Annotated in this window: 55 protein-coding genes and 2 tRNA genes (2 of these 57 cut by a window edge); 20 read left to right on the top strand and 37 right to left on the bottom strand. The window is 35.1% G+C overall.

All coding sequences use genetic code 11. The annotated features are described in order from the left end of the window. On the bottom strand, positions 1 to 2976 hold the 5' portion of the coding sequence (carB, locus tag ABL518_RS01850; protein WP_095742840.1) for a carbamoyl-phosphate synthase large subunit. Its footprint begins 480 nt before the window's first position; only the first 2976 of its 3456 coding nucleotides appear in the window; the start codon lies at positions 2974 to 2976; the stop codon falls past the left edge of the window. A gap of 138 nt (positions 2977 to 3114) precedes the next feature. Between carB and ABL518_RS01845 the strand changes: the two genes are divergently transcribed. Next, positions 3115 to 3288 carry a hypothetical protein gene (locus ABL518_RS01845; protein WP_167471214.1) on the top strand — a complete coding sequence of 58 codons (174 nt, stop codon included), beginning with the start codon at positions 3115 to 3117 and terminating at the stop codon, positions 3286 to 3288. 124 nt (positions 3289 to 3412) lie between these two features. On the opposite strand, the gene ABL518_RS01840 is transcribed toward ABL518_RS01845, so the two are convergent. Together ABL518_RS01840 and ABL518_RS01835 are read right to left on the bottom strand one after the other, a co-directional pair. Further along, positions 3413 to 4168 (bottom strand): SDR family oxidoreductase, encoded by a 756-nt coding sequence (locus tag ABL518_RS01840; RefSeq protein WP_022626173.1) that lies wholly within the window; start codon positions 4166 to 4168, stop codon positions 3413 to 3415. Continuing rightward, positions 4155 to 4970 (bottom strand): YihY/virulence factor BrkB family protein, encoded by an 816-nt coding sequence (locus ABL518_RS01835; protein WP_095742838.1) that lies wholly within the window; start codon positions 4968 to 4970, stop codon positions 4155 to 4157. The genes ABL518_RS01840 and ABL518_RS01835 overlap by 14 nt, the downstream gene beginning before the upstream one ends. A 136-nt stretch (positions 4971 to 5106) precedes the next feature. Here ABL518_RS01835 and ABL518_RS01830 point away from each other — a divergent pair, with 136 nt between their 5' ends. The 3 genes from ABL518_RS01830 (at position 5107) to ABL518_RS01820 (ending at position 6365) form a co-directional block, all read left to right on the top strand. Then, on the top strand, positions 5107 to 5433 hold the full coding sequence (locus tag ABL518_RS01830) for a TrbC/VirB2 family protein (protein ID WP_010081966.1): 327 nt from the start codon (positions 5107 to 5109) through the stop codon (positions 5431 to 5433). A gap of 17 nt (positions 5434 to 5450) precedes the next feature. Further along, entirely contained in the window at positions 5451 to 5804 is a 354-nt protein-coding gene (locus ABL518_RS01825) for a TrbC/VirB2 family protein (RefSeq protein ID WP_010081965.1), read from the top strand. Positions 5805 to 6020: 216 nt separating this feature from the next. Next, complete coding sequence (locus tag ABL518_RS01820; RefSeq protein WP_010081964.1) at positions 6021 to 6365, top strand: TrbC/VirB2 family protein; 345 nt, start codon at positions 6021 to 6023, stop codon at positions 6363 to 6365. 664 nt (positions 6366 to 7029) lie between these two features. Here ABL518_RS01820 and recF read toward each other — a convergent pair. The 3 genes from recF to ABL518_RS01805 form a co-directional block, all read right to left on the bottom strand. Further along, a complete protein-coding gene (gene recF, locus ABL518_RS01815; RefSeq protein ID WP_095742836.1) occupies positions 7030 to 8127 on the bottom strand; it encodes a DNA replication/repair protein RecF in 1098 nt (365 codons plus the stop codon). Positions 8128 to 8143: 16 nt separating this feature from the next. Next, a complete protein-coding gene (gene bcp / locus ABL518_RS01810; protein ID WP_010963157.1) occupies positions 8144 to 8611 on the bottom strand; it encodes a thioredoxin-dependent thiol peroxidase in 468 nt (155 codons plus the stop codon). Positions 8612 to 8800: 189 nt separating this feature from the next. Further along, positions 8801 to 10228 carry a sensor histidine kinase gene (locus ABL518_RS01805; RefSeq protein ID WP_095742835.1) on the bottom strand — a complete coding sequence of 476 codons (1428 nt, stop codon included), beginning with the start codon at positions 10226 to 10228 and terminating at the stop codon, positions 8801 to 8803. A 65-nt stretch (positions 10229 to 10293) separates the two neighbouring features. Here ABL518_RS01805 and ABL518_RS01800 point away from each other — a divergent pair, with 65 nt between their 5' ends. The 4 genes from ABL518_RS01800 to ABL518_RS01785 all read left to right on the top strand — a co-directional run bounded on the left by ABL518_RS01800 (position 10294) and on the right by ABL518_RS01785 (position 13323). After that, a complete protein-coding gene (locus ABL518_RS01800) occupies positions 10294 to 11469 on the top strand; it encodes an aspartate aminotransferase family protein (RefSeq protein WP_010963155.1) in 1176 nt (391 codons plus the stop codon). Between the two features lie 14 nt (positions 11470 to 11483). Then, positions 11484 to 11990, top strand: coding sequence for a ribosome maturation factor RimM (rimM, locus tag ABL518_RS01795; protein WP_006279718.1), 507 nt, complete (start codon positions 11484 to 11486; stop codon positions 11988 to 11990). Between the two features lie 62 nt (positions 11991 to 12052). Further along, positions 12053 to 12619, top strand: coding sequence for an elongation factor P (efp, locus tag ABL518_RS01790; protein ID WP_006279719.1), 567 nt, complete (start codon positions 12053 to 12055; stop codon positions 12617 to 12619). A gap of 8 nt (positions 12620 to 12627) precedes the next feature. Then, entirely contained in the window at positions 12628 to 13323 is a 696-nt protein-coding gene (locus tag ABL518_RS01785) for an inositol monophosphatase family protein (RefSeq protein ID WP_006279720.1), read from the top strand. Between the two features lie 118 nt (positions 13324 to 13441). On the opposite strand, the gene hemA is transcribed toward ABL518_RS01785, so the two are convergent. The 5 genes from hemA to ispH all read right to left on the bottom strand — a co-directional run bounded on the left by hemA (position 13442) and on the right by ispH (position 21882). Further along, entirely contained in the window at positions 13442 to 14650 is a 1209-nt protein-coding gene (gene hemA, locus ABL518_RS01780; RefSeq protein WP_006279721.1) for a 5-aminolevulinate synthase, read from the bottom strand. A gap of 64 nt (positions 14651 to 14714) precedes the next feature. Continuing rightward, the gene (locus ABL518_RS01775) at positions 14715 to 17480 is read right to left on the bottom strand and encodes a hypothetical protein (protein WP_348994384.1); all 2766 of its coding nucleotides are present in this window, start codon (positions 17478 to 17480) and stop codon (positions 14715 to 14717) included. Positions 17481 to 17518: 38 nt separating this feature from the next. Continuing rightward, positions 17519 to 19414, bottom strand: a complete 1896-nt coding sequence (htpG, locus tag ABL518_RS01770) for a molecular chaperone HtpG (protein WP_095742876.1) — start codon at positions 19412 to 19414, stop codon at positions 17519 to 17521. Between the two features lie 607 nt (positions 19415 to 20021). Further along, positions 20022 to 20315, bottom strand: coding sequence for a hypothetical protein (locus tag ABL518_RS01765; RefSeq protein ID WP_251371775.1), 294 nt, complete (start codon positions 20313 to 20315; stop codon positions 20022 to 20024). 637 nt (positions 20316 to 20952) lie between these two features. Continuing rightward, positions 20953 to 21882, bottom strand: a complete 930-nt coding sequence (gene ispH, locus ABL518_RS01760) for a 4-hydroxy-3-methylbut-2-enyl diphosphate reductase (RefSeq protein WP_010963148.1) — start codon at positions 21880 to 21882, stop codon at positions 20953 to 20955. A gap of 20 nt (positions 21883 to 21902) precedes the next feature. Here ispH and ABL518_RS01755 point away from each other — a divergent pair, with 20 nt between their 5' ends. Further along, positions 21903 to 23450 carry a peptidoglycan D,D-transpeptidase FtsI family protein gene (locus tag ABL518_RS01755; protein ID WP_010081943.1) on the top strand — a complete coding sequence of 516 codons (1548 nt, stop codon included), beginning with the start codon at positions 21903 to 21905 and terminating at the stop codon, positions 23448 to 23450. A gap of 2 nt (positions 23451 to 23452) precedes the next feature. Here the strand turns inward: ABL518_RS01755 and ABL518_RS01750 are convergent, their stop codons facing one another. Then, positions 23453 to 23761 (bottom strand): hypothetical protein, encoded by a 309-nt coding sequence (locus ABL518_RS01750; RefSeq protein ID WP_010081942.1) that lies wholly within the window; start codon positions 23759 to 23761, stop codon positions 23453 to 23455. 175 nt (positions 23762 to 23936) lie between these two features. After that, positions 23937 to 24644 carry an isoprenoid biosynthesis glyoxalase ElbB gene (elbB, locus tag ABL518_RS01745; protein WP_022626165.1) on the bottom strand — a complete coding sequence of 236 codons (708 nt, stop codon included), beginning with the start codon at positions 24642 to 24644 and terminating at the stop codon, positions 23937 to 23939. Positions 24645 to 24780: 136 nt separating this feature from the next. Between elbB and ABL518_RS01740 the strand changes: the two genes are divergently transcribed. After that, positions 24781 to 25815, top strand: a complete 1035-nt coding sequence (locus ABL518_RS01740; protein ID WP_070357017.1) for a hypothetical protein — start codon at positions 24781 to 24783, stop codon at positions 25813 to 25815. A 36-nt stretch (positions 25816 to 25851) separates the two neighbouring features. On the opposite strand, the gene ABL518_RS01735 is transcribed toward ABL518_RS01740, so the two are convergent. The 4 genes from ABL518_RS01735 to ABL518_RS01720 form a co-directional block, all read right to left on the bottom strand. Next, positions 25852 to 26403, bottom strand: coding sequence for a 5-formyltetrahydrofolate cyclo-ligase (locus ABL518_RS01735; protein ID WP_010963143.1), 552 nt, complete (start codon positions 26401 to 26403; stop codon positions 25852 to 25854). After that, positions 26387 to 27007, bottom strand: a complete 621-nt coding sequence (locus ABL518_RS01730) for a hypothetical protein (RefSeq protein ID WP_006279429.1) — start codon at positions 27005 to 27007, stop codon at positions 26387 to 26389. The genes ABL518_RS01735 and ABL518_RS01730 overlap by 17 nt, the downstream gene beginning before the upstream one ends. A 97-nt stretch (positions 27008 to 27104) precedes the next feature. Further along, positions 27105 to 28250, bottom strand: a complete 1146-nt coding sequence (locus ABL518_RS01725; protein WP_095742874.1) for a SurA N-terminal domain-containing protein — start codon at positions 28248 to 28250, stop codon at positions 27105 to 27107. A 176-nt stretch (positions 28251 to 28426) separates the two neighbouring features. Then, a tRNA-Ser gene (locus tag ABL518_RS01720) sits at positions 28427 to 28517 on the bottom strand. A gap of 199 nt (positions 28518 to 28716) precedes the next feature. Between ABL518_RS01720 and ABL518_RS01715 the strand changes: the two genes are divergently transcribed. After that, complete coding sequence (locus ABL518_RS01715; RefSeq protein WP_256437680.1) at positions 28717 to 28845, top strand: hypothetical protein; 129 nt, start codon at positions 28717 to 28719, stop codon at positions 28843 to 28845. A 71-nt stretch (positions 28846 to 28916) separates the two neighbouring features. Here the strand turns inward: ABL518_RS01715 and ppa are convergent, their stop codons facing one another. The 5 genes from ppa to ABL518_RS01690 form a co-directional block, all read right to left on the bottom strand. Then, on the bottom strand, positions 28917 to 29423 hold the full coding sequence (gene ppa / locus ABL518_RS01710) for an inorganic diphosphatase (RefSeq protein WP_010082061.1): 507 nt from the start codon (positions 29421 to 29423) through the stop codon (positions 28917 to 28919). 28 nt (positions 29424 to 29451) lie between these two features. Further along, positions 29452 to 30705 (bottom strand): hypothetical protein, encoded by a 1254-nt coding sequence (locus tag ABL518_RS01705; RefSeq protein ID WP_251371774.1) that lies wholly within the window; start codon positions 30703 to 30705, stop codon positions 29452 to 29454. A gap of 908 nt (positions 30706 to 31613) precedes the next feature. Next, positions 31614 to 32726, bottom strand: coding sequence for a tRNA 2-thiouridine(34) synthase MnmA (mnmA, locus tag ABL518_RS01700; RefSeq protein WP_010082058.1), 1113 nt, complete (start codon positions 32724 to 32726; stop codon positions 31614 to 31616). Between the two features lie 202 nt (positions 32727 to 32928). After that, positions 32929 to 34005 carry a rod shape-determining protein gene (locus ABL518_RS01695; protein ID WP_007548791.1) on the bottom strand — a complete coding sequence of 359 codons (1077 nt, stop codon included), beginning with the start codon at positions 34003 to 34005 and terminating at the stop codon, positions 32929 to 32931. Between the two features lie 23 nt (positions 34006 to 34028). Continuing rightward, positions 34029 to 35450: a carboxypeptidase gene (locus ABL518_RS01690; RefSeq protein ID WP_010963135.1), complete on the bottom strand. Its 1422-nt coding sequence runs from the start codon at positions 35448 to 35450 to the stop codon at positions 34029 to 34031. A 275-nt stretch (positions 35451 to 35725) separates the two neighbouring features. On the opposite strand from ABL518_RS01690, the gene ABL518_RS01685 reads away from it, so the two are divergent. From ABL518_RS01685 to ABL518_RS01670, 4 genes are all read left to right on the top strand, one after another. Beyond that, entirely contained in the window at positions 35726 to 36205 is a 480-nt protein-coding gene (locus ABL518_RS01685) for an OmpA family protein (RefSeq protein ID WP_010081889.1), read from the top strand. Positions 36206 to 36389: 184 nt separating this feature from the next. After that, positions 36390 to 37685: a tRNA lysidine(34) synthetase TilS gene (gene tilS / locus ABL518_RS01680; protein WP_095742831.1), complete on the top strand. Its 1296-nt coding sequence runs from the start codon at positions 36390 to 36392 to the stop codon at positions 37683 to 37685. 12 nt (positions 37686 to 37697) lie between these two features. Next, positions 37698 to 39539, top strand: coding sequence for an ATP-dependent zinc metalloprotease FtsH (ftsH, locus tag ABL518_RS01675; RefSeq protein WP_095742830.1), 1842 nt, complete (start codon positions 37698 to 37700; stop codon positions 39537 to 39539). 154 nt (positions 39540 to 39693) lie between these two features. Then, the gene (locus ABL518_RS01670; protein WP_010081999.1) at positions 39694 to 40362 is read left to right on the top strand and encodes a hypothetical protein; all 669 of its coding nucleotides are present in this window, start codon (positions 39694 to 39696) and stop codon (positions 40360 to 40362) included. Here the strand turns inward: ABL518_RS01670 and tmk are convergent. Further along, on the bottom strand, positions 40355 to 40945 hold the full coding sequence (gene tmk / locus ABL518_RS01665) for a dTMP kinase (protein ID WP_010081998.1): 591 nt from the start codon (positions 40943 to 40945) through the stop codon (positions 40355 to 40357). The two genes, ABL518_RS01670 and tmk, sit on opposite strands and share 8 nt — an antisense overlap. A gap of 108 nt (positions 40946 to 41053) precedes the next feature. Here tmk and ABL518_RS01660 point away from each other — a divergent pair, with 108 nt between their 5' ends. Both ABL518_RS01660 and ABL518_RS01655 read left to right on the top strand, forming a co-directional pair. Continuing rightward, positions 41054 to 41626, top strand: coding sequence for a thioredoxin family protein (locus ABL518_RS01660; protein WP_010081997.1), 573 nt, complete (start codon positions 41054 to 41056; stop codon positions 41624 to 41626). 5 nt (positions 41627 to 41631) lie between these two features. Further along, positions 41632 to 43350: a monovalent cation:proton antiporter-2 (CPA2) family protein gene (locus tag ABL518_RS01655; protein ID WP_010081996.1), complete on the top strand. Its 1719-nt coding sequence runs from the start codon at positions 41632 to 41634 to the stop codon at positions 43348 to 43350. Between the two features lie 30 nt (positions 43351 to 43380). Here the strand turns inward: ABL518_RS01655 and ABL518_RS01650 are convergent, their stop codons facing one another. The 4 genes from ABL518_RS01650 to ABL518_RS01635 are packed head-to-tail and all read right to left on the bottom strand — an operon-like array spanning position 43381 to position 45671. Beyond that, positions 43381 to 43998: an SURF1 family protein gene (locus ABL518_RS01650; RefSeq protein WP_070357010.1), complete on the bottom strand. Its 618-nt coding sequence runs from the start codon at positions 43996 to 43998 to the stop codon at positions 43381 to 43383. A 1-nt stretch (position 43999) separates the two neighbouring features. Next, positions 44000 to 44476 (bottom strand): bacterioferritin, encoded by a 477-nt coding sequence (bfr, locus tag ABL518_RS01645; protein ID WP_010081932.1) that lies wholly within the window; start codon positions 44474 to 44476, stop codon positions 44000 to 44002. 59 nt (positions 44477 to 44535) lie between these two features. Further along, a complete protein-coding gene (locus tag ABL518_RS01640; RefSeq protein WP_010081931.1) occupies positions 44536 to 45033 on the bottom strand; it encodes an RDD family protein in 498 nt (165 codons plus the stop codon). Then, entirely contained in the window at positions 45033 to 45671 is a 639-nt protein-coding gene (locus ABL518_RS01635; RefSeq protein ID WP_010081930.1) for an HAD family hydrolase, read from the bottom strand. Before ABL518_RS01635 ends, ABL518_RS01640 begins: the two co-directional genes overlap by 1 nt. A 167-nt stretch (positions 45672 to 45838) precedes the next feature. On the opposite strand from ABL518_RS01635, the gene ABL518_RS01630 reads away from it, so the two are divergent. Further along, positions 45839 to 46663, top strand: a complete 825-nt coding sequence (locus tag ABL518_RS01630; protein ID WP_095742829.1) for a hypothetical protein — start codon at positions 45839 to 45841, stop codon at positions 46661 to 46663. A 163-nt stretch (positions 46664 to 46826) separates the two neighbouring features. Here the strand turns inward: ABL518_RS01630 and ABL518_RS01625 are convergent, their stop codons facing one another. Then, entirely contained in the window at positions 46827 to 46952 is a 126-nt protein-coding gene (locus ABL518_RS01625) for a hypothetical protein (protein WP_255511221.1), read from the bottom strand. Positions 46953 to 47498: 546 nt separating this feature from the next. Between ABL518_RS01625 and ABL518_RS01620 the strand changes: the two genes are divergently transcribed. After that, a complete protein-coding gene (locus ABL518_RS01620) occupies positions 47499 to 48029 on the top strand; it encodes a phospholipase D family protein (RefSeq protein ID WP_010963125.1) in 531 nt (176 codons plus the stop codon). Between the two features lie 109 nt (positions 48030 to 48138). Further along, the gene (locus ABL518_RS01615) at positions 48139 to 48681 is read left to right on the top strand and encodes a hypothetical protein (protein WP_006279913.1); all 543 of its coding nucleotides are present in this window, start codon (positions 48139 to 48141) and stop codon (positions 48679 to 48681) included. Between the two features lie 338 nt (positions 48682 to 49019). Here the strand turns inward: ABL518_RS01615 and rnc are convergent, their stop codons facing one another. The 9 genes from rnc to atpG form a co-directional block, all read right to left on the bottom strand. Then, entirely contained in the window at positions 49020 to 49718 is a 699-nt protein-coding gene (gene rnc, locus ABL518_RS01605; protein WP_006279914.1) for a ribonuclease III, read from the bottom strand. A 90-nt stretch (positions 49719 to 49808) separates the two neighbouring features. Beyond that, positions 49809 to 50876, bottom strand: a complete 1068-nt coding sequence (locus ABL518_RS01600; protein ID WP_010082053.1) for a quinone-dependent dihydroorotate dehydrogenase — start codon at positions 50874 to 50876, stop codon at positions 49809 to 49811. Between the two features lie 121 nt (positions 50877 to 50997). Further along, positions 50998 to 51069 (bottom strand) — tRNA-Cys (locus ABL518_RS01595). 5 nt (positions 51070 to 51074) lie between these two features. Beyond that, the gene (locus ABL518_RS01590) at positions 51075 to 51971 is read right to left on the bottom strand and encodes a class I fructose-bisphosphate aldolase (RefSeq protein WP_038228077.1); all 897 of its coding nucleotides are present in this window, start codon (positions 51969 to 51971) and stop codon (positions 51075 to 51077) included. 64 nt (positions 51972 to 52035) lie between these two features. Then, complete coding sequence (locus ABL518_RS01585; protein ID WP_010082052.1) at positions 52036 to 54342, bottom strand: AAA family ATPase; 2307 nt, start codon at positions 54340 to 54342, stop codon at positions 52036 to 52038. 203 nt (positions 54343 to 54545) lie between these two features. After that, entirely contained in the window at positions 54546 to 55772 is a 1227-nt protein-coding gene (locus tag ABL518_RS01580; protein WP_038199603.1) for a DEAD/DEAH box helicase, read from the bottom strand. Positions 55773 to 55807: 35 nt separating this feature from the next. Beyond that, the gene (locus ABL518_RS01575; RefSeq protein ID WP_006279919.1) at positions 55808 to 56059 is read right to left on the bottom strand and encodes a cold-shock protein; all 252 of its coding nucleotides are present in this window, start codon (positions 56057 to 56059) and stop codon (positions 55808 to 55810) included. A 174-nt stretch (positions 56060 to 56233) separates the two neighbouring features. Beyond that, positions 56234 to 57568, bottom strand: a complete 1335-nt coding sequence (locus ABL518_RS01570; RefSeq protein WP_010081974.1) for a TldD/PmbA family protein — start codon at positions 57566 to 57568, stop codon at positions 56234 to 56236. Between the two features lie 18 nt (positions 57569 to 57586). Continuing rightward, positions 57587 to 57671 carry the end of an ATP synthase F1 subunit gamma gene (gene atpG, locus ABL518_RS01565; RefSeq protein WP_010081973.1) on the bottom strand. Its footprint extends 788 nt past the window's final position, so only the last 85 of its 873 coding nucleotides appear in the window; the start codon falls outside the window, past its right edge; its stop codon occupies positions 57587 to 57589.

Here is a 57671-nt window from a genome sequence, read left to right as displayed (position 1 = left end):
TGTTGATTTCATTTCAGGACCAAGTAAAGTATCAACTCCTGCAAAGCGGGTAAATGGAAAAACAGCAGCTTTAACTGCAAAATGATTGAAAGGCTTGTTTTCCTGATTCAATTTTTTACCCAAAATAACCTGAGTGGCAAGCTTTGCAATAGGAATATTGATTACCTTGGAAATAAAAGGAACGGTTCGACTAGCCCTTAAATTCACTTCAAGTATGTATACATCACTAGACCTCTTGCATAACTCGATTTCTGAAGGCAATTTTGTCGTCAAAGCTTGTCTGCGCTCCTCAAATACATTCGAGTATTCTGTGGTGCTCATCTGCACTTTTCCTAAAGATTTCTCATCACAAACAGGTTCTGCAAGAGGTCTATTCTCTTGAACAGCAAACTGAATGTTTATCAGACCTTTCACTTTTAATGCTAATGCTATTCTCTCAGTTTGGAGCTCGATCTCTTTTATTACTTCGTCACTCAATGTATTTGTCGGTATTGAGCATGTTGAATCACCAGAGTGGATACCAGCTTCTTCAATATGCTCCATGACCGCTGCAATGAAAACTTTTTCCCCATCACATACAGCATCAACGTCAACCTCAACTGCATTGACTAAAAATTTATCAAGAAGCAGCGAACCATGCTCAAAGATTTTAGTTTGATCTAAGACGTACTCTTTAAAGCTCTGAGTATCGTGTCTAATCGACATAGACTGACCGCCGAGGACATATGATGGCCTGACTACTAGTGGAAACCCCACCTTTTCTGCGTTGGTTAACGCTTCTTCTACTGAATGGCAGATAGAATTTTCAGGTTGTTTTAAATTAAGTTGCAAAGCAAGGTTTTTAAACCTCATGCGATCTTCTGCAAGGTCAATAGAATCAAACGAAGTTCCCAGAATTTTGAAACCTCTCTCGTTAAGCACTTTGGCTAACTTTAAAGGTGTTTGACCGCCTATTTGAACTATTACACCAACCAGTGTGCCATTTTCTTGCTCTTTACTTAGTATTTCAAGCACATCCTCTGCAATGAGTGGTGCAAAATATAAACGATCAGCGGTATCGTAGTCAGTTGAGACAGTTTCGGGATTACAGTTGATCATTATTGTTTCATACCCCATTTCTTTGGCGGCAGAAGCTGCATGTACGCATGCATAATCAAACTCAATACCTTGACCAATGCGATTTGGACCACTTCCTAAAATGACAACCTTTTCTCGGTCAGAAATATTCGCCTCACATTCCGTTTTATTTTCAACATCACCCTCATAGCAGCCATACATATAAGCAGTGCTCGATTCAAATTCAGCTGCACAGGTGTCTACGCGTTTATAAACTTGTTTAATGCCAAATTTTTTTCTTATTTCTTCGATTTGTTTTACTCGATCTCCAGCGTGTAACGCTGGCTGGATCCCAGTGTCACGCACTGGGATGACATTAGAGGGTACTGGCATGACAGAGGTAGGTCTATTACTTAACTTTGCTAATCTTGCATCTGAAAATCCCATTTTTTTCAGCTCTAACATTTCGTACGCAGTTCCAGGAAATCCATTTTCCTTGATTTTTTGTTCAGTTAATATAATTTGCTGTATATTTTGCAGAAACCATAAGTCATATCCTGTAATCGAATTTATTTCTTCTATGCTAATTCCGTGGCGCATTGCGTCAGCAGCAATCAGTAATCTGTTTGGTAGCAATTTTGCTAATTGAGATTTTATGTGATCAATATCAATGTTCTCAGGAAATACTTCATCAAGTCCTGTAAAATCAGTTTCAAGTGAACGGAAAGCTTTCTGTAGTGACTCATTAAAAGTGCGGCCTATAGACATCACTTCTCCCACTGATTTCATGGAGGTTGATAATTCACAATTCGTCCCCTTAAATTTCTCAAACTCAAATCGAGGAATTTTAGTGACGATATAATCAATCACTGGTTCGAATGCTGCTGGTATTATTGGAGCACAGTCGTTACGTATTTCGTCGAGCGAATAGCCAATAGCAAGTTTAGTTACAACTTTTGCAATAGGATAGCCTGTTGCTTTCGAAGCAAGTGCAGAAGAGCGAGAAACCCTTGGATTCATCTCAATCACAACGAGGCTTCCATCTTCTTTAGGATTCACTGCAAATTGAACATTTGCACCACCGGCACTAACATCAATTTCTCTCAGCACTGCTATAGATGCATTTCTCATCTGTTGGTATTCTACGTCACGCAGAGTCAAAGCAGGAGCAACCGTAATACTATCTCCGGTGTGCACTCCCATCGGATCAACATTTTCTATCGAACAGACTATTATGCAGTTATCTTTACAATCGCGGATAACTTCCATTTCATACTCTTTCCAGCCGATAATTGATTCATCTATCTGAACTTCATTTATTGGCGAAATTTTGAGAGCACTTTCTGCGATATTGAAAAACTCCTCTTTATTATATGCTATGCCACTACCTGCACCACCAAGAGTGAATGATGAACGAATGATTGCTGGTAATCCAACGTAATCCAAAGCCTTTTTTATTTGTTCTTGATTTTTTATAATGATACTTTTGGGGTATTTCAGTCCTATTCTATCCATGGACTGACGGAATAACTCTCTATCCTCTGCTTTTTTTATTGCTTCTCTATTTACCCCTATTAATTCTACGTTGTATTTGTCTAACACTCCATCATCTGCAAGTTTTATTGCACAATTGAGCGCTGTTTGCCCGCCCATTGTTGGCAATATTGCGTCTGGCCTCTCCTTAATTATAATTTTCTCTATGATTTCAGGCAGTACCGGCTCAATATACGTCGCATCAGAAAACTCAGGATCTGTCATTATAGTTGCGGGGTTGGAGTTAACCAAAATGACTTTATAACCTTCGCTTTTTAATACTTTACAGCTTTGCGTTCCGGAATAATCAAACTCGCATGCCTGACCTATAACTATTGGGCCTGCTCCTATTACTAATATAGATTCTATATCTGTGCGTTTCGGCATAATTACAATAACGGTCTCTATTCAAGTAATGTTACCAATCTTTCCTGTATATGTGAATTTTTATTAAACCTATTAGCTAATTACTTTTAGGCTTGACGCATAACTGTACGAACATTGCAATTTGCGTGGCAGATTCCAGTGCTTGACACACAGCTGTACAAACATTCATTTTTGAAGGTAAATTGCACAGCAAATGATGTCATTCAAGTAGCTGACACTGGTTCCTTTATGACGGCAGTGCCCAGAGGTGTCATCCCAGTCTGGGATCCAGAAAACTTAACTTTAAATAAGTGGCTGCATAATAAAGACTAGATTCCAGACTGGAATGACACCATAGAGGCACTGGGATGACATCCTTCCTAGTGGAGATTACTCTCAAATCACAATGTTCATACAATTGTGGGCTTAACGGTATCTTTGCAGATACTATGGTAATTTATTCGGGAGATTTGCTGAGCGGTAAGATTTTTCCTGATATGCTGCAGTCTTCAGAAGCTAATTCCACAAATTTATCTGTTAGTTTATCAGGTGACACCAATTCAGATCCAGGAAATGCCTGCTCACTACCCACAGGTCCTTCCGTGTATACAGCATTTACACATAATTTTGTATGTTTTGTCTCAGATGCATATATCTGCACCATTATTTCTAGTGCAACTTTACTTGCAGCATACGGCATCCAATATGGATAAGAGGAAGGAGAAAGTGTCACTTCTGAGGTCATGAATATCGCTCTTCCAGCATTAGACTTTTTTAGCATTGGATCTAAGTTTTTTAGTAAGTACCAATTGGCAGTAAAATTTGTATTCATTACGTTCTGTAGCTCTTCAATCTCACAGTCATGAATGGGGTTCAGTTTGCCTAAAATTCCAGCACACGCAACTAATATATCAAGTGCTCCAGATTCTGATAATTTCAGGCTTTCTATCATGTTTGTCAGTATCTTTACATTCTCAAAGTCTAAAAGATCAAGCTGAATTAGTTTCACAGAGCCTTCTTTAAATTCTTCAAGCTCTTCAATTTCATTATATAGTGGCTTGAGATTATCAAGAGATCTTGAAATCAGAATCACACATGCACCTTCTCTTATAAACCTTTTTGCAACAGCAGAGCCTACTCCACCTGAAGCTCCGGTGATTAAAGCTACTTTACCTTCTAACTTACCCATTTCTTTCTCCTTAGCGAGATTCATTGAAATATTTTAGCTGAAAATTGAATTTTGCTCCATATATAAAAATCAAACTTAGCATATAAAAAAATAGTAATGACACTACCACACCACCTAAACTTCCATATATCAAATCCAGTTGGTCAAAGGAAGCTTTTAAGTATTGCTTAAAAGCTGAAGCAGAAATCGTCCAAAGAATAACAGCTACACAAGATCCAGGAAATACGTCTGATAAATTTTGTTTTATGTTTGGCAACATAAAATATAGCCAAGAGACTACTGTGAAAAGTACAAATTCAATAAGTAAATACCTAGTATAACTTAGTCCCTGATAGGAAAAATCAATTAGCATTGGTACTAGTGTAGAAAACACTATAGTTAGAGTTATAATAAGCGTGATTACTAAAAATTGTAATATACTTAGTACTCTTCTTAATATATAAGGCGGCGAAACCGGAACTTTATAGGCCTTATTGAGTATTGTTCTAAGCCCTTCAATTGTCGATGAAGCGGTCCAAACAGCACCTACAATTGCTAAAGTTAGTAAGCTTTGCGGCGGGCCTGATATTATCTCCCTAATACGCGGCATCAAAGATGATAAAATATCCTGTGGCATGTTATCAATGATAAATACCCAGCCAATGTTGTACTGGTCTAAAAAATTTGCAAATGTTGACGCCACAGCCATTAAAACGATGAGAAAAGGAAATATTGATAACAGAATTAAAAATGATAAATACCCTGCATGCTCCACTCCATCATTATAAATTGTGTCAATCAAAGCACGATAAAGACAATAAACGATGCTGTAAAATTTCTGTGGCACTGTAATATAAACGAACCAAGAAAAGTATTCTAAATGAAATAAAGGATACTTTTAAGCAAAAAAATCCTCACCATTTACTTAAATTTAATCAAAATGGTAGATAATCCAGCATTAAATAGAAATTATCGGAGGCATAATGAAAAATTTTCTTCTACTTGTGGCATTAATTCTCTCCTTTGCATTTGATGCAAATGCTCCTCCTACTACTTTTGTTGATACAAATGATACAACATCATCGGTGATATGCAAGATAATAGGCTATACTCATGGCATAGGTGGACCAATGATCACAATAGTGATAATAGGTGCAGCGTTGCTTGCAATATTCGGCAGAATGCCGTGGCCAGCGCTTTTTGCACTCGGTGCATTTACTGCTGTGTTTTTTGGCGCTCCTGTAGTCGTTTCAAAAATAACACCAGGAGGTGTGATTTGTCAAAACGGTGCAGTAGCGAATAAGCCATAGAAATTATTGGAGGCATAATGAAAAATTTTCTTCTACTAGTGGCGTTAATTCTCTTCTTTGCATTTGATAATGCTTTTGCTAGCAGTGTTACTGATGACGCAACGTCAAATACAATATGCAAAATAGTAGGCTATACTCACGGCATAGGTGGACCGATGATCACAATAGTGATAATAGGTGCAGCTTTGCTTGCGATATTTGGCAGAATGCCATGGCCAGCGCTTTTTGCACTCGGTGCATTTACTGCTGTGTTTTTTGGTGCGCCTGTAGTTGTTTCAAAAATAGTACCAGGCGGTGTGATTTGTAAAAATGGTGCAACTGCTTGCCCTGATGGTAAAGTATGGAATGCAACAACAAATACATGCAACTAGGCACTAAAATTTCAGAAAAACATTAGCTAAATGGTGCTCCTTAAAGGAGCACCATTATTCCACAATTGTATAAATGTTGTCCAAGTGAATAACACTGAGATCCGGGAATTTTTATAAACTGATAGGATGACAAATTTACTAGAACCCTCACCATTTACTTAAATTTAATCAAAGCGATAGATAATCAAACATGAAACAGAAATTATAGGAGGCGTAATGAAAAATTTTCTTCTACTTGTGGCGTTAATTCTCTCCTTTGCGTTTGATGCAAATGCTAATACTAGTGGTGGCACCACCAACACCGTTTTTGTTGATGAAAGTGATATAACATCATCAGCGATATGCAAGATAATAGGCTATACTCACGGCATAGGTGGGCCGATGATCACAATAGTGATAATAGGTGCAGCTTTGCTTGCGATATTTGGCAGAATGCCATGGCCAGCGCTTTTTGCACTCGGTGCATTTACTGCTGTGTTTTTTGGCGCTCCTGTAGTCGTTTCAAAAATAACACCAGGAGGTGTGATTTGTGAAGACGGTGCAGTAGTGAATAATCCATAGAAATTATAGAAGGCGTAAACGTAGTTTTCTTTACTTGAAAGTGGTAAGTTTTACCACTTTCAGTGTCTATAACTACCTAATAAATTCTCTTTCTGTAATCATATCAGTTAAAGTCTGGATTCCAGCGCCACGCGCTAGAATGACAAGGCTGATCGTCATGTCACCGCGAACCGTCATACCGCGATTCATTCGCGGTATCTCAGCCGCTAACAAGTAGCGGGATGACGGTTGTCGTTTAGCCATAAATATTTAAGAAATTTACCAAACGAAAAAAAAGGCAAAAGAAGCCCTGGTCATTGTCTATTTTCAGTATTGGCGTTTTTTAAGTCTTAAACACTGCAATTTAGCTGCTTTTAAATGCAACTCACCTTAGTTTAAATGTTTAAGAAATTTACTAAGCAAAAAAAGGCAAAAGATATCCCGTATTAGCTAGTTGTCACTCTCTAATCCTGCAAATTGGCGTACTATACTGTCTTAAACGCTTTATAAGCGCGTTTCAGCTTATATAGGTAAAAACCCAGAAATGTTGTGAAGAAGTAAAGTGTGCATAGTGCAAAAAATTAAAAATAAGACGCCAATTACGTAATACTGTTGTCATTTAATCTGCACAGATGAAGATAACTGAACACCTTCAGTATCATGATAAGGGGGCTGGCGAGGTTTGTCAAGGAAGTTTTGCATTTAATTCATTTGATAATTCAAAAAACTTGAAAGAATAAAGATAGCTATTGAAATTATCTTGATTTACATCAGTTATCCAAGTTTGACATTGAATACTTAACACTTCCTCCATTAACGCCTTTCTGTAATGTTTATCCAGATGAGACATTATATCATCAAGTAGAAGAAGTGGTGCCTTATTGTAATGAATACACCTTGCTTTTACACTGGATAAAATAATAGAAAGCAGTAATAACTTTTGTTCTCCAGTGGAGCACAGATTTATTGGTACGTTTCTTTTTTGACAAAAAACCCGAAAATTATCGTTATGCACACCAAAGGTTACTCTACCAGTCAATGAATCTTTTTCTCTGTTTTCCTTTAGACGATTCTGAAAATATTCTGCAGTATCGTCCAAAGTTAGCTGGCTGCTGAATTTCAAACTTGCCTTCGGAAAAAACTCACTGGAATGGTTATCAATTGTGTCTTGTAGTGTCTTTAAAACAGACGATCGCATACGTAAAATACTAACTGCATTAACGGCCATTATGTTTTCAAGACTAGAGAGCCAATTTTCGTCCAAGGTGTTCTCTCTCAACAGTTTACTTCGCTCACGTTTAGCTTTTCTGTGTTTCATGTAGCAGCAAGTGTAATTTTCCTCAAACAGTGAGACTATACGGTCTAAAAATTTTAATCTGCCACTTGGAGAATTAAGAAGAACATAGTCCATTTGTGGAATCAGCCATATTACATTGGATATCTTATACAAAGATGAATAACTCGATTGCGTTTTTCCATCAATTTGTATTAGTTTCTTATCAAAACTCTTTGCGATACCAATTGAATTAAAATCCATTCCATTAAAAAAATCATAGTGCACTACCCAATCTTCATTACTGAATCTATTTTGTATCTCACTGGCTTTTGCTTTTTTCATTCCATTGCTTTTAGCAAGCAACGAGATTGCTTCAAGTATATTAGTTTTACCAATACCGTTTTTGCCAGTTATTACAACTGAGCTATCATCTGAATCCAGTTCAAAGTTTGAGTGGCTACGAAAATTATGTAATTTCAGCTTTTTTATGTAGCAATGGGTAGCCATTAACCTATTCTTTAGTTTATATTCTCTTTACTTCTTCCAGAACCTCATCAACATGTCCACTAACTTTTACATTTTTCCAGATCTTCACTATTTTACCTTTTTTATCTATTAAAAAAGTAGTGCGTTCTATTCCCATATACTTTTTGCCAAACATACTTTTCTCTACCCAAACACCATATTTTCCCAACATTTCAGCATTCTCATCAGAAACTAAAGAAAACGGCAGAGAATATTTTGCTTTGAAGTTAGTGTGACACTTAACACTATCTTTTGATACACCAATTATCACTGTGTCAAGGAAAGAAAAATCATCTATTTTATCTCTAAAGCCTTTTGCCTCCATTGTACAACCCGGAGTATCGTCTTTAGGATAAAAATAAAGAACTACATTTTTTTTATCAAAAAATTCACTCAGTGATAAATTTTCACCAGAATCTGCTGGCAAGCTAAAATCGGGTGCATTATTTCCTACTGCTAATTCCATACCTTGCTCCATTAATAACACTTCCACCTATAGTAGTATATTGTAGTCAGAGTATCAAATTTTATATATAGCTAACAGATAAGATTCTTGATGGGGGCTTATTGATGAATTTCTGCCTACCTTCTCGGCTTGCCGCTCTTGATAAAGTGTGGTTTTCGTCTGATGTAAGGCCATATCAAATAGATCCTATTAAAAATCAATCGAATCTTCACATGTTTGTTCTTCATAAAAGAAGTTCAATGTTATCGTAGTACCAAGTTTTGCTTCACTTTTAATGTCAAAAGTTCCACCCATTAACTCTACTAATTTCTTGCTTAGCGGCAATCCGATGCCCGTACCTTCGTTTCTATACCCCGAATCTGCTTGGCCAAAAACAGACATAACTTTATATATGTCCTGCTGCATTATTCCTATTCCATTGTCATGAAACTCAATAGTTAATAAGTTTTTTTCTATATTTTCTTTTATCACCATTCTTATTAAACCATCTTTGGGAGTAAACTTGATTGAGTTTGATAATAAATTTATTATAACTTGTTTCATTCTCTTGGAATCTGCAATGACTAATAATTGTTTATTAGTCATCTCTTTTTTTAAATTAATCCCGGCTTCTTTTAATTTAGGCAATAGCATATTTACACATGAATCTATTATTTTGTTCAGGTTAAACTTCACTTTTTCTACTGTTAAACTACTTGATTCAGCTTTTGAAAAATCTAACACATCATTAATTAAGGCAAGTAAGTGTGTCCCTGCATTATATATATCGTCTGCATACTCCTTGTATTGAGAGTTATCCATTGAACCTAAAGTTTCATTTTTGATCAACTCTGCAAATCCAATAATAGCATTAAGAGGTGTGCGTAATTCATGTGTAACGCTTGCAAAAAACTTTAGCTTGTTTGCATTTTCTTGCTCTAATGTCTCTTTTATCTGCTGTAATTCAATGTTAGTTTTATGTTGCTTGGCTAGCATTTGGGTATTAGAAAAGTGCAAATAGAACATTATTAATATTAAGATTATTAATAATAGGCCCAAAAATGTTAAAAACAGGCCATATGCTATAACATAAGAATTATTGTAGTTTCGAAGAATCTTCAAAAAAAACGACGGTTTAACGCTATTTTCATGGAATATAGGGAAAATAGAAGTTAATGTATTTCCTGTAGTATAAAATATTTCTTGGTTACTTAATAGTTTATCAATTTCATCGTTTGTAAGTAACTGTTCATAATCATAATCTTGAGTGTTAAAATTACTGAATATTATTCTGCCGTTTTGATCATACAGTATTAAGCTGAAATCCTTTACTTTGCTCACTGATTGTAATAATTCAGCACGTAGTTTTACTAGTTGGTTTATGTAGTCAAAATTTTTGTATTTAATGTGATGCTTTTCTATTAGTAAATAATGGTATTTTTTTATTATGCCATTTTCCAGTACGCTTTTTAAGTTTACACTTGAATCACGGTAAGAAGAAAGGAAATTACTCCTTAGTAAATGATTACAATATATCACACTGAATAAAATCATAAAGATCGATGAGAGTAATACAATAACTTTTGTGTATTTGTTTTTCTTCAACGCAGAAAACATCAATTTACCTAGCTTATACATATCCTTCTTATTGTGAAACAACGGTTTTTATGTTATTAATAATAAAATTTAGCATATAATATTTTATGACAATTTCTCCTATTTTGCCAGTTTATTCTCCTGTTAATATAAATTTTTCTCATGGCAAAGGTATCTACCTATATGATGTTGATGGTGAGCGCTACGTAGATTTTCACTCCGGAATAGCCGTTAGTAGCTTAGGTCACACTAATTCGCGATTAATTAGTGCTCTTAAATTGCAAGGAGAAAAATTATGGCATATATCAAATACCTATAATATACCTGCTGCCAATAATTTTGCAGAAAAATTAATAAACAATAGTTTCGCTGACACTGTATTTTTCTCAAATTCTGGATCAGAGGCAGTAGAATGTGGACTTAAGATTGCTAGGATCTATCAAAATGGAAAAGGCAATAAAAATCGTCACAGAATTTTAACATTTCATGGTGCATTTCATGGAAGAACCTTTTTAACTTGTGCTACAAACGATAAACAGAAATTTTCTGAATTACTAAATCCCTACATTGATTGGTGTGATAACATCGAGCCCAATATTGAGAGCGTAAAGAAAGCAATTTCAAGTGGTATAGGCGTTATATTAATAGAACCAATACAAGGGCAAGGTGGTATCAAAGTAATGAATGAAGTCTTTATGAAAGAACTAAGAAGGCTGTGTGATGAAAATGACATATTGTTATTTTTTGATTGCGTACAATGCGGTGCTGGTAGGACAGGAAAATTATTCGCATACGAACATATAGGAGTGGAACCTGATATATGTGCTCTTGCAAAGGGAATAGGCGGGGGGTTTCCGCTGGGGGCTTGTCTTGCAACTGAAAATGCTGCTAAATATATGGCGGTCGGTATGCACGGTTCCACTTTTGGTGGCAATCCGCTTGCAACCTCAGTAGGTAATGCTGTGCTCGAAGAATTGCTCAGCCCCGGCTTTTTGAAAAATGTTGAAATTAGAGGTAAATACTTAAAAAATAAACTAGAAGACTTAGCAAGTAAATTTCCAATAATAGAGGAAGTAAGAGGGAAAGGGTTAATGCTTGGAATAAAAGTGAAAGCAGACAATCAAAAGTTTGCAGAAGAGTTAAGTCATCGCGGCTTGCTTACTGTTGGGGTAACATCAGATAACGTTGTGAGAATTTTACCTCCACTCATTATCACTGAAAAAGAGATTGATGAAGGCATCGAGATTTTGACTCAATATTTATCTGAGAAATCTTCTGATTAGATACTTGCATTAATATGAACGACAATCTGGTATGCTTAGGAATTATTACCTCTCCTCACGGAATTAAAGGAGCTGTTAAAGTAAAAACCTTTACTGAAAAGCCTGAAAATATCTCCTTATATGGTAAGCTAATAAGTGGTGATGAGAATTATAAAATAGACTCAGTATCCGTCATAGGTGATAATTTAGTAATAGCTACAATAAGCGGAGTAAATTCCCGTAATGAAGCAGAGCTTTTAAGGAATAAGAAGCTATATATAGAAAGAAGCAAGTTACCAGAGCTAAATGATGAGGATGAATTTTACCAAAGTGACCTTGTAGATATGGAAGTAAGGCTGAAAAGTAATGAATTATATGGCTATGTAAAATCTGTGTATAATTTCGGCTCAGGGGATATATTAGAAATTTTAGTTATCAGCACAAAAAAACGTATTATGCTGTCTTTCACTAAAGAGATATTTCCACATATAAATATAAAGGGGAGGTATATAGTATTAAATATACCAGAATTTATTGACTAATAAAGACTTTGATATTTATATAAAGCTATTTATAATTATAAGATCAAATTGAAAATGTAATTATGGCAGAAAGAGCTAACGATATCAGACCAGGTCAGGTGTTGGAACATAACGGCGGATTATTTTTGGTTGTAGGTATTATGCATACTCAACCTGGTAAAGGTGGTGCATACATACAAGCCGAAATGAAAAACATCAAAACCGGAGCAAAACACTATGAAAGATTTCGTTCTGATGCAACAATCAGAAGGGCAATTTTAGATGAAGAGGAATATGTTTACCTTTTCACTGAAGGAAACATTGTAAATCTTATGCATCCAAGTAATTACGAGCAAATCACTATAAATTTGGACTTATTGGGAGAAAAAAAAATTTATTTACAGGATAACATGAAAATTAAAGTTGTAGCTTATCAAGACAAAATAATTTCTGCGCATGTGCCTGATTATGTTACACTTGCTGTGAAAGAAACAGAGTCTGTTATTAAAGGACAAACTGCTACTGCTTCTTATAAGCCTGCAATTTTGGAAAACGGAATGCGCGTTAACGTGCCTCAATTTATAAAAGAAGAGGATAAAATTGTAGTATATACTCCAGGTGACAGCTATTATGAAAGAGTGAAAGAGTAAAAGGAAGAATGTCCCTCTCATCACCACGAATTAATGTGATGCTTGATTCTGTGCGTAATGCTTCCAAGCAGCTTATGCGCGATTTTAATGAATTGCAAATTTCTAATGTTAAATCAGCAGACTTTATTAATAAAACTTATTCAAAATCCAAGCAAACCATATACGATTGCTTGCACGACTACAAACGAGACTATGGTTTTATTTTTGAAGATGATACTGATCAAGAAGTAAAAGATAACACTTATACCTGGTTTATTATGCCTATAGAGGGCAGGGAGAACTTTTCTAGTTGCATGGTTTATTTTGCAGTATCAGTCTGTCTCATTCATAAAAATAAAGTTGTGGCAGCTGTAATTGATGCTCCGGCTCTTAGAGAAACTTTTTGGGCAGAAGAAAAGAAAGGTGCTTTTCTTGAGGATTTTAGATCTCGTCATGTAAAAATGCGAGTGAAAAGCCGTGAAGGGGGTCTAATAGATGTAAGTGGTAATTTGTTAAATAAATTGCTGCCTGGCAATAGTAATGTACGCTCCATAGGTTCAACAATTTTAGGCTTTGCATACCTTGCGGCAGGAAGGCACAGTGGAATAATTTACTCTGGAGTTAACAAATATAAAGCCTTGCTCGGTAGACTTTTTCTGCAAGAAAGCGGTGGAAGGCTAACGGAAGACAACGGGCTAATCATTGCTGGAGATATAAAACTATAGCTAAAGTAATTTATGTTTACCTACAATTTGATAAGCGTAAAACTCGTCATTCCGCTACTTGTTAGCGGAATCCATGCTGAGATACCGCGAATAAATCGCGGTATGACGTAGGGCTGTACTAGCTATAGCATAAACAGGCTACAGAGATAGACAACTTTTCGAAAACTTTTACAAGAGATTCTGTTAAATGCTCTATCATTTCATCGGTATGATAAGGTGTAGGGGTAATACGGAAACGCTCAGTTCCTCTTGGAACTGTCGGGTAATTTATATGTTGAACATATATTCCATACTCATCAAATAATAATTTTGATGCTTTTTTGGATAACTCTGAGTTGCCAATTATTATTGGAATTATATGAGTTTCTGTTGGAATGAAGTTAATTCCTGCATTTCTCAGTGAGTTTTTTACTTTTTCAACGACTTGCTTTTGCTTTTCCCTTTCAATGTTGCTCGATTTTAGGTGCTCAACGCTTGCCTTTGCTGCCGCTGCTAAAACAGGCGACATAGCAGTGGTAAAAATAAATCCTGGAGCGGAACTTCTTATTACATCTACCAAGCTCTTTGAAGACGCTATATACCCACCCATCACTCCAAAAGCCTTTGATAGTGTACCTTGAATAACGGTTATTCTATCCATCAGACCTTCTCTTTCTGCAATTCCGCCACCATGTGAACCATACATGCCAACTGCGTGCACCTCATCCAAATAGGTAATTGCATTATGTTGATCTGCCAGGTCGCATATTTCTTTAAGCGGAGCTACATCACCATCCATTGAATATACGGATTCAAGTGCTATTATTTTTGGTGTCTTTTTGTCTATAGACTTGAGTAACTGCTCTAGATGATTAACATCATTGTGTTTAAATATATGTTTTGGCCTTTTTCCTGATTTTATGCCTTCTATCATCGAAGAATGGTTCTTCTCGTCTGAAAAAATTACTACGCCCGGAATAACAGACGATAAAGTGCTAAGTGTTGTCTGGTTAGCGAGGTAGCCACAAGCAAAAGTTAAAGCAGCCTCTTTTTTATGCAAACAAGCTAAGGATTTTTCAAGTTCAACAACCTCTTTTGTTGTACCAGATATATTTCTTGTTCCTCCAGCACCAACAGATGAATTTTGGATAGCGGCAATTACACTCTCATTTTGTGACATTCCCAAATAGTTATTACTGCACCAGACTATTACTTCCCTATTTCTTTCATAGTCCATAATGTGGGGGAGCCTACCTGGTAATGACGCAAAGTGCGTAAATTCACGGTAGCGCCCCTCATCTTTTATATCTTTTATTTTATTCAAGAATATTTCTTCGTAGTTTACCAAGTCCTTATTTACCGATAATTAACATAATTATAATAAATTATTAAATGGTAAACTACTATATTTATTATACATGTACGGCAGTAGGTACTTTCCCCGTGTTGAAAGGTTTGTCAACCTTGTTGTTTTCAACTTGGCTTTTAGGTGTACAGCAGTATATAATTGCAACGGCAACCAGACAACAAGCTCCAACTGCTATTCCTGCAGCTAGCATTTCCAAATAAACTGCAATAGCTACTCCTGAAACAACTCCAGCTACTGCTAACGTCCATGTAGCTATGGTAGGCCACTTACTCTTTTGCGTATTTTGTGTTGCAGTAATAGAGGTTGATTGATTGTTTATAGCACTAGTTTTTTCTACTGCTGCAGGCTTTTCCTTACTGTTAATAACACCTCCAATTGTAGACACATTGTCAGCATTCGAAGAAACTTCACTTACCCCCAACTTCTTTTCACAACCCGTAATTTCTGGAGTTGTGGTAAGTGTACTATTGCTTCCGGTATTATTAGAACTTGTAGATTGGTCTCCTGAATTTGGCAAATCGTTGTTCAGTGAAATATTAACATTACCTTGTTTTGTATTATGGTTTTTAATTTCTTTTTTAATTTCTTCTACTTTACCCTTAAAGGGACCGTCTTTATTTTTTACATATTGTAGTACAAGAGTAGGAGAGTTACTTTTTAGAATATTTCCGAGTTCTTCTCTTGAGTTAGTACTGGTTTTGCTTATAAGTCCATCAATCTTTTTCTTAACAGGACTGGCAAGTTGCTTAACACCTTTTTTTCCGCTGCCTTTTTTGATTTCACCCTCCTCAAAACTATTAATTAAAGGCTCCTGCGTTGAAACCCCTGTGTTATTTAAGATAGCATTTTCTTCCTCCCCTGCAAGAACATTTTTTTCTGTCTGTTGACTGCCAGCACTTTTGGATTTTGGGTTTCTTTGACTGCTTGGTTGATTGTTATTCTCTTCATTTACTACAGCCGTATCGCCTTTTATAACAGGTGATACTGCATTATCACTGCTGCTTCTTTTATTAACTTGTGTATTCGCTTGTGTCTGTATATTTGCTTTACTGGAAGTATTGATTAATTTACTACTTTCTAACAAATTTCTAATTAGATATAGATGACTCAAAGTATCTCTATTTTTTTGATACTCATTACGAGTCATACTTGGAGAAAGTTCCATACTTATTTTTTCAAGCTGTTCTGCAATTACTGGTAAAGCTTTCTCAAATTCTTCCTTGCATATTGCCTGAAGAGCTGCGAATTTTAGGTCAACATGCTGACATAAGGGTACAACAACTCCATAACTAGCTTCTTTTATTGCATTTCTCAGTATATTTTGTATGGTTTGCCTGACTACTTGCTGTTTATTATTGAGTATGCTTTGATAAATTTGAACATGAGCTAGAACACTGACTATAATCTCTTGACTTTCAGTATTAGACAATGCAATCAGAATTGATTCATATATTTCATCAAACTCGTTGTTTTTAGATTTATGATCAAGATAATTAATAACATCATTGCTGCATTTAGCACATTTTTCACACAAGTGCTCGATAAATGCAATATTACCAGCATCCAATGCAGTTTTCAGAATTAAATCATAAATTTCTTTTCTGCCACGAGCTCCTATGTTTTTCAGGATTTGTTGCCTTAGTATTGTAATAACTTTATCATCTGCAAATGCTTGTTCATATACATCGTAAATGGCACGATTTGCACTATTAGTGTATCGTTTGCACAGGTATTCAATGACAGATGTGTGTTCCTGGCTTATCGCAGTTTCTAACAAGGTAGCAAAGCTCTTTTTTAATAACTCTTCTGTTGAGGCTTTTTTAGTTAGCTTATTAATATATCCTTCAAATGCATCTAGCACTATCGTGATGAATTCTTCATTTTTGATCAGAGATGCTGTTTCAAGCGCACCATACAAAGGATTAGGTTTACTTGTTTTTAACACCTGTCCAAAATCTCTTAAAACGTATTCGACAAAAACTGTCTCTAGTAATTCTTGCTCTTTTCTTAGTGCTATAACTGAGAAAAAGTCAATCTTATTAGGTTCGACAAGTTGTATAGCTTGACCTTTTAATCTTCCATAAACTCTATCAGTATCATGGAATTTTTCTATAAAAGCTTCAATATATTTTTGACCACCAACAAGTACAGGTAAAAGACTTAAATTTTCTTCAGCAAAAAGAAAATCCTGATATTGCTCTACTAGCTTGTCATTAGCTGCAATTGCCAATAATACCAATTCTTTTACTGAATAATCACACTCAAAATTCTCCTGATCAAATTTATACTGTGATAGTACATTTGAGTATATATGTTGATGATCGCTTCTATCTTGTAAATCTAAGTTAAGTTGTTGCTCACAAAAACTCTTTAAATTTACATTATCCAGCGTAATAGACCTGCCTTCATAATCTTCAATATTTTGTACAACCTTGTCTAGTTCTTCACAATTATCTTCTTGTATAGCTTGATTTAGGATATTTGTTATTTCAGCGAAAGTTAAACTTTTAGGAATGGTATCAAATGAACCTTCATCTTTTGATTCTACGGTAAACGACCTATCACAACCATCAGGAAAGTTTGCAAGTATTGCATTCTCTAAACTTAGATCTTCAGAGGGTGTGCTACATGGAGTAGCTGGTATCTCTTGACTTTCGCTATCTAACACTTCAAACTCTTCTTCAATACCTGAATCTTCAGAATCTGGTTTTTCAAAACCATGGCAACTTTTGATTAATCTTTCAGAATTTGATTGGCCCTGTGAAGTTGTATCCTGTGATACAAAGTCTCTAAAATTGGAACCAAACATGTTTTACCTCCTAACTAGCAGCTAAGCTAAGTATAACATTAAACAGAAATCTTGCCAAGCAAATTATTCAATCTCTTAGCAAACAGACTTACATCATCCATCTCTTCACCTTCCACGATGCAAGCTTGGTAAAATAATAAATGAATCATGTCTTCCAATGTTGGGTTTTCACCACTTTCAGCATAAGATTTCATTATACTCTTTATTACAGGATGCTTAGTATTAATTTCAAGCACCTTTGGCGTGCGGTAATTTAGCTGCTTTTGTTCACGCAAAAAACGCTCCATGCGAAGATCCATAGCACCTTCATCAACCGCTAGGCATACGGGACTATCAGTCAATTTTTTGGAAATTTTTACGCTTTTTACTGAATCTCCAAGCACTGTGGTAAAATATTGCAGTATAGTTTCCTCAGTTTTTTCTTCATTCGATTTATTTTCTTCATCTGTCTTATCTTCTTCTGAAGAGAATTTTTCCAAATCAACATCTGCACGGGTTACAGACTTGATTTTCTGATCTTTGTATTCATGAATTACACTAGTCCAAAAGTCATCAACTGGATCAACAAATAGGAGGACTTCTAGTCCTTTACTGACGAATCCCTCAAGTTGCGGACTGTTTTTCACTGAATCCAAGCTATTTCCAGTGAGATAATAGATATGCTCCTGCTCAGGCTTCATTCTGCTTATATAGTCATCAATGCTGACTAATTTCTCATCACCAGTGCTATGAAATCTGCAAATCGAGAGCAGCGCTTCTCTCTCATCAGTTGGCATAGCTTCACAAAGACCCTCTTTTAATACTGCACCAAAATTGGTCCAGAATTTTGTGTACTCCTCTAAATTCTCTTTTGCCTTTTTACCGAGCTCTGATATCGCGCGTTTAGTGAGGGATTTCCTGATTTGCTCAACAACACGATTATTCTGCAACGTTTCTCTGCTGATATTAAGAGGTAAGTCCGGTGAATCAACAATACCTTTCAAGAAACGTAAATACTGCGGTATGATCTGTACATTATCTTCAGTGATAAATACTTTATTTACATATAACTTAACAGAGCAACGTCTATCTGGATGGAATAAATCAAAAGGTTTTATAGAAGGAACATAAAGCAAATTTGTATATTCTATTGCACCTTCATTTTTATTATGCAATATCATCCAGGGCTCCCCGCCAACGTGGGCAACACTGCGGAAAAAATCGTTGTGCTCCTCTTGAGTAACGTCATTTTTTGGCTTAGTCCAAATTGCAGCCTTACTGTTTAACTTTTCACTTTTTCCTTCTTCGTCTATAAATTCAACAGGAAAATTTATGTGATCAGAGTAAGTAGTGACAATATTTTCAACACGAAATTTATCTAAAAACTCGTTTTCTTCAGGATGCATAATGAGCGTAATTTTGGTTCCGCGAGGGACTTGATTATCTGACTTGCTGATTGAATATTCCCCATCTCCTTTGGATTGCCAGATCCAAGACTCCTCTTCTCCAGCTTTTCTCGATTCTACTATTACTTCTGATGCAACCATAAAGCTTGAGTAAAAACCAACACCAAACTTCCCAATCAGCTCCACAGTTTGGCTTGAATCCTTGCTATTCTTAATCGCATCCAAGAACTTTTGCGTACCAGAGCTTGCAATTGTACCAAGATTGTCTATTAAATCCTGTCTATTCATTCCAATGCCATTATCAGTGATATATAGCTCGTTCTTATCTTTATTGGAGCTGATAGTGATTTTTAATTCGTCACTCAAATCTAGCAAATTAGGGTTTAGTTGAGATTCATAGCGCAACTTATCACATGCATCTGATGCATTTGATATTAATTCACGCAGAAAAATGTCTTTATTGGTGTAAAGTGAATGAATCACTATATTCAGTACTTTCCCTACCTCAGCGTCAAATTTTAAATTTTCAGTTTCTTGTACATTATGCATTTTGAGCTCCATTATTTGCCTACTACCCTAATAATTTAAGTATTGAATCACGATCTTTCAAGGTCACGTACACCAAAATTAATGTGGGTGTAGTTATTATGACACCCAATTTATGGGATCTCTTGCATAACAAACTTTTGGCAGCGCATTGGATGAAACGAAAAACTTCCTTGACACCCTTCGCCAGCCCCCTTATCATGAAACTGAAGCTATTTATTTATCTTCGCAATCTCTGCAGTGGATTAATGACAAAAAAACTTAATGTATTTGGCGTAAATCATGCTTAATTTTTTGCACTATGTGCACCTCATGTCTTTATCAAATTTCTAGCTACACAAGCTGAAATACGCTATTTAAAACATCAAAAAACGCCAACTTAAAAAATGGATAGTGAATAATTAGCTACCCTAGGGTTTCTTTGCCTTTTTTTCTGTTTAGTAAATTTCTTAACGTTTATAATTTAGATTAGTTGCGGCTTAAAAGCGGCTGAGTCACGGTTATTAAGCGTTTAGAATAAAAAAACGCCATACTTGAAAGTATAATGTAAGTAACTAGCCAACCATCGGGCTTTTTTTGCCTTTTTTTCGTTTGGTAAATTTTTTAATACTTAGATTAGTTGCAATTTAAGAGACCAGAAATGGTCAGTGCTTGGCACTGGAATAACGTCCTCCTTTGTTATCCCAGTGCCCAGACACTGGGATCCAGGAAACTTAATTGCAAGTAATGCATTGGATTTGGTGAGTATGGGTTTTATGTTATAGAATGAAACACTTTTGGTGAATTTGTAAAGAAAACTGGATCCCAGTGTTTGGGCACTGGGATGACAAGGTATAAACCTTATCGTCATGCCGCCGCGAACCGTCATACCGCGATTTATTCGCGGTATCTCAGCCGCTAACAAGAGATCCCGCTAACAAGTAGCGGGATGACGGTTGTCGTTCAGCCACAAACATTAAGAAATTTACCAAACGAAAAAAAAGGCAAAAGAAGCCCTGGGGTTATTATCCGCTTTAAAATATTGGCGTTTTTTATGTTTTAAACGCTTGACAAGCGAGATTCAGCCGCTTTTAATTGCAACTAACCTACGCTGCAAATGTTTAAGAAATTTACTAAGCAGAAAAAAAGACAAAGAATCCCCGAGTTAGCTAGTCTTTTACTATCTCTGTCGAGTATTGGCATTTTTTGATGTCTTGTAACGCTTTATAAGCGCGTTCAGCTTATTTAGATAAAAATCTAGATGTAGATGAAGTTTTGTAAAGACATACAGTATCTATATACTGCAAAAAATTGAACATAAGACGCCGATACATTAAGTAATCCTTACCTTTTAATCTGCAGATTGGCGAAAGCAAATACAATAGCTTCACTATCATGATAAGGGCGCTGGCGAAGGGTGTCAAGCAAGTTTTTTCGTTTCTATTCCCAATAAAAGTTTGTTATATGGTTATGCAAGAAGTCTAATGAATCGCGGTATGACGTCTTAGCTATAGATGCTGGTTTGTGTGATTTCAAGAGAAGTTTAGTAGATAAGTTGTGTTTTAAACCAGATTCGGTATTTTAAACTGAACATTTTCAGTAATACCACCTGGCATAACTGAAATTTTTACACTCAGGTTTACTTTTAGGTAGTCTATTAATTCATCAACTAATATGTCAGGAGCGGAAGCACCTGCGGTGATTCCTATCTTTTCTACGCCCTGAAACCAGCTTTTATTCACACAGCTGTAATTATCAATCAAGTAGGCTCTTTTTCCTCTGGCAGTGCACAGATCTAATAAGCGGTTTGAATTTGAGCTATTTTTACTTCCTACAACTAATACCATGTCTACAATTTCAGCTAGCTTTTTAACAGCATTTTGTCTGTTTTGCGTTGCATAGCATATGTCCTTTAAATCTGGACCTGTTATGCCTGGAAACCTTAATTTCAAGGCAGCAATAATGTCACGGGTATCGTCGATGCTTAACGTAGTTTGTGTAACATAAGACAAATTATCTGGATCTTTAACCTTTAAATCATATACATCCTGCAAAGTTTGCACTAAAGTGATAGGATTGTTTACTCTTCCCCTAATTCCCTTAACTTCTGGATGGTTTTCATGCCCAATGAGAATTAATTCTTTACCACTGTTTTCATACCTTTTTGCTTCTTTATGCACTTTGTTGACTAAAGGACATGTTGCATCAATCACTTGAATACCCTTTCTTTTTGCCTCATCTTCTATATTTTTTGATACTCCGTGCGCGCTGAAGATCAGTATTCCTTCATTATCTTCAATTTCCTCGATACTGCTTACAAAAACCACTCCTTGTTTCTTAAAGTCCTCTACTATATATTTATTGTGAACAATTTCGTGTAGCACATAAACTTGGCGCTCGTTTTTGTATTTTTCTAAAGTAATAGCTAATATGTCCACAGCTCTTTTTACCCCGGCACAAAAACCTCGTGGTTCAGCTAAGATGATTTCCATTTTTGTCAAATCAAGTAAATATGCAAGCATTACTTAAAAATAAGCTCCGCTCACTGTGTTTTATAGTACCATTATTTATATTTTATATAATAATTATTTTTCGCATATTCTCTTTAACATTTGATCAACTTACTACTTCAGAAAATTTTAGAAAAGATAATATAGTACATAAACAACCTGATATTTTAGATAGAAATGGAGTGGTAATAGCAACAAATGTGCCCACAACATCACTATATATAGATGCAACCAAAGTAAAGAATCCGGAAAGTATAGCAGCACAACTGTGTTCTACTTTGCATGACCTCGAATACAAGAACTTATATAGAGTACTTACTTCAGAAAAGAAATTTGCTTGGATAAAGCGGCACTTGACTCCAAAAGAATTACTAGCGATCAAAAACGCTGGTGTACCAGGAGTAAATTTTGATGACGACATAAAGCGTATATATCCTCACAGTAATTTATTTTCACACGTGCTTGGTTACACTGACATAGATGGCAATGGTATTGCAGGAGTTGAGGCGTATATAAGTAAAAACAATGAGCAAGAAAAGCACATAATACTATCCTTAGATACACGAGTGCAAAGCATAGTGCATGAAGAGCTAACTAAAGCTGTAAGCAGATATCAGGCACTTGGCGGAGTAGGAATTGTTTTAAATGTGAGAAATAGTGAAGTTATCTCGATGGTCAGCCTACCTGATTTTAATCCCAACTTACAGAATAAGGCAGAAGACGTACAAAAGTTTAATCGCGCCAGCCTTGGGGTATATGAGATGGGGTCGGTATTAAAATACTTTACAATAGCCGCAGCGCTTGATGCGAACGCTACAAAAACTAGCGATTTATATGACGTATCAACACCAATCACCATCGGAAAGTATAAAATTCAGGATTTTCATAAATCTAAAATTCCAAAAATTACTGTGCAAGATATATTTGTAAAATCATCCAACATTGGTGCAGCAAAAATTGCAGTCAAACTAGGTATTGAAAAACAGGTAGAATACTTTAAAGCTATGAAGCTATTTTCTCCTTTGAAAATAGAAATACCAGAAAAATCCACACCGATAATCCCGGATAAATGGAGTGAAACCACTTTAATAACAGCATCTTATGGTTATGGCATAGCTGTAACTCCTATACATCTTGCACAAACTGCAGCAGCATTAATCAACAATGGGATATTTCATAACGCAACCTTGATGTTGAATAAAAGAAGTATAGGAGAGCAAATTATCTCAAGAAGAACTTCCAGGGAAATGAGAAAATTATTACGTGCAGCAGTAACAGATGGCACTGGCAGAAAAGCAAAAATAAAGGCATATTCAATAGGAGGAAAAACTGGATCGGCGGAAAAAGTTGTAGATGGTAAATATAGCAAAGATGCAAACATAGCATCATTTATAGGAGTGCTAACTATGCTTGACCCAAGGTACATAGTGCTAATTGCTATTGATGAGCCTCAAGGGATGCACCATACCGGGGGAATAATTGCTGCGCCTATAGTAAAGAACATTATAAATAGAATAGCGCCTATACTAAATGTTACACCTGAGATGTAAAATTATGATTGCTTTACTACAACTTCAAATTTATCATCACCAAAATCCTTATTAATATACCAAGAACCATCATCTTTAGTTACAAATTCAAGACCTTTAAGGTCTTTTTTTATTGTCTTTCCATTTTGACCATCAATAGCGATATTAATATCGAATGTAATAATGTCTAGATTTATCATAGCTTCTTTCCCGCTGCACGAATTTAGACTGAACTTGCCTAACATGACATCATTAAAACTCACTTCCCCTGTATAGACATCACACTGACCGTCCACACAACACGTAGTTTCAATATAGAAAAGATCTGACATACAAAATACCTTAAAAAAAAGAACTAAACATATATGGCCACTACACCACACCGCTAACAAGTAGTAAAGCGTCGATAAACCTAAGTTACTTTAGCTACGTAGCCATAATACAGCTAGAAATGTAAAATTCAACAGTTAATTGTGTGATTAATAGAGAAGTCTTATTTAGTACACCTTATAGGAATGGCTGTTTAGTTTTTTTGTTAATCTTTTTTACCATGCTGTCAATCATATGCTTTATCCCTTGATATACAGAGTATGTACTTTCGTCGCTACGCATATAAGCAGAACAGGAAAATACATTATGTTCTTCGTCTTCTATTGATAACTCTGTATCGCATTTTATGTGCTCGCCGCCAAGCCTTTCTATCAACTGTTCTCTGTCATCTCCTATAGTTACCTTAACCTTACTTTCTTCTTTACCTATCTTGCTACTTAAAATTGAAACAATGATGGCTGGAGATATGCATATCGCTCCTATTGGCTTTTTTGTAACAAAAAATTCTGAAACTAATCTTTCAAATTCAGGCATTACTGTCACCATGTCTTTACTTTCAGCTAAGTCAGATAAATTTTTCGCAACCCCGTATCCACCAGGTACAACTAGCATGTCAAAATTTTCAGCTTTGGCTTCTTTTAAGTCATATATTTCGCCTCTTGCGATTCTTGCTGCTTCCACAAGTACATTCCTTTTTTCTTTTGTTGCCTCTTTTGTTCTATGATTCATAACTTGTGTGATATTGATATCAGGTGCAAAGCATTTAACATCCACTTCCTGCTGATCAAGCACAAGCAAACTTAAAACCGCTTCTCTTACCTCTGCACCGTCAAGGTGACCACACCCTGATAAGACCACAGCAGCTTTTAATTTTTTTTCACCCATAAAGTACCTTGATTTCATATAATCTAGATATTTTAATACAAATTCTATATTTGGAAAGGGGTATGTTATATCAATTATAATATAATTAATGATTAGTATGTATAATTAGGCATATTTATAATCAACGAAGCTGAATATGGAATCTAGCAATAGTATGTTTTTTGACACTGACTATCCAGAACTAAGAAAAGCTATTTCAGATATAATAGAAAGTATTGCACAATCCTCACAAGAGGGGAAAAAAGAGTTATTTACAACCCTATCAGAACAAGTTAAAGGGATGAACCTCAAAGATTTAGGTTTAGCGATTAATGACCAAGGCTTGCAAAAGGAGGTCAACAAAGAATTATTTATAAAATTCATTGAAGAAGCGCTTGAAGGTTTAACTTCTGAAAATGTTGACTCAAAAATAATAGAAGAGGCGTTAAAATCTGTTAATCAGCAAGCAATAAGTAATGTTATAAATAATAATAAAGGTCCACTGGACAATCTAGTCAATTATTTTAAATCAGCATCTGCAAATAAAAAAATTGGAATAGCTTCTGCCGTAATGGTATTAGGAGCAGCATTTTCTCCACTTATTGTGCTTGCTACATTAATAGCACTTGTAGGTATTGGAGCACGTTATGCAGGAATAGGTATAGTAAAGGCAGGGGAAAAAATAAAAGAAGGTGCGATTGATGCAGGAAAAGCAGTGAAAAGTTTATCTAAAAATTTAGGGGATAAATTGCCTGAGGTTGGGCCAAAAAAAGATAACTTTAGTAAATTATACAACAGTTTGGCTCAAGAGATTATAGGCTATAATATGTCCGAAGAAGGTGAAAAAATAAAAAACGCCCAGAGTAAAGCAAAGGTCATAGGCATGCTTCAAAATGAAGGGCAGCGATCTGCTATACAAGAGTTAGTAAAGAATGGAACTATTCAAAATTTTTCAGAAGATGACATGAAAAAGCTTAGAGAAAAAGGTACTAGTACTTATGAAAGTGATAAGGAAGCACTTGAGGAACTTATGGAGAAATTTCAATCTAAAATTATGGCCATTGGTGAGGGTAAAATAGAGGAGGTAGAAAAAATGGTTAATGATAAAGTTAACCAAATGAAGTCACCAGTTCCTCAATTAGATAGTCCAAGTTCTGAACAAGCGAGTACAGGAGAAACCAAAACCCTCTGATGGCTTGGAGAGGGAGGGAATGGAAAAGGTAGAGATCTATTCTTTTTTATCCACTTTTTTGAGCAATCCACTTCCACATCTAACACACATCTCAGTGATTATAATATCCAATTTTTGATCATGTTTTTCTACAGGTAAATCTTTACAATATTGTTTCTCATAGGCTACACCTATAAATATTTTTCCAAGTGGCCGCAGTTTTTCTATCATTGTATCATACCAACCACCGCCAAAACCCAATCTATTAAAATGATCATCAAAAGCAATAACAGGAGTAATGATTGTGTCGGGAATTACGTCTTCATTTGTTTTGTTCCATTCCTCAAATTTTAGTAACTTATTTTTATTAGGAATTGCTACTTTATAATCTAAATCGAGTAAACTATGCATCAAAGGCACAACATCTATTTCCTCATCCATTGGAATGTAAGCTGCTATTGTTTTGCCTTTAACGTAGCTTAAGTTCTGATTAAAGAGATTAATAAGGGAATTTGCCGCATAACTGGAATAACTTTCATCAATATCTTTTCTTATAGCTCTATATTGCTCTCTTATTTCCTTTTTGTGCTGTTTAATATCTTTGAACATGATCTATCCATTTTGCAGTAAGTTTTTCTTGTAAACTATTTTGCTTCAAGCGCTCACTTAAAAAGTCAAAGTCAACACACCCCATATCCTGGTCTTGATTACTGCAACTATAAACAAAACTCCTTTCTCCTGTTTTCGCATTTATATGTTGCTGCACACACTGAGCGCAGATTTCTTTCATCATACACTGCATAGGAGAATTAACTGATGATATCGCTATGTGGCCTGATTTCAGATATGGCTTTAAAATTGTTTTTCTAGCTTCATTCACAGCTTTCATCATTTTGTCAGAACCAATAGTGATAATTTTATCTATAACGTTCAAATTAATACCTAATCTTCCTTGTTGATAAGAGACTATTGCATCAACTATATTACCATGAAAGGATTTATCTTGATCTCTGCTTGTTTCTATCAATCCTTCTTCACATGCCCAAACTACTGCATTTGATGCACGCTCTATCAGTGCTCGTTTAAATACATCACTTAACTTCTTATAGCCAGCAAAGTACAAAACCTTGTTATTATTTTCAAGACATGCCTTCCCTATCGAAAATAACACTGCATTTCCAACTCCACCACCAATTAGCATTATATTCTTCATGTGCTATTTTAACTGCATTTGTTCAAATTTTTTGAAATTTTATAGAACAAAGTAATTTATATAGTTCTATACACAAAGACAAGAACACTCTCTGACTTCAACTATACCGATAACTGATAGCTGCATTTTTACGCATATCATCTAATAACAAGTTGCTTTGTATCATAATCTTTTGTTGGTACATTTTCTGTTTGATTGCTTCTATACCCGCTACATTACTCTTGATATCACACAACATCATCAACTTTGCAGTGCCATTTTCTCTCAATTCTACTATTTCATTCACACTTGTTTTACTAAATAAAATCTGTAAATCAGGATTTAAATCTCGCATTTTTATTTCAAATTCTTTTGCGTTTGGCAGCTTAAAATTATCTGCCAATTTATCAAAATTTAAACAACTGACCTTTTGCTCCTTGAGATTATCTAATAAACTTTCTGAACCTTCAACCACAATCTGTTTTAATTTTAAAGTGCTTTCCAGCAGTGCATGATTAAGTTGTACTTTATCTATTACTTTTATAACGGAGTAACCTTCACTGAAACTGAATGGACCTGCTATGTCGCTGGTTTCTAATCCTTCTAAAACGCTCTTGAGTTTTCCTTTTAGCTGACTTAAATTAACTGTTGCTTTACGCATCTTTATTGGAGATTCTGGGTTATCACTGTTGCGTAATTTTTTTACTAAATCTTCAGCTATACCATAAACGTCCTTGTCTTTTTGATCAGGAATTATAAACTCTTGGAACGTGATAAGATAATCCGGCTTTTCTGTTTGCCTTTTTACATCATCTACTTCTTTATCGCTTATATTAATAAATGGCACAATTCTTACTTCAATAATTTTGCTCCACAGTAACTGACATTTTATTTGTTTTCTTAAAATACCAAGATCTATATTATGCTTCTCTATGTATTGATCAACTTCATTAGCCTTAAGTTTAAAACTTTGGGTTAAAAATAACATAATAGCATTATCTAACTCCTCGTTGCTCAATTTTATATTCAGCCTCTGTGCTTCATTGATAATGATAATTTCGTCTATTAGCTCCCTAAGCACTTGAGGCTTTGCTTCTTTTTGATTAACACTTTGAGTGCCAAACAATGAATTTATAAAGTTGATGCGTTTTTCGATATCTAAATTTGAAATTGGTTCACCATTTACATCTGCAACAATTTCAATCTCGGTTGCAAGCAACCTAAGTGGCAACACTATCAACAGTAAAATTAGTATTTTATACATACAAGTAAAGTTAATAACCAATTCTATAATAAATACTGAGTCAATGCTAGCCAACTTTTTAATAGTGATCTCAGTGACAATGGAAATAAAAACCATTGCAACAAAATCAGGTACGCTGGTAAATAGGCTAAAAACATGCTAATATAGCGAATTTAAACCGTGCTAAAAACAGTATACGGAAGGAGAGGGATTCGAACCCTCGATACGACTTTTGGGTCGTATAACGGTTTAGCAAACCGCCGCCTTCAGCCGCTCGGCCACCCTTCCAAATTTAGAACCTAAAGATTATATAATACCAAGACCTCTACCACCTGTCTAATGCTTTTAATTGCAATATTTGTATCTGTTCAGATGCATGGCTAATGCTGAAACAAAAATTCCAGTGCTCCCTTTCTTGTCATCCCAGTGCCCAGACACTGGGATCCAGGATTTTGATTAGCACTAAGTTGGTGAGCATATAAGTGTTATGTTAAAATATAACGTTTTTACGGAAAGTCTGGATCCCAGTGTCACGCACTGGAATGACATCGTTTACTATGTGCCATATTGCAATGTTCGTACAGTTGTGCGCGGTATAGATTCCGCTAACAAGTAGCGGAATGACGAATTTGTTGTTTTTCAAATTGTGGGCAAACCTAAGCCACTTTAGCTATAAATCAATAAAAACTAATTTCTGCTTTTTTCAATGATTTTCTTTGCTTCTTCCACACCAACCCATTCTCCAACTGCTACCGTTTTTCCCTTTTCCAGATCTTTATAATGAGAAAAGAAATGAGTAATTTTATCTAGTAGGCTTTTAGATAAGTCAGAATAGTCCTTTATATTGTCATAATAGCTATCAACACTGGAAACAGGCACTGCTAATATTTTCTCATCTTCTCCTTTTTCATCTTTAGTGAGTAATGCGCCTATTGGACGCACCGATATTAAAACACTAGATGCTAAGGGAAATTGAGTTAGCACCAAAACATCCACAGGATCACCATCACCTGCGCAGGTATTTGGTACAAACCCATAATTGCAAGGATAAGTCATTGAGGTAGATAAAAATCTGTCAACTTGTAACAACCTAAACTCTTTATTAAATTCATACTTTACAGGCTCAGCATTCGCACTTATTTCAATTACCACATTCACCGCATTTGGTCCTGCTGTTATTTTACTTAAATCCATAAATTACCTCTTAACTTAAGAATAAGCATTATACAATATATGCTTTTAAGTTGCTACATTTATGTAATTCTAAACTTATTTTCACGGGCTGTCCTAAATTTTCATTCGTCATCTTATTGACTGTTGAAAGTGGTGGTTCCTGTGATAATTGAAATAAAGCATATACTATTACGATAGTAAGCACTGCAGCAATTACTAGATTAGCAAAATTATCCTGTGGTAGGACACCTTTTATTGGATTAAATAATTTTTGCTCCATAAAGAAATAATCAGCAACATATAACCCAACAGATAATACAAACATACCTAAAATAAGTTTACAGACTGTGTTTTTATGGTCTTTTTCTTTTTTCTTGCTGGTGATAGGATTTGGCCTACATTCATTCTCTTCTTGCAGCACTGAGTAGTATATATTATCAGGGCTCGTTATTAATTGTTCAAATTCATCACTATTTTGGTTTTTTAACAGTTGCTCTAGGGTGTTTTTTGTATTTATAGGATATATTAATCCATCCATTTTCAATGCTTTCTCTTGCCGATCCACATTCTCATGGTCGATTGTATATTTATCTCTACTTGATAATCCGATCATGTGTAGTTTGCCAGCTAAGAACATTATATAGCTCTCTATTAACTGATTCTCACATATCTCTAATACTTCTCTTTTTACTGTTTTGTTAGATGACGAAAGTTCTTTATAGTGACCACCCAAAGAAAAGAACAATGCTATATCTTTATCTGCTTTTATGTCATGAATGGAATAATAGCTGCTGATAACGCACTTATTTAATGCAAATTCTCTGTCATATTTGTTTAATGTATTTCCTTCACTTAGTAACTTTCTAAGACCAATGAGTACTTTATTTTCAAAATCTTCTTCTGTTTTAAATATTGGTTCTCTCTTTGGATTTGCTAAGATGTTAAGTAAATCTAATTTTCTTCCATCTACTACTTCATTTATATATTCATTTAACTCAGATCCTTTAATAACTTCATATATTTTATCTATGACATCTTTAGTATTCAGGTTATTGTTTTCACTTAGAATTTGATAAGCTTGAGCATAAATTAAAAACAGCCCTTGTAGACTAAATTTTAAGTTAAAATATTTATCTAATGGTTCCTCTTTTTTTCTAATGAATTCAGACAAACCAAAATGATTTCTGTGATCCATAAAACGACCTAAGTCAGCATGTTGAAAGCTACCTAAAAAAATAAATAACGTCTCTAATAAATTACCCTTACCAACAATTTTTATTAGTTCTTCAATTTCTTTTATCATTGCTGAAACCTATAATGTTCTACTTTATAGTATAAGGGATACATGGCAAAATAGCAATAAATGTTATTAGACTTCTTGCATAACCCAAACTAAGTAGAAAAAGGTATAGCTATACCGCCGCGGCACTAACAAGAGATCCCGCTAACACGCAGCGGGATACTATCTACACCGTCATACCGCGATTCATTCGCGGTATCTCTCAACATAGATCCCGCTAACACGTAGCGGGATGACGAGACTTATCTTTATGCTGCCACGAACCGTCATACCGCCGCGGTATCTCTTAGCCGCTAACAAGTAGCGAAATGACAACAATCCTACGTCATACCGCCGCGGCGCTAACAAGAGATCCCGCTAGCGGGACGACGGTTATCGTTTAGCTACAAACATTAAGAAATTTACCAAACGAAAAAAAAGGCAAAAGAAGCCCCGTGGTTGGCTAATTACTTACATTATACTTTCAAGTATGGCGTTTTTTTATTCTAAACACTTAATAACCGCGATTTAGCTGCTTTTAAGCCGCAACTAATCTAAATTATAAACGTTAAGAAATTTACTAAACAGAAAAAAGGCAAAAGAAACCCTAGGGTAGCTAGTTATTCACTATCCATTTTTTAAGTTGGCGTTTTTTAATGTTTTAAATGCTTTATAAGCGTATTTCAGCTTGTGTAGGTCAAAACCCGGAAATTTGATAAAGACATAAGGTGCACATAGTGCAAAAAATTAAACATGAGACGCCAGATACGTTGAGTTTTTTTGTCATTTAATCTGTACAGAGAAGATAAATAAATAGCTTCAGTTTCATGATAAGGGCGCTGGCGGAGTTTGTCAAGCAAGTTTTTTCGTTTCTGTTATATGGTTATGCAAGAAGTCTATTGTATGTTTACACTCTGCATTAAAGCTTTTAGTTAAGAGCATATCCATCCACCGCCGATAACTTGCTCATCTTTATACGCTACACAGGCTTGACCTGGACTGATGCCAAAGTAATCGTCGTTTAAAATGACACAGGCTTTATTTTTTTCGTCAGTTGAATGTATTGTTGCTAAACTTCCCACATGTGATGATCTCAGCTTCACAGTTACTTCCATACCTTCCTTTGGTTGTTCTAACCAATTTAACTCCTTGATCAATATTTTTTTTTGCATTAATACGTTGATCGGACCTACTATAACCTCATTATTTTCTGTATTAATTTTTATCACATAAAGAGGTTCATTGTGTGCGATACCCAAGCCCTTTCTTTGCCCCACTGTAAAATTTACTATGCCACTGTGCTCGCCTAGCACTTTTCCATTAACATCCACTATTTTACCTTTCTGTACAGATTGTGGAGCTAATTTAGCTATTGTTTTACTATAGCTTTCGGAAACAAAGCATATATCTTGACTGTCCTGCTTTTCAGAAATTTGTAAGCTGAAATACTTTGCTAATTTTCTTATATCACTTTTATAGAACCCACCTAGTGGAAATCGCAAAAGCTTCAATTGCTCCTGAGTTGTAGCAAACAAAAAATAACTTTGATCTTTACTTTTATCAATGCTTCTGCACAACTTTACCTCACCATTTTTTTCTAACCTTCTCACGTAATGTCCTGTTACGAGCACATCCGCACCAAGATTTTTTGTAACTTGCAATAGATCACGAAATTTTACCGTTTGGTTACATCTCACGCATGGTATGGGAGTTTCCCCACGCATATAGGTACTCGCAAAATCCTCTATTACTTCCTTTTTGAATATTTCCTCATAGTTTAAAATATAGTGAGGAAAGCCAACACTTTCAGCTACACGCTTAGCGTCATAAATATCCTGTCCAGCGCAGCATGCGCCCTTTCTTGCGTTAGCATTACCGTCGGTGCCATAGAGTTGAAGAGTCATACCTACCACTTTGTACCCAAGGTTATGTAGCAGTGCTGCAGCAACGGAGCTATCAACTCCCCCGGACATTGCAACAACAGCCTTGGTCTGGTGCGGAGCTTTATCTTTTAGCAGAGGTTCTATTTCAAATTCTTTTAGCATAATCGCCTTAATTTATAAACACAAACTTGGTGTCATGCAAGTAGCTGACACTGGAATCTAGTTTCTATTACACAATTTCATCGAAACAGCATACTTGTTTATAGTCAATTTTTCTGGATCCCAGTGTTGGCTACTTGGATGACATCTTTATGCTTGAGGTAAAATTTGCTATAAAATTCGATGAACTACCTTTAAAAATAATTTAATCCTGCTTAAATAAAACATGGCCAAAATAATCCATGTTTTCAAGCACTTTTCCGCTACCCAGAGCAACACAACAAAGTGGGTCATCTGCAACACGAACCGGTAATTTTGTTGTTTCACTGATAACTTTACCTAGATTACGTAATAATCCACCACCACCGGATAAAACTATTCCTCTATCGACTATATCAGAAGAAAGTTCAGGTGGAGTGCTCTCCAGCGCAGTCTTAATAGCAGAAATTATCTGATGTACAGGCTCTATTAAACTCTCTGCAACTTGGTATTCTGATAAAAGCATTTCTTTTGGCATGCCACTCACTAAATCCCTGCCCTTAATTATCATTCCCTCTTTGTTATTTTCACCTGGCAGACTGGCTGAACCTATGCTTTTCTTAATTTTCTCAGCGGTTGTTTCACCGATTAATAATTTATGATTTTCACGAATATATGACTTTATTGCCTCATCCATAATATCGCCACCTACTCTGGCAGAACGTGAATAAACAATTCCGCCTAAAGAAATAATTGCAACTTCAGTTGTACCGCCTCCTATATCAACAATCATAGAACCCTCAGGTTCAGTAACCGGGAGCCCAGCTCCGATTGCTGCAGCCATTGGTTCTTCAATTAAAAATACTTCATTTGCACCAGCACTTTCTGCTGCATCTTGTATAGCACGCCTTTCAACTGGCGTGGATCCAGATGGAACGCATATGATAATATTAGGTTTATTAACAGTGAATTTTGTGTTTGCACTGCGTATGAAATATTTTAGCATTTCTTCCGCACTTTTAAAATCAGCAATAACTCCATCCTTTAAGGGCCTTATCGCCTCTATTTCTCCAGGCGTTTTCCCAAGCATCATTTTAGCTTTTTTACCAAAAGCATAAGGAACGTAACTTCCTTTTTCTTTTATTCTTGCTACAACTGAAGGCTCATCAAGCACTATTCCCTGATTTTTCTGATAAACTAAAGTGTTTGCAGTACCAAGGTCTATAGCAATATCGCTAGCAAACAAACCTTTGAAAGTAAAAAGGCTATAAAACTTTCCGGTTAATTTTCGAACAAAATTCATACATAACTCAAGAAAACCATTTATTAAGACAAATTATACTTTTCAGATAAGTAGTAAGTAACACACTCAACGTCTAAACCCTTACCTGTTACTTTTTTTAGCAGTTCCAGGCCACACTTTGCACTGTATATATTTTGAGATAACCAACTGATAAGTAAACTAAAATCTCCTTTTATTATAGCACTTAATGATTCGTAATGATTCTTTTTAACGCAAGAGAAAATCTGCACAGCAGCAATTAAAGCAATAATTTTTATAGGAAAGTAGCCCATAACACCGCTTGCCCAATATTCATCTTGAAAATAAGTGTTTAGCTCATTTTCAGCTTTTACTGGAATTTTATAGTGCTTCATACCTTCCAGCCACGCATCATGCAGGTCTTTGACTTCCAATGTACCATTTATTATATCTTGTTCTAACCTAGTTCTCAACATAATATGAGCTAACAGACTAAATTCATCTGCATTTTTTAAAAAAGAAGAAAGGTTTATTTCATTGAAAATCAAGTACAAATTTTCAACACTGCTAACTTTCTCGTTAGTTTTGCCTTTTATAGCAAATTTCTCTTTTATGTGTGGTTGAATAAACTCAATAAATTCTCTGGATGTTCCAATCATCCTTTCCATGAATAACCCTTGAGTTTCATACATAACATGTCTCGTAATTGGACTACTTATAGAATTTTGCGCTAAACATTTTTGATAAATTGCATAACCACTATGCCGTAAAAGTGAAAATAAACCATAACAAAAATCAGATTCATCATAATCTATAGGGTAGTAATAAGAAGTACGAATCTCATTTAGTGCAATACCCATTTGCTGTAAACATAATGAGCCAAGTTCAATCTGTTTCTGAGTAGCAACTTTTTGTATATTAGTAACCTTATCCTTTTTCTGCTTTTCAATTATTTTATCTACATTTTCGCTAAAAAATTTGCCTACCTTGGGGAATACTTCCCTTATATTCTTTTCTGTGATATCAGAGTCATAGTCAGCAAGCAGTGAGTCGTATTTTGAGCATTTTAATTGCTGCGATTTTATAGAAGCTACTTCGCGAATGAGTGTGATTAAATCAGTAAAACGTTCTTTTAGTTTTTCTAAGTTACTGGTTTCAGAATGAGATAGCTTCCATAAATTTTGGCATTCAACCTTAGCTTTGGATAAAGACTTTACTAAATCAATAGGAACAGCACTGTTGCTTTTATGTATTCTCTCTATTAACTTTAGCTGCTGAGTATTTGCACTTTTTTTGTTACCAAGAGCATCTGCTAATGATTCCTTTATTGCGTCATGAGAGATAATTTCATGTCTGATTTCTTCTAGAAGACTCATTTGTTCAACTTTGTCCTCTATATTCAATTGGCTTTGGTTTAGTACTTTTAGCGTATTTTCGATATTCTTTACCCTATATAATACTTCCTCTAAAAACTTATAAGATTGCATATTTGTTCATTATTTTAGAAAACATCTGTTTAATACCGTAATAGATTAATAATAAAGTTAAAAGTATATTTGCTTAAAGTACAATAAAAAATTGTACTTTTTATTCTTTTATTGGATTTTTCTACTCAGAGTCCAGCATATTATAGGAAAATTAATTGTAAGGTTGTAGAAAAAGTATTTAGTATTTTATTTCTCTTGACTATATTACAATATGGAGAGATATTAGCTACTGAAATTAAAGTTACGCACTATTTAAAATTTATGGAGGTTTAGTAATGTGGAGTAGACTGGTTATAATGTGCTGTTTTTGTTTATTACTTACTGGTGTAAGTTCTTGCCCAAAAAAAGGAGCAAATACAACAAATAAAATAAATTCTGTTGTTAAGCAGATAGGTGATAAAAGAGTTTTCTTTGGTTATGATGAATCTAGTATTGCTGAAGTAAGTGCAGATGCATTACTTGACGTAATGGAGGTGTTACAAGATAACCCTGACGCGAAGGTTACTTTAACTGGTCACACTGACAACCGTGGTTCTCATGAATATAATCTTGCGCTAGGCGCTAGAAGGGCTGATGCAGCTAAAAAATTTATGGTTAGTTGTACACCCTACATAGAAAACAGAATAAAAACTGCTTCTAAAGGTGAAACTGAGCCTTTGGTTAATGTAAAAGATGATTCTAGAAATTCTAAATATGAAAAAGAGCATGCTAAAAATCGTAGAGTGGAATTTTCATTTTCTGGAATAAAGAAATAGTTTCTTGCATTAAAACCTGGATCCCAGTGTCAAACACTGGGATGACATAAAGAAAGGGCACTGGGGTAGACAAAAAAGGACAAACTTGTCATATTTCGTTGCTTGTTAGCGGGATCTATATATACCACAAATAAGTCGCGGTATGACGTAAGAGATCTGACCTTTCTGGCCATCAAGAGACATAATGGAATTAGAGTTATTATTTCAAAATGTGGTTAATAGTTTTGCTTTCTATAACAATCAAGTTGCAGTTGCAGTATCAGGTGGTGTAGATAGTGTAGTCTTACTGCACTTAATGACTAACTGGGCAAAAAAAAACAAGCTTTTACTTCCTATAGCATTAACAGTAAATCATGGATTACGTCCAGAGTCTCAAAAAGAAGCTGATTTTGTTGTAAGTTATGCAAAGGAACTTGGAGCAAAGGAATCGTTCATATTAAATTGGGAGAAGCAAAATATTAAAGGCAATATTCAGTTACAGGCACGAAAAGCACGGTATAAGTTACTAGCAGAGTGGTGTAAAAATAATAATGTTAAATATTTACTTGTTGCTCATCACAAAGATGATCAAGCAGAAACGTTCTTGTTAAGATTAGAGCGAGGTAGTGGCGTAGATGGATTATCATCAATGGACTACAAGTCTTTCCTAAATGGTATTTATATATTTAGGCCATTGTTAAATTTTAGTCGTAGTGAAATAGAAAAGTACGCTAAGCTTCATCGGTTAAAATGGATCGAAGATAGAAGCAATCATGACTTAAAATACAGACGAACTTTATACCGTAACTTACTTAAATCAAGTGATAATCAAGAGATTTTAACAGAGCGAATATGCCTCACAGCCCTTCATATGAAAAGAGCTGCAAAAGCGTTGATGCACTACACACGCCTTGCGTTTAATGACTGCGTTAATGTGCATGATCTTGGTTATATTGAAATTAAACTAAGTGAATTTTATCAATTGCCAGAGGAAATAGCCTTGAGGCTTCTTCTTTACTCTATAATGGCAATTGCCAGTAAACATTATAAACCAAGGTACAGCAGCCTCATTGCAATATTTAATAGAATATTGCAAAAGGATAGTAATGTTAACTGTACACTTTCTGGGTGTAAAATAAGAAAGTATGGAGAAAATATCTTAATAATTAGAGAATCGTCAAGGATACAAGAAATTACCGTAAACCTACCTTTAAATGAACCTACCCAATGGGATAACAGATTTAGCTGCACAATACTCGGAAATCAAGGGTGTTCAGTTATCATCGCTCCATTAAAAAAAACACAAAAAGTTCCTGAATTTCTGAAGGATTACAACTGCTGCCCTGAAGTTTTCTACTCTTTGCCTACAGTACAAAAAGATAGCAAGGTGCTTGCTTATCCTGATGTAAATTATAACGGAAAAAATACCAATGACGATAAGGTTCAATGCATTATTAATAGCACGATAAAACAAAATTTGGTAAGCTTGATTAGTATTTAGTTAGAAATAGAAATGAAAAAATTTTTAGAAGGCTTATTGATCTGGTTAGTAATTATTGTTCTTATTTCAGTTGCTTATATTCAATTCAGCGGAAATGTAGGTAAAAGTAAAACAATTATACCTTTTTCGGAATTTTTAACTAGACTAGAAGACAATGATGTAGAAAATATTGTCATAAAAAACCAGAGCATTGAAGGCAAGTTCAGGGACGGTTCAAGTTTCAATTCAAGCGGTGTCATATATAGCGACCTAATAAAAAATTTACATGATAGAAAAGTGAGATTCTCCTTTTCAACTGGAGATTCTGCCATGAACGTAATTGGTGGATTACTTATCTCATGGGTCCCAACATTTATCTTTATTGGCTTTTTGCTATTCTTTCTTAAACAAACACAAGCGGGAGGCAACAGCACTATAAGCTTTGGCAAGTCAAGGGCTAGACTCATGACTAGTGGAAAAAAAGTAACATTTGATGATGTTGCTGGAATTGATGAAGCAAAAGAAGAGCTAGTAGAGATCGTTGATTTCCTTAAACAAAGGCAAAAATTTCAAATATTAGGTGGAAAAATACCAAAAGGGTGCCTTTTAATTGGCTCTCCTGGAACTGGTAAAACTTTACTTGCTCGTGCAATTGCAGGAGAAGCTAATGTGCCATTCTTTAGCATTTCTGGATCTGATTTTGTTGAAATGTTTGTTGGTGTTGGTGCGAGCCGTGTTCGTGATATGTTTGATCAAGGCAAGAAAAATGCTCCTTGTATAATTTTTATAGATGAGATAGATGCGGTGGGTAGACATCGTGGCATTGGTCTTGGTGGCGGCAATGATGAAAGAGAACAAACATTAAATCAGTTATTAGTTGAGATGGATGGCTTTGAGTCTAATGAAGGTGTAATAATAATTGCTGCGACTAACCGTCCGGATGTCTTAGATCCAGCACTGCTTAGACCTGGTCGTTTTGACCGACAGATTACTATTTCTTTACCCGATATAAATGGGCGTGAAAAGATATTAAATACTCATATAAAGAAAATATCAATAGCACCAGATGTAAACGTGAAAACAGTTGCAAGAGGAACACCAGGTTTTTCAGGGGCTGATCTAGCAAATTTGGTGAATGAATCTGCACTTATCGCTGCAAGAAGAAACAAGAAAATTGTTACCATGGATGATTTTGAATATGCACGTGATAAAGTAATGATGGGCGTAGAAAGACGATCCCTAATTATGACAGAAGAGGAAAAGAGACTGACTGCATACCATGAAGCTGGTCATGCGATAATTGCGGTTAATATGCCTGCTTCTGATCTTATACACAAGGCAACAATCATTCCAAGAGGTATGGCCTTAGGTTTAGTTATGAGACTACCGGAAACAGATAGAGTGTCCCACACAAGAGAAAAGCTGATAGCAGATATAACTGTTGCCATGGGTGGCAGGGCAGCAGAAGAGTTAATTTTTGGCTACGATAAAGTTACAAGTGGCGCGTCTTCTGATATACGACAAGCATCTAACATAGCACGTGCTATGGTAAAAAAATGTGGAATGAATGATGAGATAGGGCTAGTGTATCACAATCGTGAGCAGCAAGATCCACAACATCCTCATATGACATCTGAAGATACGCTAAAGCTCATAGATGAAGAAGTGAAAAAAATCATATCTTCTTGCTATGAAAAAGCAAAAGACATTTTGACCAAGCATAAGAAAGGCTTAGAGCTTATTGCTGAAAATCTACTGGAGTTTGAAACTTTAACAGGAGATGAAATAAAGGATATACTAAACGGAAAAAAAATTGTTAGAGAAGAAAATGAGAAGAATGAGAAAGTAAAAAAATCCTCTCTCTATGAGAGTTGACCTCATCTTAAAAATGCTAATCAGCTAACGCTGCAATAAAACATTCAGAATTGTAACTGTCAATATAAATTGTATTAAAATATTCATAATATTGCATTTTCATCACAATAATGCTATCATTCAGTTAGTATTAATGTTTAATGAGGTGTGAGTAATGATTGATATAGCTTCTATTGGTGTAAGTACAGTTATTGATCAGAATTATAGAAGAAAAGCACAATTATGTTTATCAGGATTATTTGTAACTGTGTCAATAGCAACTGTTACCTGGTTTATTTTCCCTGCGTCACAAAATGTATTAGCTCCGTTTTTACTTCCGGCTATGTTCTTGCTCTTCACTTTATCGATGGGTTATTACATGTTCATATTTAGTTGTGAAGAAAAATCTTTGGTAAAGAATGTTCTTGGTATGGTTGAACCGGCTGAATCGGTAAAGAGAGTGCATTGCCAAGAAAATATTAAGTCCTTATTAGCAGAAGTGAGAAGTACTACGAAAGATAGGTTTCGTAACGTGCTTGTTAATCTTTGTTTTGAAGATCGTAGTAAAGCACACAAACTTGCATTATATGTGAAAGAAATTGACGATATTGTGTCTTCAATAAAAAATAAAGACCTCTTAGACCATTTTGATCAATTTTTTACTATTACTGAAGTAAGCAATAAAAAAAATAGAAGTGAATTAATGAACCTCGCAAGGGCATATAAGATGATAAGTGAAGAAGATCCAGACAAAATACAGGATTTTTTAGCTACTCAAACAAAAAGTTATTCATATGAAATAATGTTACCTGAAATTGATAATTTTCTATCACAAGCTAGGTGATTTTATCAATAATTTCATTGTGTACGTGATTATCATTTTTTGTTTCAATTCCAGTGATAACACTGCACCTAACGGGCTCTTTTATGGCTATTTCCTGAAATCCTTTTCTGACCTTATTGTAAAAATTAACATCCATTTCTTCATATTTATTCTTGTCTTTTGCTCTATTTAACCCAACTTTAACATCAATATCTAGAATGAATGTAATATCTGGATATTTAATTTCCACTAGCTTATGTAAGTCCCTTATTAGCCCTAAGTCAACTCCAAACCCATATCCTTGATATGCAATAGTTGAATCAATAAACCGATCACAAATCACTATTTTTCCTTCTGCAAGAGCTGGTAATATTAATTTTTTCATATGTTCGCGCCTCATCGAGATAAGTAGCAAGAGTTCAGAAATAGAATCAATATTATTCGTTAACAATACTCCTCTTACCTTCTCTGCAAAGTTAGTGCCACCTGGTTCTCGAGTCAATACCACATTATTTTCGCCGCGAATTTGCTTAAAATGATTTGCAAGTAGCTTAGATTGTGTTGTTTTACCAGAGCCGTCTATTCCTTCGAAAGTTATGAACATAAGTTTTATAATTATAATACTAAAAAAGAATATGCAAACAGTATACATAGAAACCGTTTGACATTTAAATAATAAGACCGTAAATTACATGTGGTATAATAATAGTCTATGGTTGCTCTGAATACTCCTAAAGTCGATTTTAGTTTTACTGCAAAAGATTTTAATCTTTTGGGAGTAGACAATAAATATTATGCATTAAGTGACTGTTGTGGAAAAAATGGTCTTATTATAATGTTTATATGCAATCACTGTCCTTACGTTCAGTCAATTATTAGCAATCTGGTAAGCGATGTTGATCAATTGAAAAAAGATTATCAGGTAAACACCATTGCAATAATGCCAAATGATGTAAATGAATATCCAGAAGATTCCTTTGAAAATATGATTAATTTTGCCAAGGAAAATAAGTTTATATTTCCATATTTAATTGATAGTACACAGAAAATAGCTAAAGAATACGGGGCTGTTTGCACTCCTGACTTTTTCGGCTTTAATTCCAATTTAAACCTTTGCTATCGTGGACGTTTTAACGACACAAAAAAAGAAAAGGTTCAAAGCTATGAAGTAGGAAGTAGTGACTTATTTCAAGCTATGAAATTTATTGCAGAAACTGGTAATTCTCCAATTGACCAAAAATCAAGTATTGGCTGCTCAATTAAATGGTCTAATTCTACAGGTTAAATATCATGCACAGTGGCTCTCAGCATTTGTTTGATATTATAATTTTGCTTTCTGCTGCTGTGTTTATAGTCATAGCATTTTGGAAAATGAATATTAGTCCAGTGCTTGGTTACTTCGTTGCAGGTGCAGTTATTGGTTCTCACGGATTTAATCTGATACACTCAGCTGAAGCAATGGATAATCTTGCAGAATTTGGTGTAGTTTTTCTATTATTCATTATAGGCCTTGAATTGACATTTGAACGCCTGATCGCTATGCGTATTCATGTATTTGGGTTCGGTTCTCTTCAAGTTATAGTTACCATGGTAGCAATATGGTGCATCGCTCTTGCTTTCGGAGTGAATACGAATATAGCAACAGTTATTGGTGGTGGGCTTGCGCTATCCTCAACAGCAATAGTGTTGCAGGTTCTGCAAGAAAAAGGTTCTCAAGCAAGTCAGGTTGGTAGGTTGTCGATAGCAGTGCTATTAATGCAAGATTTTGCAGTGGTACCATTAATAGTATTGGTACCTTTACTTACTGGCAATTCTGAGCACAGCCTGATAAGCTCATTGGCAGGTTCATTGGTGCAAGCAGCTATTGCATTAGTGCTGATATTTATAACTGGTAGATTATTGCTTAGACCTTTATTTTCGGTTATTGCTAAAATGGAAAGTAATGAGATCTTTATATCAACAACGCTTTTAATAGTATTAGGAGCAGCATTTATTACTGAGCAATTCCATTTATCGTTAGCATTAGGTGCATTTGTTGCTGGATTGTTAGTTGCAGAAACAGAATATAGACACTCAGTAGAACACGCAGTATTGCCATTTAAAGATTTGTTTCTTGGCTTATTTTTCATGACTGTTGGTATGTCCATCAATACCGAACTTTTACTCAATAAGTTACCACTAATTACTTTATTATCGATTATCCTTATCGTTTTAAAAACATCTATTATATATATATTGTGTAGATTTTTTGGGTTTAAGAGTGCACCTGCTATACAAGCTGGGTTACTGCTTTCACAAGGCGGTGAATTTGCGTTTATTTTGTTTCGCTTAGCAGATGAGCTAAATGTGCTACCAAGTGAAATCGCTCAAGTACTTATGATGGTAACTACAGTAACCATGGCTTTCACTCCTCTTTTATCGGGGCTTGGAGATTGGATAGCAAACTCATTTAGCACTGAGAAAACAATATTAGATGATGAAGCTGTTGAAACAGATACACAAGATCTTTATAACCATGTGATAGTTGCTGGATTTGGTAGAGTGGGATATATGGTAACAAAAATGCTTACGGCAGAGCATTTAAGTTACGTTGTTGTAGATATTCAATCGAAAATAGTCAAAGAAGGAAAAAGTGATAGTTTTCCTATATATCTTGGAGATGTTACAAGATGTGAAATTTTAAAATCGGTAGGAATAGAAAGAGCTCAAGCTCTCGTTATTTCAATAAAGAATGAAGTTACTATAAAAAAAGTTGTTTCTTTAGTTGCAGCAAATTTTCCGCATGTAAATATTGTAATACGCTTACCAGATCTGGGTAATGTGGAGGTTTATAGAGATCTAGGAGCTAGTAAAATTATTCCTGAAACATCTGAGATAGGATTGCAGCTAGGTGGAGCTGCACTGAGCCTTAGTGGTATTAGCGAAAGTGGAGTTACGTCTTTAAAAAGTAGATTCAGAAAAGGCAATTACAGTATGTTAAAAGACCTTGGTAGTGATAAAGATGAATAACTACTTCTCTAATTTTATGTACAGAAAGCTTCAAGCTTTATTGAGGTTTTGCCTATAGTAAATTACGCACATAATCAACCAAATTAAGGAAAGTGCAAACCAAGTGATTGCATATTCCAAATGCTTCATTGGCTGTATAGCTACTTTGCTGCCAAAATTGTTCGGCCACAATACACACTTCTCTAGCTTAATACCTAACTCATTGGAAATTTCTTCTGTACTCAGGGTAAACCATGTATTCGAAGCAGTATCGTTCTTGATAAACCAATTTTTACTTTTATTGCTATCGCAATATAAAATTCCATCTGCAACTACTTTTTCAATTTTTACTTTTTTCTCCTTTTTTTCTCCGACTATTCCTTTATTCACCAACATGTAACGTCCAGTGGTGAGCAACATAGGAGACAGCACGTGATAGCCGTGTTGCCCTGCAAAAACATATAGTTCTATGTCACTTAGAATCCCATCAATCTTGACATGCCTATAGTTAAATTTTTCAAGGTCGTTATTGGGCAACAGATGAACAACAGGAAGACTCATATTTTTGATAATATTATTCTTCCAGTTCAATCTGAATACTTGCCATAACCCTAATAAAAAAAGGAGCAAGCAAGGTACAATTAAAATAAATACTATTTTTTTTAACACTCTATATTTGTGTTCTTAAATAGTTTTCAACACCCATTAGTTCAATAAGGTCAATCTGTTTTTCAATCCAATGGAAGTGCTCTTCTTCATTTTTTAACATCTCTTCTAATAACATTACACTAACAAAATCTTTTTCTTTCTCAGCGATAGAAATCGTTTCTTTGATATCCTTAATACCTTTTCCCTCTAATTTCAAATTAGCTTCTAAGATTTTCCGTATTGTGTCTTTTGTAAACTTTCCATCATGCTTTGATATTTCGTTTGTATCCTGAAAATTTGGAACTCCTTTGAATAACAAAATTCTTTCTGCCAACTTGTTTGCATGTTCAAGTTCTTCGTTAAGCTCATTTTTTACCTTTTCTGCAAATCTATTAATTCCATTGTTTTTGAGAATCGCAAAATGCAAAAGATACTGGCGTACAGAAGTTAGCTCATTGGTCAATAATTTGTTCAAATGTTTTACTATCTCTTCATTCATAATCTTCCCTTAGTTCAATTCATCAGCATAATTTATATGATAACGATAGTTATAGCAACTCATTTAATATTTCCTTTGATAACAACCGTATTAAATAGCATGTCGTGGTATGTCTGTTTTTTCTTAGAGAAGCAAGCAACTAGATACCAGCAAAGAGTGAGCAGCACCGTTAATATAGTGAGTAGCACTATTAATATATCGAAAGCGTTTATTAACACGTCCTGTTCTTGGAAAAGCTCGATGAGGATAACTATTATGTTATATAATAGAGAAAGAAAAAACTGAGAAATGCTTCTATCAAATGCTAAACTCAAATCTATTTTAGAACCGTCCAAGCTTATGGTATGTATGTTCATTAATTGCTGACCAGGAGTTGCTTGGGCTTTTGAAGATATAAAATATGTGAAGTAACTGCAATCTATACACATAGATGAAATTAACGGAAAATTCTTTAACAATAGTCTGATTAATAAGTTTGGAATTAATAAAATTGCTCTATCTATCAAATATGCGCAAAAGCGTCTTATTATACTGGCAATCTCTGTAACAGTGGTCATTACCTATCTTCTAAATACTTTATTATAAAATCTGTAAGTTTATCAAAATGTTGAAAACATAACAAATCTTCATAACCGCTTATTGATTGACCGTATATAATAGGTAAACAATTGGCATTTTGTGCACACAGAACATCTGTGATGCTATCACCAACGAAAAACACATTTTCTCTATTTATAGGCAACGTACTCTCTTCTAGTGCAAATAGCAGTGGGGTTGCAGATGGTTTATCTTCTGCAGTATCGCATGACCCAACCACTCTTTCAAAGTAGGAATCTAGTTTAAAATAGGCAACTTCTTTACGTAAATTAGTATTTTTCTTATTACTTACTATTGCTAGATAAATATTGTGGCTTTTCAGTGTCTGCAACATTTTCTCTACTCCTTGATTCAAAGCAATGTTTTGCAATAGTGCATCATCTAAATATTGTTGATATATCTGATTCGCTTTTTTCCACTGATCGCCAAATAAATTGACCATATAGCTCTTTCTCGACTCATGGGAATTTCTATCAGCAGCTTTATTACTATACCCCATTGAGTTTATGGTATGCTTAATAGCATTAAAAATATTATCTTGAGTGTCAACTAAGGTATTATCCCAATCGAATACTACTGCTAATGAGCTATCTTTCATCTCTTATATAATTATACATTTTAACTTAATAAGTAAATAGCATTTTAATGAAAAAGATATAAATAGGACGCCCTTGATAAACACTTTTTACCACAAGTTATGTTAACTGTTTTTTATATAATTAGCTAATATACTGATTATATGATATGTTTTAATAGGTAACAGGTATGGCCCAGACATCTAAAGAAAGTGTTGAAAAAAAGTTTAAAGATGTTTTTGAACGTTCTCCAGGTGCTTTTCCAGAAGGTACCTCATTAGAAAAGAAGGTTAATTATATCGCAAAAGGAACAGAGGCTCTAAAAGCTGTGAAAAGTAAGGAGCTTGAGAACAAAATGAAAAACGTTGCAGAATTGAGCCAGAAATTTGAAAGTCAAAAAGGACGTGCAGATGAAAAAGTACGTCAAGATTTTGAAAGAATTGCTGAGCTTGACCAACAATATAAAGGGAAGGGCATCTTCACAAGTGAAAAAGTTGCAGAGCCAAAAAGTGACAAAAAACTCCAAGACACTCCGAGAAAAACTACAACAGCAGTTAAAGACCTTGAACATAATACACAAAAAAAGACTACTGAAGCTTCTGTGCAAACAGCATCAGAGCACGATTCACAAACCGTTAATCCCTCAGTAAGCAAGAGTTCTGTAAAAGAGAAGCTCAACACTGAGCCGGACAAAAAAGATAACACGCCTCCACCACAAGAAAATCAAAAAGAAGAAGGGTTTTTGAGTCTTCTGAAGCGCTTTGTTAAGAAAATATTAGAAAAATTTTTAGGTGAAGGTGAAAAGGATGTAGAGAATGCTCGTGGCATGAAAGAAGATGCTCAAAGAGATACGTCAAATAACGAAGAGCAACAAAAGAGTAAGCAGCTTGATGAAATTTTAAAGGACAAAAGTGTAAGCGAGGGTTTGAAGCAGGCAACAAAGCTTGAAAACCCGGCAATAACGCCTGTTAATACTCCTAAAGTGAATGAAGTAAACACGGGTCGTGAAAGGTGATCCGCTTTCAAGCTTCATTATACCGCCACAAACCGTCATACCGCCGCGGTATCTCATCCGCTAACAAGTAGCGGGATGACGATTGTCAGGGTGTCATCCCAGTGCCCTGACTACTTGGATCTAGCAAGCTTTGCTTGCAAATAAGTCTAATACGCGTCGCGTTTTATGCCAAAACACAATTGGAGTTACATGCAAAATAGATCCCAGTGTCAGCTACTCGGATGACAAAAAAAGGAGCACTGGGATGACACCATTTGTTGTATTTAACAAAGTTCGTACTTAGCTTCATGTTAGCTATAAACATTAAGAAATTTACCAAGCGAAAAAAAAGGCAAAAGAAGCCCCAGCTAATATCTATTTTAGAACATTGGCGTTTTTTAAGTCTTAAACACTGCAATTTAGCTGCTTTTAAATGCAACTCACCTTAGTTTAAATGTTTAAGAAATTTACTAAGCAGAAAAAAAGGCAAAAGAAACCCCGTGTTAGCTAGTTGTCACTCCCTAATCCTGCAAATTGGCGTACTATACTGTCTTAAACGACTTATAAGCGCGTTTCAGCTTGTGTAGGTAAAAACCTAGAAATATTGTGAAGACATAAGGTGCACATAGTGCAAAAAATTAAAAATAAGACGCCAACTACGTTGTTTTCTTGCTGTTTAATCTGCACAGATGAAGATAACTGAATGCCTTCAGTTTCATGATAAGGGGGCTGGCGGAGTTTGTCAAGTAAGTTTTTTCGTTTCTAACGGTTGTTGCCAAAAACTATGCAAGAAGTCTATTGACAGGTGATTAAATTATAATGTAGCCTATCGCCGTATATCCGGGGGTGGGTTGTTGTGAGGCTTTTTCACTTTTTATTCTTGTTAATGTGTTTTTCTCTGTATTACTATGCGGGTTTTATATTTTCGCCCTGCCCAAAAGCTACGGTTTGCTTTTCACCTGGAGAAGATTGTGCTGTACCGATAATCAATGTAATAGATCAGTCTAAAAAATCTATCTTAGTTCAAGAATATACATTTACTCTTGGAACAGTTGCAAAATCTTTGATTAATGCTAAAGAACGCGGTGTTGATGTTAAAGTCATCTTAGATAAATCGCAACTCTACTCAAAATATAGTGTTATAAATGAATTATTTTCAGGTGGAGTACCAATTTGGATCGATGATAAGCCAAAGATTGCTCATAATAAGATAATGATTGCTGACAATCAAAAAGTCATCACAGGGTCATTTAACCTTAGTAAGACAGCTAAAAAAGGAAATGCTGAAAATTTATTAATTATTACAGATTATCCTGAATTGATTCAGCAGTATGTGAAAAACTGGGAGGCACGAATGTCACAATCTTACAAATACGCTCCCAACTAATCGAGAGCGCTTGCTCAAAATCAGTTTTAAAAACAGCAAGGGAGAGCTTTTTTGATTGATTGGCATAATGATTATGATATAATGAACTAAAAATTTAAGGAATAAAGTAATGGATTATATAAATGATGCTGCCGGTAGCTACACTGCTATTCATGATTTTTTTCAAAACAACGGTGTTGGAGATTACAAAGTTCAATGCAATTATGGTGGGGTGCCGTATGCTACTGATGAGTACGTGCATTCTGGCGATAAATTTTGGAGTAATAATTTCATAGACTCACATTTTGGCAGGGAAATAAAAATGTATCCTCAAAGTGAACTTTTAGCTAAAGAATATGCTGGAAATACGTTGCCAGTTTCAATATCACTAGATAAGGATTTAATAAAAATGAAGGAATGTCAGAAAAAAACGAAATTTGTGGAACTAGAAAGGGAGTCAGGTGATTTAGTGCATGATAAGCAAAAGTATGTAAAGTGTTACACAACAAAGCTATCATATGATGATGTACATATTTACAATAACGATAAAGTTTCAACATTTAGCATAAAATACGACGTGCCAAATGATCCGAAATACAGTTTAAATATAACATTTACAAAGGTTAATGATAATAAACCAGGATTTTGGCAGAAATTTAAAAATATGTTTTAACGTGACCATTCACTGGTTTTTACTCAATCAACCAACAACAGTTAATATCAAATTTTTATAATTAAAAAATATGCTATTTTTTAAAACTTTCATTCTCATTGACTCTGTCAACTTCACAAAACAACTCTTGGACCAAATGTATCTGGCATAACACCTTTTGGTAACTTGCTACTTCTTTTTTTCCGCATCTCCGACAACAGCCATTGATATTCCACTACATAAGGCTTGATTTTTGGTAAATCAACTTTTTTATGAATAATACTATGCTTCTCCTTAAATTGACCATTTACCCTAAACGCTATTAGCTTCCTTAAAATTTACATTAATGCCTATTTTGCCTAAACTGAAGCGTCTTTTCCAATTTTTTCTAGCATCAACTCAGCAGCTTTTTGTTCAGCAATCTTTTTACTAGAAGCGCATGCAGAAACTTTACCATAATCTTCTATGCAAACTGATATAGTAAACTCAGGATTGTGCGCTGGTCCAGTTTGTTTTACAAGCTCATACTCTGGTAAAGGCAATTTGTTTTTCTGAGTCCACTCTTGCAGTGAGGTTTTAGGATCTTGAGGGGGGTCAAGCATGCCTTTAGCTAGCTTTTCCCAATATTGGATAATAAATTTTTCAACATTTTCAAGCCCGCCATCAATATAAATTGCACCTATTAGTGCTTCAAGCGAGTTTTCTAAATTTTTTAAGTTACATCTCCCTCCATTGCAGCGTTCACTATTATTCATGATGATAAAGCTGCCTAATTTTATTTCTTTAGCAACATTAGCAATGGTGTTGCCACAAACTAAATCCGTCTTTCTTTTTGCCAATGCTCCTTCTTTTTCTTCAGGAAATAGTTTAAACAGTGTGGCAGATACAACCATATTCAAAACACTATCGCCCAAAAACTCTAGTCTTTCGTAGCTTACAATCTGGTTTTTGCTATTCCTTTTATTTACGCTTGGGTGAGTTAGTGCCTCTTCTAATATTGCATAATTTGTAAATTTATAATCAATGATCTTAGATATTGCATCATTCAAACTCTTCATACCCATTATTTAAAAGAAAAGCACTTTCTACCACCTTTATACCAGAGAATTAGTTTTATTTTATTAAAATAATACCACCAACTTTCAAAATTAATGTATACAACCCACCACCTCATTAATGTTACTAAATCCATCTCTCCTTATTAGTTCTGCAAGTTCTAGATTAATTTTGTTTACAACTTGAGGTCCGTGGTATATGAGAGCAGTGTACAACTGCACCAAAGAAGCTCCTGCCTTTATTTTTTTATATGCATCAGCACCACTTGAGATTCCTCCGCACCCTATCAATAATATTTTGCCCTTAGTAAATTTGTACATATCGCCCAATAACTCGGTTGAAAGTTTAAACAGCGGTTTGCCACTCAACCCACCACTCTCATTATGGTGAGAATGCAGATTATCTCTACTTACCGTAGTGTTGCTTACTGTTAATCCGTCAATCTTATATTCCAACGCAAGCTCAGCGATATTTTCTTTCGTTTGCTGATCTACATCTGGTGAGATTTTTAATATTATTGGTATGGATTTAGAATTATCAATTGATTTTCGGGTTAGAGTTACGGATTTCAACAATTCCGATAATTCTTGCTTATTGTGCAGATTGCGTAAATTAGGCGTGTTTGGGGATGAGATGTTCAGCACTATATAATTGCTCTTTCCATATACTATCTTTATTAAGTCAACATAATCGCTGATTTGGTCCTTTGATGTACTGTTTTTTCCTATGTTGATGCCAAAAATGCAGTCATCAAGCTTGGTTTCACCTATTTGTTTAAGAAAATAGTCTATTCCTTTATTGTTAAATCCCAATCTGTTAATTACCCCTTGATCTTTAATTAACCGAAAAATTCTTGGCTTTTTGTTTCCATATTGTGGATTACGAGTTACAGTACCAGTTTCAATAAACCCAAAACCAAATGAGAGCATAGGCCTTATAACTTCTGCATTCTTGTCAAAACCTGCAGCCAGACCTACGGGGCTTCTGAGCTTATTACCAAAAAAATTCACACTCAAAGATTCTGGTAGCTCTATAGGATTCTTATAAGGCATTTTCTTTAATGCCATAATTGCCAAAGAGTGAGCAACTTCGGGCGGTAGTAAAAATAGTAAATTACGTTTGTAAAACACTTTGCTTATTTTTAGTTTATTTTTTACCATGAAACGCTATAAGAGTATAACCATAACTTGAAAAGAAATTGATTTTACTATGGACAAGCTTTCTCTATAGGTTACACACTTAAAGCTACTGTTAACTTTTACAAGATATAGAGAATGAAAGAGGCCGGGACCGGAATTGAACCGGTATAAAAGGATTTGCAGTCCTCCGCATAAGCCATTCTGCCACCCAGCCGTTTTTTATGTGTAGATATCCATTATATCTTTTAGCATAGATAAAGCCTCCTCCCTTTTGCGTTGAAAAGTGTTACGTCCAATGATTGAACCATTACCGCCACCCTGCTTAATTTCTTTCGCTTCATTGTATATGTTATCTACTTCCTTCGATTCACCACCAGAAAAAACTACTATTCTTTTCCCTGCAAAACAAGACCTTTTAACATATTCAATTCTTTTAGATAATGATTCAATATTTTCTGTTTCTATTTTCTCCCTTTCCAAATATTTAGTTGGAAGTTTTACTTTTATTATATTAGCGCCAAGCAAAGCTGCCATGTGCGCAGCATAGGCAATAACATCAACTGCTGTTTCACCTTCTTTGGAAATCCCTTCACCGCGTGGATAAGACCATAGCACTACTGCAAGTCCATAAGATTTGGCTTCAGCTATGATTCCACGGGCTTCCTCCATCATATCGAAACACTTAGCAGAACCAGGATATATAGTAAATCCGACAGCTAAGCATCCCAAACGCAGCGCATCTTTCACAGAAGAGGTTATTGCCTGATCAGAGGTTAGATCCTTTGAATGTAAAGAGTTGGAACTATTAAGTTTCAAAATAAGTGGGAGCATTCCAGCATAAGTTGCAGCACCAGCTTCAATCATACCAAGTGGAGCAGCATATGCACTTACTCCCGAATCAACCGCAAGCTGAAAATGATAATGTGGGTCATAAGCATCAGGGTTAACTTCAAAACTTTTAATTGGACCATGCTCAAATCCTTGATCTACTGGCAGAATCACTAACTTGCCAGTGCCGCCAAGCTTTCCATGCATGAGAATACGAGTAAGATTTGCTTTTACCCCAGGGTTTTCACTTTCGTAGTAGCTTAGGACTTGTTTTACTTTATCACTTATCACTATAATTCAAATTGAATTTAAGTTATAGATTGTAACAAAGATGAAGTTCAATACAAGGATTTTAAACTATATCAAAAGCAATTTTATTTTCTACTTTATTCATATAGATTCTTAATTTCTTTCCTTTTATTAATTTACGATTCAGTATTTCTTCCGCTAAGTAACTTTTTATCTCTTTTTCAATAAGTCTCTCTATCGGACGTGCTCCCATTTCCTTACTATAACCTGTTTGTGCAAGATAAGATTTCACTTCATCTTCTACCAAGCAGTTTATGCCTTTTTGCGTCAGCTGCTTTTTCAGTTCCTGAATAAATTTATCTACAATATGCAGAATTATATCCGCATTTAAGTCAGAAAAAGAAATAATCGCATCAAGACGATTACGAAATTCAGGGCTAAAAACCTGTTCTATCGCTTTTTCACTATCACCAGTGTTAAATTTTTTATGCCCAAAGCCAACAAAACTTTTGCTGCGTTCAGCTGCTCCTGCATTAGTTGTCATAATTAAGATTATATTGGAAAAGTTAACTTTACGTCCGTAAGTGTCTGTAACGCAACCATAATCCATAATTTGTAGCAATATATTATAGATATCGCTATGAGCCTTTTCAATTTCATCAAGCAGCACAACACTATATTGATTATTAGATACAGACTCTGTGAGTAATCCACCCTGATCATAACCTACATATCCAGGAGGAGAACCAATCATCCTTGATATCGTATGAGACTCAATATATTCGGACATATCAAAGCGTATAAGATTCATGCCCATGCTTTCTGCTAATTGTTTTGCTAGCTCGGTTTTACCAACACCGGTTGGCCCTGCAAAAAGATAATTTGCTAAAGGCTTATTGTAATTTCTCAACCCAGATTTAGCAATTTTAATAGAATTAACAAGAGATTCTATTGCCTGCTCTTGGCCAAAAACCACCTTCTCTAGATTAGCTTTTAAAGACTTTACTTTCTGCAAATCATCAGATTCAGATCCGCAAGGCACATTTGTAATTCTAGTAATGGTATTCTTAATATCTCTACTATTTACAATTTTACCCCTGTTTCTTAGCAATTTACAATATGCCCCTGCCTCATCAATAACATCAACCGCTTTATCAGGTAATATTCGCCCAGTAATATACTTATGCGAAAGTTCAGCCGCAGACCTAATGGCATTCTTTGTATAATATACTCCATGATACCCTTCATAGTAGTGCTTTATACCATCTAGTATCTTTATCGTTTCGTTAACAGAAGATTCCTTAACATTAATTTTTTGAAACCTCCTCGCTAATGCTTTATCTTTTTCAAAACTATTGCTGTATTCTCTATATGTAGTTGCACCTATACAACGCAGTGTACCTCTTGCAAGCGCAGGTTTGAGTAGGTTACCTGCATCAAGAAAGCTACCACTTGTAGAACCTGCTCCAATGATAGTGTGTATTTCGTCAATAAAAAGGATAGCACCTGGTTTTGCCTCAATCGCTTTTATTATAGATTTTATTCTCTCTTCAAAATCACCTCTATAGCGTGTCCCTGCAAGGAGTGACCCTAAATCCAAAGCATAAATTATACTGGACCTGAGCGCACTTGGAACACTGTTTTCAATGATTTTGAGTACCAAACCCTCAACTATTGTGGTTTTGCCAACACCTGGATCTCCAACATATAAAGGGTTGTTTTTTCTACGCCTCAATAATATTTCTATAGTGCGATTTAATTCATAATCACGACCAATAACATAATCTATTTTTTTGCTTCTTGCATAGTCATTTAAATTTTTACAATAACTTTGTAGAATTTCCTCATCTTTTAGTAGCTCACCTTTATTTACTGTAGTAGGAGCATCATTATTTTTATCAAGTTTTACTTTATGATTAGTGGTGTATTCATCTATATCGTTAGAGTATTTCATGTTAGATATGTGGTAAATCAAATTGGAATCTTTCGCACTTTGTTTCTGCAATAGATCTTCAACGTATAAATCTTGCCCAGACAAAATTTCTACTAGAACACTTGCTCCATTTATTTCTTTTTTCCCCAAGCTATGAGCCCGTATTATTGCTCTGTGTATTATGCATTGAAACATTGAGCTAGGTTTAACTCCACTGATAATCAATTCAGAACTGCTTTGTAAAAACCCTTTTATATTATTATTATAATCATTAGCCTTAATATTGCATCTTGATAGAATGTTATCCATACTGATGATTTCATCGGCTCTGATATTACATCTTGATAAAACGTAATTTACATCCACGTCTTTAGTTAACGCCAGCAATAAATGTTCTACTTTCGCATATTTAAGATTAAAATTAGAAGCAATGAATAGTGCTCTATTCAAACTTGCCTCTAAGTTTTTGGAAATCATCTCCTATTCTCTTTAAAAGTGGGAACTCATATATAATGAATAGCACACAATTATTAAAAAAATTGAAATCCAGCAGTTCGCTGTAGCCAATTTGAATCCCACTCTGGATCTACGTCATAGCACCGCAATATCTCAGCATAGATTCCGCTAATGAGTAGCGGAATGACGAGTTTTACGCTTATCAAATTGTAGGTAAATCCTATTTAATACGCTTTTTCTAGTACTCTGCTTTTCTTCTTAAATGCATTGATCTTTTTTCTACCGTATTTAGTCTTTAACGTACTTGGCCTTTTAAAGACCTTTTTGCTGTTACGTTTTTTAAATTGCACACTACAATCAAAATTTAGCTCTCCTTCTTTGTCTGCCAGTGCAGGCAGTCTTCTCTTGTCTTGAGGTGTAACAAAAGATAGCGCATACCCTTCAGCTCCAGCGCGTGCAGTTCTACCTATACGATGAATATAGTCAGCTTGCGATTGTGGTGCATCATAATTGATAACATGTTGAATGTGGGGAATATCAAGGCCGCGAGAAGCAACATCTGTTGCAACCATGATTTGATTACGGCCACGACGAAAAGAATTAATGACCCTTTCGCGCTTGTGCTGCCTTAAATCACCATGAATTGCTAAAGCGCTATAGTCATCTTTGTGCAATCTGTTAGCTAGCTGATCCGCTCCTCGCTTTGTTTTGACAAAGATAATGATTGATCCTTCGCGCTGACATAGTTGTGTAACAAGCTTTTCATATTTTTCTGATTCTGATGCATAAACAATTTCTTGCTTAATTTTTACAGAAGTTGTAACCTCACAATCAACAGAAATACGTTCTGGTCGATTAAGGTACTTCTCAGCAAGTTTTACTATATCTCCAGGAAGAGTTGCAGAAAACATAAGAGTTTGCCTTATTTTAGGCAAATGCTTCATAATTTCTTCAATCTGAACTCCAAAGCCCATATCAAACATACGATCCGTTTCATCAAGCACAAGAACGCTAACATTGCGAGTAATCAAAGTTTTACGCTCAATATGGTCTATAATACGACCAGGAGTACCTATTACAATTTGTGGTTTTTTCTGAAGCTGATTTAGCTGCCTAAAAATAGGCTCACCACCAATCAACAAAGCGACCCTTAGTGCAGAATTTTGAGATAAGAGTTTTCTTATCTCATTTGTTACCTGATGCGCAAGCTCTCTGGTTGGCACGATGACTAAAGCTGAACCAGTGTTAGGCTCATTCAGCAACTTAGCAACCAACGGAATAGCAAATGCTAAAGTTTTTCCAGTCCCCGTTTGAGCAGATCCGAGAATATCTTTACCTTGTAGCGCTAAGGGAATCGCTTGTATTTGAATCGGAGTTGGGACGAAAAGATTATTTTTATCTAGAGCTTGTCTAAGCGAAGCTGGGAGACCCATCTCATGAAAATTATTCACAATACGTTAATCCTGTTAAAAGACTTCATAATAGATTAATCTTCCAATCTTAAATTTATTGCAGATTTTTTATCTTCTCCGTTTCTACCGCGCTCCTCTTTAACCTCATAACTCACCCTTTCTCCTTTTATTCCCTTCTCTTTATTCTCTCCTTTAAGTGCCTCAGGTCTTATTCCCGAACGTTCCAATGTGCTAATATGTACAAAAACGTCACCCCCTTTACCTTCTGGCTTGATGAAACCATAGCCTTTTTCGGCATTAAACCATTTTACATTACCAAATTCCATTTAAACAACTCCTAAATTATTAACTAACATTACTAATGTGATGAAAAACTTTGAAATTACGATTGAGAATGCTTTAAGCTTAGCTATTGAAACTAAACCTTTATACTCCATAGTCTATTCTTAACATTACATGACAATAATACACAATTGTTGTACTTGATGCAAATAAATTTTTTAATCGTTAAGCGAACCTGCAACTGTCATTTCGCTAACTTTAATCGTTGGTGAATTAAATTGCCCACAAAAAGTTAGATCATCTGCAACGACTAAATTGCTAAACATATCCTTCAAATTGCTAGCAATGGTAATCTCATGTATTGGATACGTTATTTTTCCATTTTCTATAAAAAATCCGGAAGCGCCTTGGCTGTAATCGCCATTGATTAAATTGACACCAAAACCAAATAAATCAGTTACATATATTCCCTCTTTCACTTCCTGAATTAATTCTTCAAACGATACATCACCATTCTCAATGTAGAGGTTACTAGCTGCAGGAATAACTGCAGCATTACTTGCACGAGTTGCACTTCCGGTTGTTTCTGAGTCTAATTTTCTAGCCGAGTATAAGTCTAAAATCCAATTTTGTAATATTCCGTTTTTTACAAATATATTTTTCTTGCTAGTTATCCCTTCTCCATCAAATGGTCTCGATGCTATGCCTCTTGGCAACAATGGATCATCGATAATATTAATTCTATCGTTGAAAATCTGAGCGTTTAAACTACCCCTCAAGAAAGAACTGTTGCTTATAATACTGCTCCCATTTATAGCAGAAGCAAAACTTTTTACTAGCCCTTTTGCTGCTCTTTTTTCAAAAATAACTGGAAATTTACCAGTTTTCATTGTACGTGAATTCAATTGATCAACTGCTCTTTTTGCTGCTTCTTTTCCCATTAACTCTGGCAACTTTAAATCACTAAAATTACATGCTATATCATAATCGTAACCAACCTTCATTTCACTTTCTCTTCCAGCAACAACAGAGACCTGATTAGCAAAGGTTGATTTACTAAACGAGCCAATAAAACCAGAAACAGTCGATAATACTGTATTCACTAAAGCGTATGAAGAAGAGGCTCCTTCAGAATTAGTGATACTCTTATGTGCAAGGGCTGAATTTTCTGCAGCTTCAGCAATTTCTTTTAGGTTATCAACGGTTACAACATTATTATCTGAGATACTTAAATCTGCAGAAGAGATATAATTACTACCATTTACAGCAAAATTAATGCAAGGATCTTCTGGCGCATTCTTTGCCATTTCTACCACTTGGCTTACTGTATCACTCAGATTATTCAAATCGTTTGTAGAAATATACGCAGCTTTGTTTTTACCTGCTATAGCTCTGATTCCTACAGTGCAATTTTTAGATTGTGATATTTGCTCAATTTTTGATAGACGCTGAGAAACTGAAGTCTTATTAGTTTCATATATTGTAACTTCCGCATCTTGATTTTGCTTTTTTATTAGTTTAGTAATATCTGCTGCAATATTTAATATATTCATTTTCTATTCCTTAGATTTCTATAAAGATTCTGCACCACCTATAACTTCAATTAAATCAGTCGTAATCGCTGCTTGACGAGAACGATTATAAAGCAATGCTAAT

Origin of the sequence: Wolbachia endosymbiont of Drosophila willistoni (assembly GCF_040084705.1) — a bacterium.
GTDB classification, from domain to species: domain Bacteria; phylum Pseudomonadota; class Alphaproteobacteria; order Rickettsiales; family Anaplasmataceae; genus Wolbachia; species Wolbachia pipientis.
Note: the sequence above shows the minus strand (reverse complement) of the source record. Positions and strands in the feature narration are given on the sequence as shown.

What these genes read in the sequence shown, in the direction of transcription:
- ABL518_RS01840 (WP_022626173.1), bottom strand. Translation starts at nt 4,168, where the DNA reads ATGAATCTCGCTAAGGAGAAAGAAATGGGTAAGTTAGAAGGTAAAGTA.
- ABL518_RS01830 (WP_010081966.1), top strand. Translation starts at nt 5,107, where the DNA reads ATGAAAAATTTTCTTCTACTTGTGGCATTAATTCTCTCCTTTGCATTT.
- ABL518_RS01825 (WP_010081965.1), top strand. Translation starts at nt 5,451, where the DNA reads ATGAAAAATTTTCTTCTACTAGTGGCGTTAATTCTCTTCTTTGCATTT.
- ABL518_RS01820 (WP_010081964.1), top strand. Translation starts at nt 6,021, where the DNA reads ATGAAAAATTTTCTTCTACTTGTGGCGTTAATTCTCTCCTTTGCGTTT.
- recF (WP_095742836.1), bottom strand. Translation starts at nt 8,127, where the DNA reads ATGGCTACCCATTGCTACATAAAAAAGCTGAAATTACATAATTTTCGT.
- bcp (WP_010963157.1), bottom strand. Translation starts at nt 8,611, where the DNA reads ATGGAATTAGCAGTAGGAAATAATGCACCCGATTTTAGCTTGCCAGCA.
- ABL518_RS01805 (WP_095742835.1), bottom strand. Translation starts at nt 10,228, where the DNA reads ATGTATAAGCTAGGTAAATTGATGTTTTCTGCGTTGAAGAAAAACAAA.
- ABL518_RS01800 (WP_010963155.1), top strand. Translation starts at nt 10,294, where the DNA reads ATGACAATTTCTCCTATTTTGCCAGTTTATTCTCCTGTTAATATAAAT.
- rimM (WP_006279718.1), top strand. Translation starts at nt 11,484, where the DNA reads ATGAACGACAATCTGGTATGCTTAGGAATTATTACCTCTCCTCACGGA.
- efp (WP_006279719.1), top strand. Translation starts at nt 12,053, where the DNA reads ATGGCAGAAAGAGCTAACGATATCAGACCAGGTCAGGTGTTGGAACAT.
- ABL518_RS01785 (WP_006279720.1), top strand. Translation starts at nt 12,628, where the DNA reads ATGTCCCTCTCATCACCACGAATTAATGTGATGCTTGATTCTGTGCGT.
- ABL518_RS01775 (WP_348994384.1), bottom strand. Translation starts at nt 17,480, where the DNA reads ATGTTTGGTTCCAATTTTAGAGACTTTGTATCACAGGATACAACTTCA.
- htpG (WP_095742876.1), bottom strand. Translation starts at nt 19,414, where the DNA reads ATGCATAATGTACAAGAAACTGAAAATTTAAAATTTGACGCTGAGGTA.
- ispH (WP_010963148.1), bottom strand. Translation starts at nt 21,882, where the DNA reads ATGGAAATCATCTTAGCTGAACCACGAGGTTTTTGTGCCGGGGTAAAA.
- ABL518_RS01755 (WP_010081943.1), top strand. Translation starts at nt 21,903, where the DNA reads ATGCAAGCATTACTTAAAAATAAGCTCCGCTCACTGTGTTTTATAGTA.
- ABL518_RS01750 (WP_010081942.1), bottom strand. Translation starts at nt 23,761, where the DNA reads ATGTCAGATCTTTTCTATATTGAAACTACGTGTTGTGTGGACGGTCAG.
- elbB (WP_022626165.1), bottom strand. Translation starts at nt 24,644, where the DNA reads ATGGGTGAAAAAAAATTAAAAGCTGCTGTGGTCTTATCAGGGTGTGGT.
- ABL518_RS01740 (WP_070357017.1), top strand. Translation starts at nt 24,781, where the DNA reads ATGGAATCTAGCAATAGTATGTTTTTTGACACTGACTATCCAGAACTA.
- ABL518_RS01735 (WP_010963143.1), bottom strand. Translation starts at nt 26,403, where the DNA reads ATGTTCAAAGATATTAAACAGCACAAAAAGGAAATAAGAGAGCAATAT.
- ABL518_RS01730 (WP_006279429.1), bottom strand. Translation starts at nt 27,007, where the DNA reads ATGAAGAATATAATGCTAATTGGTGGTGGAGTTGGAAATGCAGTGTTA.
- ABL518_RS01725 (WP_095742874.1), bottom strand. Translation starts at nt 28,250, where the DNA reads ATGTATAAAATACTAATTTTACTGTTGATAGTGTTGCCACTTAGGTTG.
- ABL518_RS01715 (WP_256437680.1), top strand. Translation starts at nt 28,717, where the DNA reads ATGTTAAAATATAACGTTTTTACGGAAAGTCTGGATCCCAGTGTCACG.
- ppa (WP_010082061.1), bottom strand. Translation starts at nt 29,423, where the DNA reads ATGGATTTAAGTAAAATAACAGCAGGACCAAATGCGGTGAATGTGGTA.
- ABL518_RS01705 (WP_251371774.1), bottom strand. Translation starts at nt 30,705, where the DNA reads ATGATAAAAGAAATTGAAGAACTAATAAAAATTGTTGGTAAGGGTAAT.
- mnmA (WP_010082058.1), bottom strand. Translation starts at nt 32,726, where the DNA reads ATGCTAAAAGAATTTGAAATAGAACCTCTGCTAAAAGATAAAGCTCCG.
- ABL518_RS01695 (WP_007548791.1), bottom strand. Translation starts at nt 34,005, where the DNA reads ATGAATTTTGTTCGAAAATTAACCGGAAAGTTTTATAGCCTTTTTACT.
- ABL518_RS01690 (WP_010963135.1), bottom strand. Translation starts at nt 35,450, where the DNA reads ATGCAATCTTATAAGTTTTTAGAGGAAGTATTATATAGGGTAAAGAAT.
- ABL518_RS01685 (WP_010081889.1), top strand. Translation starts at nt 35,726, where the DNA reads ATGTGGAGTAGACTGGTTATAATGTGCTGTTTTTGTTTATTACTTACT.
- tilS (WP_095742831.1), top strand. Translation starts at nt 36,390, where the DNA reads ATGGAATTAGAGTTATTATTTCAAAATGTGGTTAATAGTTTTGCTTTC.
- ftsH (WP_095742830.1), top strand. Translation starts at nt 37,698, where the DNA reads ATGAAAAAATTTTTAGAAGGCTTATTGATCTGGTTAGTAATTATTGTT.
- ABL518_RS01670 (WP_010081999.1), top strand. Translation starts at nt 39,694, where the DNA reads ATGATTGATATAGCTTCTATTGGTGTAAGTACAGTTATTGATCAGAAT.
- tmk (WP_010081998.1), bottom strand. Translation starts at nt 40,945, where the DNA reads ATGTTCATAACTTTCGAAGGAATAGACGGCTCTGGTAAAACAACACAA.
- ABL518_RS01660 (WP_010081997.1), top strand. Translation starts at nt 41,054, where the DNA reads ATGGTTGCTCTGAATACTCCTAAAGTCGATTTTAGTTTTACTGCAAAA.
- ABL518_RS01655 (WP_010081996.1), top strand. Translation starts at nt 41,632, where the DNA reads ATGCACAGTGGCTCTCAGCATTTGTTTGATATTATAATTTTGCTTTCT.
- bfr (WP_010081932.1), bottom strand. Translation starts at nt 44,476, where the DNA reads ATGAATGAAGAGATAGTAAAACATTTGAACAAATTATTGACCAATGAG.
- ABL518_RS01640 (WP_010081931.1), bottom strand. Translation starts at nt 45,033, where the DNA reads ATGACCACTGTTACAGAGATTGCCAGTATAATAAGACGCTTTTGCGCA.
- ABL518_RS01635 (WP_010081930.1), bottom strand. Translation starts at nt 45,671, where the DNA reads ATGAAAGATAGCTCATTAGCAGTAGTATTCGATTGGGATAATACCTTA.
- ABL518_RS01630 (WP_095742829.1), top strand. Translation starts at nt 45,839, where the DNA reads ATGGCCCAGACATCTAAAGAAAGTGTTGAAAAAAAGTTTAAAGATGTT.
- ABL518_RS01625 (WP_255511221.1), bottom strand. Translation starts at nt 46,952, where the DNA reads ATGAAGCTAAGTACGAACTTTGTTAAATACAACAAATGGTGTCATCCC.
- ABL518_RS01615 (WP_006279913.1), top strand. Translation starts at nt 48,139, where the DNA reads ATGGATTATATAAATGATGCTGCCGGTAGCTACACTGCTATTCATGAT.
- rnc (WP_006279914.1), bottom strand. Translation starts at nt 49,718, where the DNA reads ATGAAGAGTTTGAATGATGCAATATCTAAGATCATTGATTATAAATTT.
- ABL518_RS01600 (WP_010082053.1), bottom strand. Translation starts at nt 50,876, where the DNA reads ATGGTAAAAAATAAACTAAAAATAAGCAAAGTGTTTTACAAACGTAAT.
- ABL518_RS01585 (WP_010082052.1), bottom strand. Translation starts at nt 54,342, where the DNA reads ATGATTTCCAAAAACTTAGAGGCAAGTTTGAATAGAGCACTATTCATT.
- ABL518_RS01575 (WP_006279919.1), bottom strand. Translation starts at nt 56,059, where the DNA reads ATGGAATTTGGTAATGTAAAATGGTTTAATGCCGAAAAAGGCTATGGT.
- ABL518_RS01570 (WP_010081974.1), bottom strand. Translation starts at nt 57,568, where the DNA reads ATGAATATATTAAATATTGCAGCAGATATTACTAAACTAATAAAAAAG.